53 protein-coding genes, 3 tRNA genes and 2 pseudogenes (2 of these 58 cut by a window edge) are annotated in these 57,671 nt (G+C 59.5%); 34 read left to right on the top strand and 24 right to left on the bottom strand.

What is annotated here, in order from left to right; translation table 11 throughout:
* Nucleotides 1-19: the 3' end of an FKBP-type peptidyl-prolyl cis-trans isomerase gene (locus EP30_RS02505; RefSeq protein WP_140555883.1), read on the top strand. It extends 1,001 nt beyond the left edge of the window; 19 of the gene's 1,020 nt are visible here — the last part of the coding sequence; its start codon lies beyond the left edge, outside the window; the stop codon is at nt 17-19.
* 156 nt (nt 20-175) lie between these two features.
* On the opposite strand, the gene nucS is transcribed toward EP30_RS02505, so the two are convergent.
* The 10 genes from nucS to metA form a co-directional block, all read right to left on the bottom strand.
* Nucleotides 176-901, bottom strand: coding sequence for an endonuclease NucS (nucS, locus tag EP30_RS02500; protein ID WP_140555880.1), 726 nt, complete (start codon nt 899-901; stop codon nt 176-178).
* A 324-nt stretch (nt 902-1,225) separates the two neighbouring features.
* On the bottom strand, nt 1,226-1,528 hold the full coding sequence (locus EP30_RS02495) for a F0F1 ATP synthase subunit epsilon (RefSeq protein ID WP_094661641.1): 303 nt from the start codon (nt 1,526-1,528) through the stop codon (nt 1,226-1,228).
* Nucleotides 1,528-3,018: a F0F1 ATP synthase subunit beta gene (gene atpD / locus EP30_RS02490; RefSeq protein ID WP_094661642.1), complete on the bottom strand. Its 1,491-nt coding sequence runs from the start codon at nt 3,016-3,018 to the stop codon at nt 1,528-1,530. The genes EP30_RS02495 and atpD overlap by 1 nt, the downstream gene beginning before the upstream one ends.
* Nucleotides 3,019-3,025: 7 nt before the next feature.
* Nucleotides 3,026-3,937 (bottom strand): F0F1 ATP synthase subunit gamma, encoded by a 912-nt coding sequence (locus tag EP30_RS02485; protein ID WP_140555877.1) that lies wholly within the window; start codon nt 3,935-3,937, stop codon nt 3,026-3,028.
* Nucleotides 3,938-3,940: 3 nt separating this feature from the next.
* Nucleotides 3,941-5,584, bottom strand: coding sequence for a F0F1 ATP synthase subunit alpha (gene atpA / locus EP30_RS02480; RefSeq protein ID WP_140555875.1), 1,644 nt, complete (start codon nt 5,582-5,584; stop codon nt 3,941-3,943).
* Nucleotides 5,585-5,645: 61 nt separating this feature from the next.
* Nucleotides 5,646-6,464: a F0F1 ATP synthase subunit delta gene (locus EP30_RS02475; RefSeq protein ID WP_094661645.1), complete on the bottom strand. Its 819-nt coding sequence runs from the start codon at nt 6,462-6,464 to the stop codon at nt 5,646-5,648.
* A gap of 51 nt (nt 6,465-6,515) precedes the next feature.
* The gene (locus tag EP30_RS02470; protein ID WP_181160760.1) at nt 6,516-7,052 is read right to left on the bottom strand and encodes a F0F1 ATP synthase subunit B; all 537 of its coding nucleotides are present in this window, start codon (nt 7,050-7,052) and stop codon (nt 6,516-6,518) included.
* A 59-nt stretch (nt 7,053-7,111) separates the two neighbouring features.
* Complete coding sequence (gene atpE, locus EP30_RS02465) at nt 7,112-7,345, bottom strand: ATP synthase F0 subunit C (RefSeq protein ID WP_093960642.1); 234 nt, start codon at nt 7,343-7,345, stop codon at nt 7,112-7,114.
* Between the two features lie 167 nt (nt 7,346-7,512).
* Nucleotides 7,513-8,337 carry a F0F1 ATP synthase subunit A gene (atpB, locus tag EP30_RS02460; RefSeq protein WP_181160757.1) on the bottom strand — a complete coding sequence of 275 codons (825 nt, stop codon included), beginning with the start codon at nt 8,335-8,337 and terminating at the stop codon, nt 7,513-7,515.
* Nucleotides 8,338-8,746: 409 nt separating this feature from the next.
* Nucleotides 8,747-9,781 (bottom strand): homoserine O-succinyltransferase, encoded by a 1,035-nt coding sequence (metA, locus tag EP30_RS02455; protein ID WP_140555870.1) that lies wholly within the window; start codon nt 9,779-9,781, stop codon nt 8,747-8,749.
* Between the two features lie 326 nt (nt 9,782-10,107).
* Here metA and EP30_RS02445 point away from each other — a divergent pair.
* Nucleotides 10,108-10,181 (top strand) — tRNA-Met (locus EP30_RS02445).
* 783 nt (nt 10,182-10,964) lie between these two features.
* On the opposite strand, the gene EP30_RS02440 is transcribed toward EP30_RS02445, so the two are convergent.
* Nucleotides 10,965-13,835 (bottom strand): heavy metal translocating P-type ATPase, encoded by a 2,871-nt coding sequence (locus tag EP30_RS02440; protein WP_140555864.1) that lies wholly within the window; start codon nt 13,833-13,835, stop codon nt 10,965-10,967.
* A 253-nt stretch (nt 13,836-14,088) separates the two neighbouring features.
* Between EP30_RS02440 and EP30_RS02435 the strand changes: the two genes are divergently transcribed.
* Complete coding sequence (locus EP30_RS02435; RefSeq protein WP_094661774.1) at nt 14,089-14,358, top strand: metal-sensitive transcriptional regulator; 270 nt, start codon at nt 14,089-14,091, stop codon at nt 14,356-14,358.
* Between the two features lie 207 nt (nt 14,359-14,565).
* On the opposite strand, the gene EP30_RS02430 is transcribed toward EP30_RS02435, so the two are convergent.
* Nucleotides 14,566-14,982, bottom strand: a complete 417-nt coding sequence (locus EP30_RS02430; protein ID WP_094661701.1) for a glycerophosphodiester phosphodiesterase — start codon at nt 14,980-14,982, stop codon at nt 14,566-14,568.
* Nucleotides 14,983-15,367: 385 nt separating this feature from the next.
* Here EP30_RS02430 and EP30_RS02425 point away from each other — a divergent pair, with 385 nt between their 5' ends.
* The 3 genes and pseudogenes from EP30_RS02425 (at nt 15,368) to EP30_RS02415 (ending at nt 19,313) form a co-directional block, all read left to right on the top strand.
* Nucleotides 15,368-17,647: an alpha-1,4-glucan--maltose-1-phosphate maltosyltransferase gene (locus EP30_RS02425; protein ID WP_094661702.1), complete on the top strand. Its 2,280-nt coding sequence runs from the start codon at nt 15,368-15,370 to the stop codon at nt 17,645-17,647.
* 273 nt (nt 17,648-17,920) lie between these two features.
* Nucleotides 17,921-18,418 carry an inorganic diphosphatase gene (locus EP30_RS02420; protein WP_093960837.1) on the top strand — a complete coding sequence of 166 codons (498 nt, stop codon included), beginning with the start codon at nt 17,921-17,923 and terminating at the stop codon, nt 18,416-18,418.
* A gap of 325 nt (nt 18,419-18,743) precedes the next feature.
* A pseudogene (locus EP30_RS02415) lies at nt 18,744-19,313 on the top strand (manganese efflux pump MntP family protein).
* 43 nt (nt 19,314-19,356) lie between these two features.
* Here the strand turns inward: EP30_RS02415 and EP30_RS02410 are convergent.
* A complete protein-coding gene (locus EP30_RS02410) occupies nt 19,357-20,148 on the bottom strand; it encodes a hypothetical protein (protein ID WP_140555861.1) in 792 nt (263 codons plus the stop codon).
* A gap of 336 nt (nt 20,149-20,484) precedes the next feature.
* Between EP30_RS02410 and EP30_RS02405 the strand changes: the two genes are divergently transcribed.
* The 8 genes from EP30_RS02405 (at nt 20,485) to EP30_RS02370 (ending at nt 30,187) form a co-directional block, all read left to right on the top strand.
* Nucleotides 20,485-21,243 carry a response regulator transcription factor gene (locus EP30_RS02405; RefSeq protein WP_094661704.1) on the top strand — a complete coding sequence of 253 codons (759 nt, stop codon included), beginning with the start codon at nt 20,485-20,487 and terminating at the stop codon, nt 21,241-21,243.
* Between the two features lie 167 nt (nt 21,244-21,410).
* Nucleotides 21,411-22,073: an endonuclease III gene (nth, locus tag EP30_RS02400; protein WP_169713033.1), complete on the top strand. Its 663-nt coding sequence runs from the start codon at nt 21,411-21,413 to the stop codon at nt 22,071-22,073.
* A gap of 156 nt (nt 22,074-22,229) precedes the next feature.
* Nucleotides 22,230-23,747, top strand: coding sequence for an ABC transporter substrate-binding protein (locus EP30_RS02395; RefSeq protein WP_181160756.1), 1,518 nt, complete (start codon nt 22,230-22,232; stop codon nt 23,745-23,747).
* Nucleotides 23,748-23,843: 96 nt separating this feature from the next.
* The gene (gene valS, locus EP30_RS02390) at nt 23,844-26,588 is read left to right on the top strand and encodes a valine--tRNA ligase (RefSeq protein ID WP_140555856.1); all 2,745 of its coding nucleotides are present in this window, start codon (nt 23,844-23,846) and stop codon (nt 26,586-26,588) included.
* A 274-nt stretch (nt 26,589-26,862) separates the two neighbouring features.
* Nucleotides 26,863-27,525, top strand: a complete 663-nt coding sequence (locus EP30_RS02385) for a DNA-binding response regulator (RefSeq protein ID WP_181160755.1) — start codon at nt 26,863-26,865, stop codon at nt 27,523-27,525.
* Nucleotides 27,526-27,552: 27 nt separating this feature from the next.
* Nucleotides 27,553-28,752 (top strand): hypothetical protein, encoded by a 1,200-nt coding sequence (locus EP30_RS02380; protein ID WP_140555851.1) that lies wholly within the window; start codon nt 27,553-27,555, stop codon nt 28,750-28,752.
* A gap of 379 nt (nt 28,753-29,131) precedes the next feature.
* A complete protein-coding gene (locus EP30_RS02375) occupies nt 29,132-29,764 on the top strand; it encodes a hypothetical protein (RefSeq protein WP_140555848.1) in 633 nt (210 codons plus the stop codon).
* A gap of 60 nt (nt 29,765-29,824) precedes the next feature.
* Complete coding sequence (locus tag EP30_RS02370) at nt 29,825-30,187, top strand: hypothetical protein (RefSeq protein WP_140555845.1); 363 nt, start codon at nt 29,825-29,827, stop codon at nt 30,185-30,187.
* 51 nt (nt 30,188-30,238) lie between these two features.
* Here EP30_RS02370 and EP30_RS02365 read toward each other — a convergent pair whose 3' ends face one another.
* From EP30_RS02365 to rho, 3 genes are all read right to left on the bottom strand, one after another.
* Nucleotides 30,239-32,002, bottom strand: coding sequence for a DUF4012 domain-containing protein (locus EP30_RS02365; protein ID WP_258185325.1), 1,764 nt, complete (start codon nt 32,000-32,002; stop codon nt 30,239-30,241).
* Nucleotides 32,003-32,305: 303 nt separating this feature from the next.
* Entirely contained in the window at nt 32,306-32,791 is a 486-nt protein-coding gene (locus EP30_RS02360; RefSeq protein WP_140555842.1) for a chorismate mutase, read from the bottom strand.
* 367 nt (nt 32,792-33,158) lie between these two features.
* Nucleotides 33,159-35,339, bottom strand: a complete 2,181-nt coding sequence (gene rho, locus EP30_RS02355) for a transcription termination factor Rho (RefSeq protein WP_140555840.1) — start codon at nt 35,337-35,339, stop codon at nt 33,159-33,161.
* Nucleotides 35,340-35,900: 561 nt separating this feature from the next.
* On the opposite strand from rho, the gene EP30_RS02350 reads away from it, so the two are divergent.
* The 3 genes from EP30_RS02350 to EP30_RS02340 all read left to right on the top strand — a co-directional run bounded on the left by EP30_RS02350 (nt 35,901) and on the right by EP30_RS02340 (nt 38,312).
* Nucleotides 35,901-36,854 carry an aldo/keto reductase gene (locus tag EP30_RS02350; protein ID WP_258185316.1) on the top strand — a complete coding sequence of 318 codons (954 nt, stop codon included), beginning with the start codon at nt 35,901-35,903 and terminating at the stop codon, nt 36,852-36,854.
* Nucleotides 36,855-36,919: 65 nt separating this feature from the next.
* The gene (locus EP30_RS02345) at nt 36,920-37,579 is read left to right on the top strand and encodes an HAD family phosphatase (protein ID WP_094661711.1); all 660 of its coding nucleotides are present in this window, start codon (nt 36,920-36,922) and stop codon (nt 37,577-37,579) included.
* A gap of 310 nt (nt 37,580-37,889) precedes the next feature.
* Entirely contained in the window at nt 37,890-38,312 is a 423-nt protein-coding gene (locus EP30_RS02340) for a hypothetical protein (RefSeq protein ID WP_140555835.1), read from the top strand.
* 492 nt (nt 38,313-38,804) lie between these two features.
* Here EP30_RS02340 and pgi read toward each other — a convergent pair whose 3' ends face one another.
* Complete coding sequence (gene pgi / locus EP30_RS02335) at nt 38,805-40,502, bottom strand: glucose-6-phosphate isomerase (RefSeq protein ID WP_094661713.1); 1,698 nt, start codon at nt 40,500-40,502, stop codon at nt 38,805-38,807.
* Between the two features lie 236 nt (nt 40,503-40,738).
* The gene (locus EP30_RS02330; protein WP_375137729.1) at nt 40,739-41,923 is read right to left on the bottom strand and encodes a mannose-1-phosphate guanylyltransferase; all 1,185 of its coding nucleotides are present in this window, start codon (nt 41,921-41,923) and stop codon (nt 40,739-40,741) included.
* A 144-nt stretch (nt 41,924-42,067) separates the two neighbouring features.
* Between EP30_RS02330 and EP30_RS02325 the strand changes: the two genes are divergently transcribed.
* Together EP30_RS02325 and EP30_RS02320 are read left to right on the top strand one after the other, a co-directional pair.
* Nucleotides 42,068-42,143, top strand: a tRNA-Thr gene (locus tag EP30_RS02325).
* A 111-nt stretch (nt 42,144-42,254) separates the two neighbouring features.
* A tRNA-Leu gene (locus EP30_RS02320) sits at nt 42,255-42,335 on the top strand.
* A gap of 127 nt (nt 42,336-42,462) precedes the next feature.
* On the opposite strand, the gene EP30_RS02315 is transcribed toward EP30_RS02320, so the two are convergent.
* The 3 genes and pseudogenes from EP30_RS02315 to EP30_RS10845 form a co-directional block, all read right to left on the bottom strand.
* Nucleotides 42,463-43,245: a site-specific integrase gene (locus EP30_RS02315; protein ID WP_258185315.1), complete on the bottom strand. Its 783-nt coding sequence runs from the start codon at nt 43,243-43,245 to the stop codon at nt 42,463-42,465.
* Nucleotides 43,246-43,596, bottom strand: a pseudogene (locus EP30_RS11300) (site-specific integrase); the annotation flags it as partial.
* A complete protein-coding gene (locus EP30_RS10845) occupies nt 43,593-44,000 on the bottom strand; it encodes a hypothetical protein (protein WP_181160752.1) in 408 nt (135 codons plus the stop codon). The gene EP30_RS10845 and the pseudogene EP30_RS11300, both read right to left, overlap by 4 nt.
* A gap of 322 nt (nt 44,001-44,322) precedes the next feature.
* Here EP30_RS10845 and EP30_RS02305 point away from each other — a divergent pair, with 322 nt between their 5' ends.
* The 8 genes from EP30_RS02305 (at nt 44,323) to EP30_RS02270 (ending at nt 49,947) form a co-directional block, all read left to right on the top strand.
* Complete coding sequence (locus EP30_RS02305; protein ID WP_140555830.1) at nt 44,323-44,559, top strand: helix-turn-helix domain-containing protein; 237 nt, start codon at nt 44,323-44,325, stop codon at nt 44,557-44,559.
* Complete coding sequence (locus EP30_RS02300) at nt 44,556-44,735, top strand: hypothetical protein (protein ID WP_140555828.1); 180 nt, start codon at nt 44,556-44,558, stop codon at nt 44,733-44,735. The genes EP30_RS02305 and EP30_RS02300 overlap by 4 nt, the downstream gene beginning before the upstream one ends.
* A 603-nt stretch (nt 44,736-45,338) precedes the next feature.
* A complete protein-coding gene (locus tag EP30_RS02295) occupies nt 45,339-46,532 on the top strand; it encodes a hypothetical protein (protein WP_140555826.1) in 1,194 nt (397 codons plus the stop codon).
* 519 nt (nt 46,533-47,051) lie between these two features.
* Nucleotides 47,052-47,270 (top strand): hypothetical protein, encoded by a 219-nt coding sequence (locus EP30_RS02290; RefSeq protein ID WP_140555824.1) that lies wholly within the window; start codon nt 47,052-47,054, stop codon nt 47,268-47,270.
* On the top strand, nt 47,267-47,479 hold the full coding sequence (locus EP30_RS02285; RefSeq protein WP_140555821.1) for a hypothetical protein: 213 nt from the start codon (nt 47,267-47,269) through the stop codon (nt 47,477-47,479). The genes EP30_RS02290 and EP30_RS02285 overlap by 4 nt, the downstream gene beginning before the upstream one ends.
* A gap of 683 nt (nt 47,480-48,162) precedes the next feature.
* Entirely contained in the window at nt 48,163-49,011 is an 849-nt protein-coding gene (locus EP30_RS02280; RefSeq protein WP_140555819.1) for a phage major capsid protein, read from the top strand.
* Nucleotides 49,012-49,029: 18 nt separating this feature from the next.
* A complete protein-coding gene (locus tag EP30_RS02275) occupies nt 49,030-49,242 on the top strand; it encodes a hypothetical protein (protein ID WP_140555817.1) in 213 nt (70 codons plus the stop codon).
* 306 nt (nt 49,243-49,548) lie between these two features.
* Nucleotides 49,549-49,947, top strand: a complete 399-nt coding sequence (locus EP30_RS02270) for a hypothetical protein (protein WP_140555815.1) — start codon at nt 49,549-49,551, stop codon at nt 49,945-49,947.
* A 423-nt stretch (nt 49,948-50,370) separates the two neighbouring features.
* Here EP30_RS02270 and EP30_RS02265 read toward each other — a convergent pair whose 3' ends face one another.
* Nucleotides 50,371-51,057 carry a non-canonical purine NTP pyrophosphatase gene (locus EP30_RS02265; protein ID WP_140555945.1) on the bottom strand — a complete coding sequence of 229 codons (687 nt, stop codon included), beginning with the start codon at nt 51,055-51,057 and terminating at the stop codon, nt 50,371-50,373.
* A 114-nt stretch (nt 51,058-51,171) separates the two neighbouring features.
* Nucleotides 51,172-51,936, bottom strand: coding sequence for a ribonuclease PH (gene rph / locus EP30_RS02260; protein ID WP_140555812.1), 765 nt, complete (start codon nt 51,934-51,936; stop codon nt 51,172-51,174).
* A 203-nt stretch (nt 51,937-52,139) separates the two neighbouring features.
* On the opposite strand from rph, the gene EP30_RS02255 reads away from it, so the two are divergent.
* The gene (locus EP30_RS02255) at nt 52,140-52,775 is read left to right on the top strand and encodes a Pr6Pr family membrane protein (RefSeq protein ID WP_140555810.1); all 636 of its coding nucleotides are present in this window, start codon (nt 52,140-52,142) and stop codon (nt 52,773-52,775) included.
* Between the two features lie 64 nt (nt 52,776-52,839).
* Nucleotides 52,840-54,177: a nicotinate phosphoribosyltransferase gene (locus EP30_RS02250; protein WP_094661715.1), complete on the top strand. Its 1,338-nt coding sequence runs from the start codon at nt 52,840-52,842 to the stop codon at nt 54,175-54,177.
* Nucleotides 54,178-54,317: 140 nt separating this feature from the next.
* Here EP30_RS02250 and EP30_RS02245 read toward each other — a convergent pair whose 3' ends face one another.
* Nucleotides 54,318-54,626, bottom strand: a complete 309-nt coding sequence (locus EP30_RS02245) for a DUF3039 domain-containing protein (protein ID WP_169713035.1) — start codon at nt 54,624-54,626, stop codon at nt 54,318-54,320.
* 113 nt (nt 54,627-54,739) lie between these two features.
* Between EP30_RS02245 and coaD the strand changes: the two genes are divergently transcribed.
* From coaD to rnc, 5 genes are all read left to right on the top strand, one after another.
* Nucleotides 54,740-55,231: a pantetheine-phosphate adenylyltransferase gene (coaD, locus tag EP30_RS02240; protein WP_140555808.1), complete on the top strand. Its 492-nt coding sequence runs from the start codon at nt 54,740-54,742 to the stop codon at nt 55,229-55,231.
* A 2-nt stretch (nt 55,232-55,233) separates the two neighbouring features.
* Entirely contained in the window at nt 55,234-56,340 is a 1,107-nt protein-coding gene (locus tag EP30_RS02235; protein WP_140555806.1) for a cell division protein, read from the top strand.
* A gap of 28 nt (nt 56,341-56,368) precedes the next feature.
* On the top strand, nt 56,369-56,974 hold the full coding sequence (locus EP30_RS02230) for a DUF177 domain-containing protein (RefSeq protein ID WP_094661719.1): 606 nt from the start codon (nt 56,369-56,371) through the stop codon (nt 56,972-56,974).
* A 143-nt stretch (nt 56,975-57,117) separates the two neighbouring features.
* A complete protein-coding gene (gene rpmF / locus EP30_RS02225) occupies nt 57,118-57,312 on the top strand; it encodes a 50S ribosomal protein L32 (RefSeq protein WP_094661720.1) in 195 nt (64 codons plus the stop codon).
* A 141-nt stretch (nt 57,313-57,453) separates the two neighbouring features.
* Nucleotides 57,454-57,671, top strand: the 5' portion of a protein-coding gene (gene rnc, locus EP30_RS02220) for a ribonuclease III (protein WP_140555804.1). It continues 496 nt past the right edge of the window; the window shows 218 of its 714 coding nt (coding positions 1-218); the start codon lies at nt 57,454-57,456; its stop codon lies off the right edge, out of view.

Genomic DNA, 57,671 nt, shown 5'->3' with positions numbered 1-57,671 from the left:
CATCCTCGCCGCTTATTAGCGAATTGGGTGGGGGACGGAGTGTCGTCGGCGTTACGGAAGGTTCGACGTACCGTCGTACGCCTTCACCTTCCGCGCCTTGACGACACACGCGTCCCCCACCCAATTCCACTCACAAAACTAGTGTCGTCGGCGTTACGGAAGGTTCGACGACTGGCTAGAACAGGCGGAGTTCATCGGATTCGGTGCTTTTCATATCGTCGTAATCCAGAATCAGGCAGTCGAAACCACGATCCTTGGCCAGTACCTGCGCCTGAGGCGTGATGGTCTGCGCGGCGAAGATGCCACGGACCGGCGCCAGCAACGGATCACGATTCAGCAGCTTGCAATAGCGCGTCAACTGCTCCACACCATCGATGCCGCCATGCCGTTTGATCTCAATCGCCACATGCACGCCGTCGGCATCCACCGCCATGATGTCAACCGGACCGATCGCGGTCGGATATTCACGACGAATCAACTTGGCACCCGCGCCGATCCGTTCAATCTGCTCAGCCAGATACTGCTGCAGATGATCCTCCACGCCATCCTTGACCAGCCCCGGGTCCTCCCCCAGATCAAACGACTGGTCGGAATACACACGGTACAGCGTCACGACCAGCACGTCCGACGACTTGTCCGCCGTCACCCGCAGCTGACGAATGGGCTTCGGCGCAGCGAATTCATCATCATCGTCAACGACGTCATTATCCGCATCGTCAAGATCGATCTCCTTGATCTTGCACGGTGCGGCCATCCAATTAAGCGGCTTATACGATCCCAGTTCGGAGAAGATCAGACAGCTGGAATCCGCCTTGGTCAGGATCACACGTTTGGCTTGCGGCAGTGAGGCATTGAGTCGGCCGGAGTATTCGGCCGAGCAGTCGGCGACGATAATACGCATACAGCACAGAATAACGAAGCCTCTGACCGCGCCCCCCGATCTCCCCCACCCGTTAGTGTGAGCTCACACTAACGCATCACCCCCGCAAAACGTTGAAATTCCAACAACCCAGTTTTTTAGTGTGATCACACTAAGGAAGGGGGATGTACGGTATGTGGGCAAGGGTCAGAATATGGAATTTGGATAGGTTTAGCGTGGATAAGTCCGGCGTGGGTGACTCCACATGATGACTCCACACGACGGATATGAAAAGGGTGTGCAACCGATTACTCGGCCGCACACCCTGATGCGTATCACAAGTCACGCGCGAGGCGCGACGGACACCTACTCGGCGGACGAGGCGTTGAGATCAACGCCGTCCTTGCAGGTCTCCACGGCCACGGTGAGCTTGTTGGAATCGAAGGAGATGAAGCCGTCGGTCACCTCGAAGCCGAGCGTTTTGCCGTTCGGCTGGATGACCTTGATCAGCCCGTCCTTGGTGGCGGTCATAACCGGCTCGTGGTCGGCGAGGATACCCATGGAACCCTCGGAAGCCGGAATGCTGATCTGCACCGCGGTCCCCGACCACACAGGGCGGTCGGCGGCCACGATGTTCACCTGGATGGTGGGCTTGTCGGTCGCTGCCATCAGGCCGCGAACTCCTTCTGCATGTTGTGCCACTTCTCCTCGAGGTCGTCGATGCCGCCGATGCCGGAGAACGCCTGCTCCGGAACATCGTCGTACACGCCGTCGCAGATGCGCTTGAACGCCTCGACGGTTTCGTCCTTCGACACGTAGGAGCCGGGACGACCGGTGAACTTCTCGGCCACGTAGAAGTTCTGACCGAGGAACTGCTCGATCTTACGGGCACGGTTGACGGTGGTCTTGTCCTCTTCGCCGAGCTCGTCGATACCGATCAGGGCGATGATGTCCTGCAGCTCCTTGTTACGCTGCAGAATCGCCTTGACACGGTTGGCGGTCTCGTAGTGGTCCTGACCGACGTAACGCGGATCAAGGATTCGCGAGGTGGAGGCCAGCGGGTCCACGGCCGGGTAGATACCCTTCGAGGCGATCTCACGGGAAAGCTCGGTGGTCGCGTCGAGGTGGGCGAAGGTCGTGGCAGGCGCCGGGTCGGTGTAATCATCAGCCGGCACGTAGATGGCCTGCAGCGAAGTGATGGAGTGACCACGGGTCGACGTGATTCGCTCCTGCAGCGAACCCATCTCATCCGCCAGGTTCGGCTGGTAACCCACTGCGGACGGCATACGGCCGAGCAGCGTGGACACCTCGGAACCCGCCTGGGTGAAGCGGAAGATGTTGTCGATGAAGAGCAGCACGTCCTGGTTCTGCACGTCGCGGAAGTACTCAGCCATCGTCAGAGCGGTCAGCGGCACGCGCAGACGCGTTCCCGGCGGCTCATCCATCTGGCCGAAGACCAGAGCGGTCTTCTCGAGCACGCCAGCCTCGTCCATCTCGCCGATCAGATCGTTACCCTCACGGGTACGCTCACCGACGCCGGCGAACACGGACACACCACCGTGGTTCTGTGCGACTCGCTGAATCATCTCCTGGATCAGCACGGTCTTGCCGACGCCTGCGCCGCCGAACAGACCGATCTTGCCACCCTGCACGTACGGGGTCAGAAGATCGATGACCTTGATGCCCGTCTCGAACATCTGGGTCTTGGACTCCAGCTGATCGAATGCCGGCGGGTTGCGGTGGATGCCCCAACGCTCCTTGACCTCGATCTTCTCATCCGGCTTCTGGTTCAGGATGCGGCCGGAGACGTCGAACACATGTCCCTTGGTCACATCGCCGACCGGGACCTCGATCGGACCGCCCGTGTCGGTCACGCTGGCGCCGCGGACCAGACCGTCCGTAGGCTTCAGAGCGACGGCGCGCACGGTGGAGTCGCCGAGGTGCTGTTCGACCTCGAGCATGATCGTGTGGCTGGTCTCGCCTTCGGTGGAACCCACCGCGGCGATCTCCACAGTCAAGGCGTTATAGATATCGGGCAGGTGACCCACCGGGAACTCAATATCGATAACCGAGCCTTGGACACGAACAATGCGGCCCTGCGAGGCTGCCGAGGCGTCGACCTCGGCTGCCGTTGCCGCAGCTACATTACTTTCTGCCATGGCGTTCCTATTCTTTCTCGTTATTCAATGCATCGGCGGAACCGATGATTTCTGTAAGCTCCTGCGTGATCGCTGCCTGACGCGTGGCGTTGAGCTTACGGGTCAGTTCGTCGATCAGATTGCGGGCGTTGTCGGTGGCGGTGTGCATGGCGTTCTGCCGGCTTGCCGTCTCCGATGCCGCGCTGGTGAGCAGGCACTCGTGGATGCGCGACTGCACGTACTTCGGAAGGACTCGATCGAGGACCTCGTCACGACTGGGCTCGAAACTGTAGAGCGGCTGGGCCTCGGGCACGTTGGTACCCTCGGTCTGCTCATCCTCGGCGCTGACGATCTCCACCGGCAGCATCCTGAGGATGCGCACCTTCTGTACGACCATGTTCACGAATTCGGTGAACACGACGTAGAGTTCGCTCACGCCGCCTTCGTCGGCCGGCTTCATGTAGGCATCGAGCAGGGCCTTGGAGATCTCTTCGGCGACTTCGACGCCGGGGGCGTCGGAATTGCCTTCCCAAGTGCCTCGCACGTCGCGGCCACGGTACTTGTAGTACGTGACGCCACGACGGCCGTAGACATAAAGCTCGGGCTTCTTGCCCTTGTCGTCAAGCTTGGCCAGCAGGCTCTCCGTTTCACGAATGATCGAAGAGGTGTATGCACCGGCCATACCTCGATCCGCCGTGAGGGCGAGGACTGCCACACGCGAGTTGTCCTCGTCCTTCCTCACGATCGGATGCGAGATATGGGTGTGCTGGGCCAGAGCCTGGACTGCATCGAAAATCGCATCGGAGTAAGGCTTCGCGGCCAAGGCCACGTTACGGGCCCTGGCAATGCGAGAGCTTGCGATCATCTCCTGCGCATTGAAGATCTTCTCCAACGACGACGTGGAGGCGATTCGCGCCTTATATGCGAGTTGCGATGCCATGGACTACTCCTCCTTGGTCGAGGCCTTCGGCGCGACCAGCTTCTCCTGTTCCACAGGGGTGTCGGTCTTCTCGACGGGCTTCTCAGCCACCAGCGGGGTGCCGTCGTGCTGAACGAAGGTGTTGCGGAACTCGTCAACGGCCTTCTCCAGCGCCTTCTCGGTGTCGGCGGTGAAGTCCTCGGTGTCGCGGATGGTCTTCAGGATGTCGGTGTTGTGATCGACATAGTCCAGCAGACCGTGCTCGAACGGCAGCACGTCGACCAGATCGAGGTCGTCGAGCTTGCCATGCGTGCCGGCCCACACGGACACGACTTCCTGCTCCATCGAGTACGGAGAGTACTGCGGCTGCTTCAGCAGCTCGGTCAGGTGCGCACCACGGTTCAGCTGAGCCTTGGACGCCGCATCCAGATCGGACGCGAACATGGCGAAGGATTCCAGCGAACGGTACTGTGCCAGCGAGATCTTCAGCGTACCGGAGACCTTCTTCAGCGCCTTGGTCTGCGCCGCGCCACCGACTCGGGACACGGAGATACCGACGTCCACGGCAGGACGCTGGTTGGCGTTGAACAGGTCGGACTGCAGGAAGATCTGGCCGTCCGTAATGGAAATGACGTTGGTCGGAATGTACGCGGAAACGTCGTTCGCCTTGGTCTCGATGATCGGCAGACCGGTCATGGAACCGCCGCCCAGATCATCGGACACCTTCGCGCAGCGTTCGAGCAGACGCGAATGCAGGTAGAAGACGTCACCCGGGTACGCCTCACGCCCCGGCGGGCGACGAAGCAGCAGCGAGATCGAACGGTAGGCTTCAGCCTGCTTCGATAGATCGTCGAAGACGATGAGCACGTGCTTGCCGTGGTACATCCAGTGCTGGCCGATGGCCGAGCCGGTGTACGGGGCGATGTACTTGAAGCCAGCGGAATCGGAAGCCGGGGAGGCCACGATCGTGGTGTACTCCATGGCGCCGGCCTCTTCCAGAGCCTGACGCACGGACGCGATGGTAGAGCCCTTCTGACCGATGGCCACGTAGATGCAGCGGACCTGCTTCTTCGGGTCTCCGGATTCCCAGTTGGCCTTCTGGTTGATGATGGTATCGATCGCGATGGCGGTCTTACCGGTCTGGCGGTCGCCGATGATGAGCTGGCGCTGTCCACGACCGATCGGGGTCATGGCGTCGATGGCCTTGAGGCCGGTCGACAGCGGCTCGTCGACGGGGTGACGATGCATCACGTCAGGGGCCTGCGCCTCGAGGATTCGACGACCCTCGGCCTTGATCTCGCCAAGGCCGTCGATCGGCTTGCCCAGCGGGTCGACGGTACGGCCAAGGTAACCGTCACCGACCGGCACGGAAAGCACGTCGCCGGTGCGCCGCACTTCCTGTCCCTCTTCAATGCCGGCGAAGTCACCGAGGACGACCACACCGATTTCTCGGGCGTCCAGGTTGAATGCCAGACCAAGCGTGCCGTCCTCAAAGGTCAGCAGCTCGTTGGCCATGCAGCCGGGGAGACCCTCCACGTGCGCGATGCCATCACCAGCCGTCTTGACGGTTCCGACCTCCTGGGTCGGAGTGTCAGACGGCTTGTAGGACTTGACGAAGTCGTCGAGCGCCTGGCGTATCGCCGCGGGATCGATGGTCAATTCTGCCATTGATCACTCCTTTTGTTTGTTTCTGTTCAAGAACGTCTATTCGTTCGTACGGCGTACCGGGCTAGGCCACGGCGCGCTTGAGGTTCTGCAGCTGTGCCGCCACAGTGTTGTCGGTGACCTCCGAGCCCATCTGGATGCGCATGCCTCCGAGCACCTTGGGATCGACCACGCTGTTGACGAAGACCTTGCGACCGACCTTCTTCGAGTACACGGCCTTGATCTTCTGGAACTGCTCGTCCTTCAGCGGAACGGCGCTCGTCACCGTAACCATGTAGCGGTTGCGGTGTTCGGCGGCCACATCGATCAGCCAGTTGATCGTCGACAGGTATCGACGGTTGCGCAGGTCTCGTGTCGCGTGCTCCGCCAGGGCTACGGTTACCGGATCAAGAGCCTGTCCCTTGAGCAGGGTGTCAAGGAACTTGACGCGGGTTTCCGGCGCGGCGTGCGAGTCGGACAGTCGCTGACGGACGACCGGCAGATTGAGCAGCGCGGACGACAGCTGGGACAGCTGGATGGACACCGCGGAGCACTTGTCGCGCGAGTCGGCCTCGCACAGCATGGCTTCCACGGCCACATCCTCGGTCGCATCCGCAATGTCGGCCGGACGGCTCCAGTTGCTTGCCACGAGCGACTCGACGATCTCGAGCGTGAGCGGCCTCACCTTGCCGGCAAGGATCGCATGCACGAGCTTGGCCTTGTCGTCCGCGGAACGCGAAGGATCGGTGAGCGAGCGCTCGAGCTGACGGTTGTCGTCGAGAATGGCAGCGAAGTCGAACAGCTCTTCGCCGACCGTCCTCGCAACCGCTCCGGCCTTGTCCAGCTTGGGACCATAGGTCGCGAGCACGGCCTTCACCGAACTGGATGAAGTTTCTCCGTACATCGGATTTTCACCTCCTGCCTTTGTTCACGTGATGCACCGGTGCGGACGCCATTACTTGGCGGCCTTTCCGGTATCCTGCTTGTCGAGCTCGTCGAGCATGGAATCGATCATCGTGGACTGCACGTCGGTGTCGGCCAGCTTGTTGCCGAGGATCTTGCCGGCAAGCGCGGTGGCCAGTGCGCCGACTTCGCCCTTCAGGCTCACGAGAGCCTGCTGCTGCTGGGACTCGAGGGACTTCTGCGCGGTCGCGGTGATCTGCGCGGCATCGGCCTCGGCCTTGGTACGGGCGTCGGCGATGATGTGCGTGGCTTCGCTGCGGGCGTCGTCGCGAATCTTGGCGGCGTCGATGCGGGCGTTGTTCAGCTGGTCCTCATACTTCTTCTTCGCCGCGTCAGCCTCGGCCTGGGCCTTTTCGGCCTTGGCCATGCCGCCTTCGATCTTCGCGGTCCTCTCGTCGAAGATCGCCTGGAACTTCGGCAGGAAGAACTTGTAGAAGAAGATTGCGACGATGATCAGGATGACAGTCGACCAGAAAATGTCATAGGACTTCGGCAGGAACAGATCGATTCCGCCTTCGGCCATTGTCACCATATCCGCCTCCTTTCACTCGTATTGATAATGAATATCTCGTTATCTTCGAGTGCGGATCAGGCGGTGAAGATGAAGCCGGAGATGAAGCCGAGGAGGGCAAGGAACTCGATCAGACCGAAGCCGATCCACATCAGGGTCTGGATGCGGCCGCCCAGCTCAGGCTGGCGGGCGGTGGCTTCGATGGCCTTGCCGAAGACGATGCCGACGCCGATGCCGGGGCCGATGGCGGCGAGGCCGTAACCGATGGCGCTCAGATTACCGGTCACCTGAGCCAGAGTGATGAGATCCATTGTTGTTTCCTTTCTTTCAGTTCCGTACGCGACGAAACAAAAACTGCGGATGCTGTTCAGTTATACGATCTTGAATTATTCTTCGATATTTGGAAATATCAAGTGTTGTCGAGCGGGCTCATGGCACCATCTTGTGAACGGTTCCCGATGCCCGTCGTCCCTTCGGATCAGTCTTCCTCCGGGTAGCTCATGTTGATGTACACCGTGGAAAGCGTGGCGAAGATGAACGCCTGCAGGTAGGCCACGAAGGCCTCGAACAGGGTCATGATGAAGCCGCCCACGAAGGTGACCACGCCAGCGGCCATCATCATCTTGTTCTCGGTGATGATCAGGAAGAACTGGGTGGCGGAGAAGCACAGCGCCACGATCAGGTGGCCGGCGATCATATTGGCCAGAAGTCGCAGGGTCAGCGACGCCGGACGGATGATCAGGATATCGATGAGCTGCATCGGCACCAGCAGGATCAGCACCGGGAACGGCACTCCGGGAGGGGTGCATTCCTGCTTGAGGTAGCTGATCAGGCCCTGCTCGCGGCACGCGGCGATCCAATACTGCACAAACGTCCATGCGGCGAAGATCAGCGGCATCATGATCGTGGCCGTGGCCGCAACGTTCATGCCGGGGATGATGCCACACAGATTGAAGAAGAAGATCGTGAAGAAGATCGTGGTGATCATCGGCACGTAACGCTTGCCGCGCAGTTCGCCCATGACCTCATAGACGATCTTGTCACGAACGTATTCAATGCCCCACTCCACGAATCCCTGCCAACGCCCGGGGACCAGCTTCGCTCGGCTGGCGCTGATGCCAAGGACCAGCAGCATGATGATGGTCATAACCACGCGGATGAGAATGATGCGATTCATCGCGAACGGCGTGCCAGCAAACAGGATCTCCGGGGGAAGGAACTCGTCGATCTGGGGGATTTCGAGCCCTTCGCCCGCGGCGAGAGTCATGCCCGCTGCCCCCATCAATTCAGCAACACCTGCCATTGTTGCATGCCTCCTCTTTGTTGAACCTGAACCAATATAGCGCTTATCAGGCGCAATATGTGTCACCGACGTTAATTGGCCGACTGTACACCTACGTACAGGCTGGCAGTCTTCCTTTACCCTCATCAGGATACAGGATTTCCGACTATAGGGAACCACACAAACGTTCATATTCGGCCAGTTTTCGACGGCCAATAGGAATGGCCGGTGGCTCCTTACGAAATGTTAGGGCTCACATATCGAAAGGACTCAAAACGACACGAAATCCTCGCTTGTCGAAATAACCATTCCATGAATCCGACGCGTCGGCACATCGGGTCAACACGCCTTTTCATTGCAATTGCAGACCGCGGGAGATTCCCGGCGCGAGACACTCGACACACACCGGGAATCTCACTATATGGACACTTTAGTGCTCCACCACGCCGTATCCACAGCCGTCAAATGTATGGAAATCATCCCCTCGCGGACCAGCCGGCGAACGACGATACCGACGATCGGTCCCCAGCCGCTTCTCCGCACGCAGCTGCGGCACCTCGCGCAGATCGTACGGCGTGGTCTGATACACCCAGTTCAGCCAGTTGCGCCACAGCAGATTGGCATGTGCACGCCACGCGAACAGCGGCTCCTGACTCGGATCGTCATGCGGGAAATAATTGATAGGGAACGGGACGTTCGTCAGCCCGCGCGACATATCGCGCTCATACTCCTCGGCCAACGTCCACTTGCCATACTCCCAATGCCCCAGTGCGAACACCTCGGAGAAGTCGCGGGTCGCCACCAGTCCGGGACCGCTCTCCGGCCCCCAGGTCAGCACCTGCAGATCCTCATTGGCGCGGATGTCACGCAGATCCACGTCGGCCAGACGGGAGTGCGGCTGCAGCGCGATCTCATCGAACCCATTGGTGATGAAGCAGTACTCATCCTGCAGACGCTGCGGGAACACACCGAAGATCTTCTGATTCAACACATGCTTGCGCACGCCATACCGGTGATACAGCGCACCCATCGCGCCCCAGCACAGATACATGGTGGAAAACACATGCGTGCCCGCCCAGTCGAGAATGCGGCAGAACTCATCCCAGTAGTCCACATCCTCGAACGGCATATGCTCCACGGGCGCGCCGGTGACCACCAGGCCGTCGTAGTAGTTATCCTCGAATGCGTCAAGATTCTCGTAGAACTTGAGCAGATGGTCGCGGCTCACATGCGTGGACTCATGCGTCGACGTCTTCATGAAGTCCACATCCACCTGCAACGGGGACTTGGAGATCAGACGAAGCAGCTGCGTTTCCGTCTCGATCTTCTTGGGCATCAGGTTGAGGATCACCAGACGCAGCGGTCGCACGCGCTGCTGTTCGGCGTCGGCTTTCTCCAACGCGAAGATGCGCTCTGAATCGAGTATGGCACGGGCGGGCAGCCCCTCAGGAATCTTGATAGGCATGTCATCATTATTGCAGTGCCATGTAAATCGCGCACGAGGAGTTGAATTCCGAGGCAAATTCCGGCATCGCACAACCGCACAACCGCACAACCGCACGACACCGACACCAACACCAACACCAACACCAACACCAACACCAACACCAACACCAACACCAACACCAACACCAAAGGATCGGCATATCCCATTACACACAGCAATGCGACACGCCGATGAACGCCAATCTTTCCAACATTTTTCTCACATCATACACAGCCGCCGCCCACAACGATTTGACATATTCCAGCAAAACCGTAAGCTATATTGATATTGCCAATCAAGGCCGACGCGGGGTGGAGCAGCTCGGTAGCTCGCTGGGCTCATAACCCAGAGGTCCATGGTTCAAATCCATGCCCCGCTACTAGCAAAGGCTAGGAACCACAAGGTTCCTAGCTTTTTTTGTTTCCCGGCCGACTCGCAAGCTGGGGGGTTAGGGTTATGGGGTTATTGGCCCCAGTCACCCAACGACACAGCGGAAACGAATTCCCCTGCGACGCACGCATACGTCCGACAAGCATCGGGAATGAAGCTCCGTGCTCATCGGACGCAAACATACGACTAACAAGCACCGGAGACGGTCTCCGATACCCATCGGACGTATACGCATGTCGAACAAGCACCGAGGAAGAGCCACCGTGCTCATACGGCATACATGTGCGTCCGATAGGCACCGAAACCGAGCCTCGATGCTTATCGGACACACACGTATGACAAACCGGCACCGGATCTCGAACGAAAGCCCTGAACACGCCTTCGTACCGTCAGTCGATACGGAGCGCCCCGGATGCAGCCCCAATCCTCGAGTTCTGTGCGGATTTTCGTCTCCGCGGACATCAATCTCCGAGTTCTGTGCGGTCGAGGTAAGGAATCCCGAGTATCTCCGTTGAAATTCCAACGGTCATACTCGGAATCCGTCGATGAGCACGCACAGAACTCGGAGATTGGTGTCCGCAAGGCCCCGAAATCCGCACAGAACTCGGAGATAGGGCGTCCGACGCAACGATCACGGCAACATCGCACGCGCAACACCGCGCACCATGCACACCACGCACACCGCGCAGCACCACACACAACACACACAGCACAACGCACGCATACGTCCGGCAAGCACCAGACATGGGCTCCGACCGGCCGGACGCCCAGACTACTTCGCGTACTGCGCCGGGTTCTTGTCGAAGGCAGCGGCACAACCGGCACCGCAGAAGTAGTAGGTCTTGCCGTTGTAGTCACGCTTGGCCGCGGCGGTGGCCGGATCCACGCTCATGCCGCAGATCGGGTCGGTTTCGCTACCGGCCGCGTGGGCGTGATGCATGCCGTGCATATCGCCCATATCGCCGTGCATATGCTCCGATTCGTTCTTCCTGCTGAAGAGTCCCATGATGGTTCCTTTCCTTGCATTGTTTGTTTTCCTTGCGGAAATCCTGTATGGCCGCACCCGTTCGGGATCGAACGCGCGCAACCGGTTGGCGTTGCTCACCACGGACAGCGACGAGAACGCCATGGCCGCCCCCGCGATCATCGGGTTGAGCAACATGCCGGTGAACGGATACAGCGCGCCGGCCGCGATCGGGATGCCAATACCGTTGTATCCGAACGCGAATCCCAGATTCTGCCGAATGTTGCGCATGGTGGCATGTGCCAGATCCACGGCCGTGACCACGCCGGTCAGACTGCCGTTCATCAGCGTGATGTCGGCCGATTCGATGGCCACGTCGGTACCTCCGCCAATCGCGAATCCCACATTCGCCCGCACGAGCGCCGGAGCGTCGTTGATGCCGTCACCAACCATGGCCACAACATGGCCGCCCGCCTGCAATCGGGCGATCTCATCGGCCTTGGCGTCCGGACGCACCTCGGCGATCACATGATCAACACCCACGTCGTGTGCAATGGCCCGCGCGGTGTCCTGGTTGTCGCCGGTGAGCATGACCACGTCGATGCCCCGCAGCCGCAGCGCCGCAATGGCCTGCTTCGAATCCGGCTTGACGGTGTCGGCCACGGCGATCACCGCGGCAAGCAGGCCATCCACCGCCATCAGCATCGGCGTACGCCCCTTGGCGGCATGCGCGTCAATCGCGGCGAACACATCGTCGACGGACTCCCCCGCCGCATCGGGCATGCCGACGTCATGGTCGTCCACCAGTTCCGCGTTACCGATGATCACGGTGTGCCTGCCCACGGTCGCCACAATACCGCGGCCTGGAATCGCCGTGAATTCATCGACACCATGTAATTCCTGATCGCCGCGACCATCATGATCGCCGTCAGCGCCCCCACCGACAGCGCCCCTGTCGCCGTCACGCTCGCCATCCGCCGCACGCACGATCGCAGCCGCCAACGGATGCTCCGAATTCCGTTCCGCATCCGCCGCGAGCGCCAGCAGCTCCCGTTCATGGCCATGCCATGCGCCGAACACGTCGAATCCCACGAGTTCCGGTCGGCCTTGGGTGATGGTTCCGGTTTTGTCGAGCACGACGGTATCCACGTCGGCGGCGGTTTCCAAGGCCTGTGCGGACCGGACGAGGATGCCGAGCGTGGCGGCCTTGCCGGTGGCGATGGTGATGGATAGTGGTGTGGCGAGTCCGAGTGCGCATGGACAGGCGATGACGAGCACGGAGACCGCGGAGACGAGCGCATGCACGATTTTCGGTTCTGGTCCGAATGCCCACCAGAGCGCGCATGCCCATACGGCGATGAGTACGACGGCCGGAACGAATATCGCGGAGACGCGGTCGGCGAGTCGTTGCACGGGCGCCTTGGAGCTTTGTGCGGTTTTGACGAGGTTCACGATCTGCGCAAGCACGGTGTCGGCTCCGATGCGCGTGGCGCGGTAGCGGAATGTTCCGGTGCCGTTGACCGTGGTACCGGTGACCTGGCTGCCGGCGGTTTTCTCCACGGGCATGGATTCGCCGGTGACCATGGATTCGTCCACGGTCGAGTCGCCTGAGATCACTGCGCCGTCCACTGGCAGTTTGTCGCCGGGGCGGATCACCACGATGTCGCCCACTCGCACGTCGTCGACGGGGATGTCCGTGACCGTGCCGTCGCGTTCGACGTGCGCGGTTTTGGGTTTGAGTCCGATGAGCGCGCGCACGGCTTCGCCGGTGCCGGCCCGGGCGTGCGCTTCGAGCAGCTGTCCGACAAGCATGAGCGTGATGATCGTGCCCACGGCCTCGTAGTAGGGTTCGCGCACGTCCTGCGGCAGCATGGTCGGCGCGATGGTGACGACGAGCGAGTACAGGAACGCCGCGGCGGTGCCTACGGAGACGAGCGCGTTCATTTCCGGCGCACGGTGGACGATGGCGGACCATCCGGTGGCGTAGATCGGCCGCCCAGCGTAGAGGATCACGGGCAGGATGAGCAGCAGCTGCCAGATGGGTGCCAGATGGTACAGATGGAACATGGCGGCGAGGAACACCGGCAGCGTGAAGACGGCAGCCACGATGAGTCGCATGCGCAGCGTGCGAATTTCCCGCGCCGCGTTCGCCTCCTCCTCGTTCAGGTCAGGCATCGTCGTCCCTGCCGTCGCGTCGTCTGCGGACCGCGTGGAAGAATCGTTCGGCACGTCGGCGGTATTCGCCCGTGCATCCTTATCAGGTTCGGCAGTGGGTTCGGCGTTCGGTTCCGGCGTATCCGTCGTGTGCCGCCCCGGCAGTACGCGCAGTGTGCCGTGCAGCATGTTCATGCCGCATGCGAATCCGTATTCCCCCGGTTTGTTCGGCGTGATCGTCATGGTTGTGGTACGGAACGCCGGCAACGACTGATCGACACCGAAATCGGGGAACACGACGTGCGACGAGCATTCGCCGCCTTCCTGCCGATCGAATACGAATCGCAGTGGCGTGCCGGCTTCGGCTTCGATCACGGCGGGATCGTATCCGCCTTTGACCGCGACCACGATCTCCTGCACGCCGTTGTTCATGACCGCACGCGCGGCCTTGCGCGGCGCGAGGAAGAACCAGAGCACGCCCGCGCTGACAAGTGCCGCGGCGATAAACGCCATCGCGATGATCATGTATCTTCTCCCGTCGTCTGTGTACGCCATAACCATATACCCCGTGGGGGTATAATTGCAATATCAGTTCTTCACTAAGGGGAAAATCATGACCGACCGGATCACGCCCGACGAAGCCCGCGATACGACGCCCGACTGCGGATGCCACGCTCACGCAAGCACTACGGAACCCAATCACACCGGCCATGCCCCAGAGAACGCAGGCACGGACGACGACAGTACACACGACAACGCACACAGCCGCAATGGCTACATGCAGGACCAGAAGAGGATCGTCGCCCGGCTCAGTCGCATCGAGGGACAGGTGCGAGGCATCAAGCAGATGGCGCAGAACGGCGAGTACTGTATCGACATCCTCACACAGATCTCCGCGGCGAACAGCGCGCTCAAATCCGTCGCGCTGCTATTGCTCGACGATCATCTCGACCACTGCGTCAAACAGGCCGCCGCGCAGGGCGACCAGGTGGCCGAGGACAAGCTGCAGGAGGCCAGCGCCGCCATCGCCCGTCTGGTCCGCTCCTGAATCGCGGCATCGGAATCAGACCAACACGGCCCACGTACGCCAGCACCCGCCAGCAATCACGAACCAACAGCCCCACAAACACACAGCCCCACAAACACACAAATGGCGAGCACCCATCACGGGCACCCGCCATTCATTCAGCGCATATCCGATCTCATCATCGAGACCGGCGCACGCAATCCCCCAACCCGAAGTCGAGGGCACCGATCACCAGTGGTTGGCGCCGGGGCCTTCGAACTTCACGTTGAAGCCGCGCTCGTAGTGGAGGAACATGTTGGCACCGTAACGGTCCACGTCACGGTGGGTGAACAGCATGCGGATGGCAAATGCGGTCTGGACGTCAGCCGGCAGGGCGCGGAACGCCTTGTAGGCATCCCAGCCATCCTCAGCCACGGCCTGATCGGAAACGAATGCGTAGCCGTAACCGTCCTCGTTCACATATCCGAGGAAGGGCAGATCCCAGGCGTTGTGCTCGGTGAGAGCGGCCTTGTAATCCTCCACCTTGGCCAGAGCCTCCTCGGAGATGCCGAAGGAGCGCGCCACTTCGTTCGCGGCCGCGGTCTTGCGCTCGGCATAGGCACCGTAAAGCGAGGTATCGACGACAATCTGCTTGTTGTCCGCCATAGGTCATCCTTTCTGTATGCATGCTCCCCAATGAGGCACACACATGTCACATTCACGTTAGATGTAACATGCAACATCACATCCATCGTGATTCGTTTTTCACACCCTTCGATTATCGAAGAGCTGTACAGATAACACCATACGCCCTCCATTCCTTGAATATCCAGTCGTTTCATGGAGTTGCAACGTTTTATTTTCCATCTCGTAACGACGCACGTTCTAATTGACACCGCGCACGTTCTAATTCAAAAACTAACATTAACGATGTTCATTTATGATAAGTAAAGTTATGAAACGGCTACCCGCATGCTACGAAACGACGACCAGTGCCCAAAAACAGTGAAATTTCAACGTTGAGTAACAGCAAACCCCTTACAATGGCGGTATGACTGAAACAAGTAGTACCCAAGTCACTTCAGCCGCAGCGGAGATTGCCGCTGAGGAAGCAGAGAAGAACTCCACCACCCGCAAGGGTGCGACCCGTCGGAAGGCCAAGTCCACGTCAACGACGACCAAGAAGGCCGCCGGCACCCGCAAGCATCGCAATTCCAAGTCCAAGGCCGTCGCGGCCGACACCCCTGATGCGCTGATCCCCGCACCCGTGCTCGAGATCACCGATCCGAGCCAGTTCGGACGCATCAACGTGCTCGACGTCACCCCCAATGAGGAATGCGGCGTCTACCCGGCCCGCGTCGAACTCGGCGAGCAGTTCACCGTCACCGCTCAGGTCTTCATCGAAGGCCGCGCCAAGGTGGGTGCCACCGCCGTGCTGCACACGCCGCGTGGCCGTGCCGCCGCAAGCCGCACCATGACCTGCGTGAACCCCGGTCTCGACCGCTGGACCTGCGAGATGCAGGTGGGCGAGCACTCCGACGTGCTGCCGTGGGAGGACGGCTTCGCCGCGGTCAAGCGCCAGCTGGGCAATTGGTCGCTCGTCGTGGAAGGCTGGGAGGACTCCTTCGCCACCTGGCTGCACGACGCCAAGATCAAGGTGAAGGTTCACGACTCCGACGTGGAGAACGCGCTTGACGAAGGTGCCGAACTGCTCGGACGCTGGGCCAAGACCCGCGACGCCGGCCTGAACGCCGACCAGAAGAAGGAACTGCAGGCCGCCGCCGAGACGCTGGCGAACAAGGAGCTCACCCCCGTCGAGCGCCTAGCCGCCGCCGACAATGACGAGATCGCCGCGCTGCACGAGTCCAACCCGCTGCGCGACGGCGTGAGCCCGTCCCGCCCGGTGCACCTGCTGGTGCAGCGTTCCAAGTCGACCTTCGCGGCCTGGTACCAGTTCTTCCCGCGCTCCGAAGGTGCCTACGTGGATCAGGAGACCGGCAAGATCGTGCAGGGCACGCTCAAGACCTCCGTCTCCGGACTGGAACGCGCCAAGGCCGAAGGATTCGACATCGTCTACCTGCCCCCGATCTTCCCGATCGGCGTGACTAACCGCAAGGGCCGCAACAACACGCTCGTGGCCGGCCCGGACGATCCGGGGTCGCCGTTCGGCATCGGCTCCGCTGAAGGCGGCCACGACACCGTCGATCCGCTGCTCGGCACCATGGACGACTTCAAGGCGCTCGTCGCCAAGGCCCACGAACTGGGTCTGGAGATCGCCCTTGACTTCGCCCTGCAGTGCTCCCCCGACCACCCGTGGGTCAAGGAGCACCCGAACTGGTTCCGCCACAAGCCGGACGGCACCATCGCCTTCGCCGAGAACCCGCCGAAGAAGTATCAGGACATCTACCCGATCGACTTCAACGCCGACATGGAAGGCATCGAAAAGGAAGTCGTCCGCCTGATGACCCTGTGGATCGACGCGGGCGTGACCGTCTTCCGCGTGGACAACCCGCACACCAAGCCCGTGCGCTTCTGGCAGGACGTGATCGCCACGATCACCAAGAAGCACCCCGAGGTGCTGTTCCTGGCCGAGGCATTCACCCGCCCGGGCATGATGCGCGCGCTGAGCTACGCCGGCTTCACCCAGTCCCACTGCTACTTCCCGTGGCGCAACACCAAGGAGGAGCTCGAGGAGTACCTGGGCGAGACCAACAGCGACGACGCCTTCTACCAGCACAACACGTTCTGGCCCACCACGCCGGACATCCTCACCGCCTACGTGCGCGACAACGGCATTGCCGGTCACGCCGTGCGCGCCGTGCTGGCCGCCATGGGCAGCCCGAGCTGGGGCATCTACAACGGCTTCGAACTGATCGAGAACCGTCAGCGCCCCGGATTCGAGGAGCAGATCGACAACGAGAAGTACGAGATCAAGGTACGCGACTGGTCCAAGGCCGACGAGTACGGCATCGCCGAAATGCTCACCAGCCTCAACCGCATCCGTCGCGAGCACCCGGCCACGCACAGCTACCACAACCTCACGGTCCTGCGCAGCTCCGATCCGAACATCCTCGCGTTCGCCCGCCACACGCCGGCCGAGTTCACCGGCACCGGCAAGCCGGACACGCTGATCGTGGTGGTGAACCTGGATGGTCACGACGCCCACCAGTCCCTTATCCACCTCGAGCTGGGCGACTTCGGTCTGCCCACCGACAAGGGCGTGGCACTGAAGGACGAGCTGACCGGCCGCGAGTTCACCTGGAGCTGGGACAACTTCGTGTCGCTGGCCCCGTGGGCCGACGTGGCGCACGTGCTCAGCGTCCAGTACTGATCAGCGGCCGACTGATCAACGACCGACGGTCATCGATCAACGGATTCCGATCCCTGTGATCCGACCGCGTTGATCGCCATTGACCACCAAAATGTGGGTGTCTCCCTCCGGGAAGACACCCACATTTGTCAATACGTTTGTCAATACACGTATCAATACGCAATACGCGCCGTGTACGAGTCATATACGCGTATCGCAACCCCCGCGACCCCCATTCTGCGGTATCCTTGGTTGCGGTAACACAATAATGTCAACTCATTGAAGGAGACAGACATGGCAGAGACGTTCAACGTCGTCGTCGAGATCCCGCGCGGATCCAAGAACAAGTACGAAGTGGATCACGAGACCGGTCGCGTGTTCCTGGATCGTGAGCTGTTCACGGCCATGGGCTACCCGGACGACTACGGCTACATCGACGGCACCCTGGGCGAGGACGGCGATCCGCTTGACGCCCTGGTGATGATCCCGAACTCCGTGTTCCCGGGCTGCGTGGTCGAGTGCCGCGCCGTCGGTCTGTACCACATGGTCGACGAGGCCGGTGGCGACGACAAGGTGCTGTGCGTGCCCGCCGATGTGCGTTACGACAACATCAAGGACATCGACGACGTCTCCGAGTTCCACAAGGCCGAGATCAAGCACTTCTTCGAGCAGTACAAGGCTCTGGAGCCCGGCAAGGAAGTGCTGCCCGGCGACTACTGGACCGGCGTGGACAAGGCCGAGGCCGAGATCAAGGCCGCTCGCGAGCGTCTGGCCGCTTCCGAGGAGAAGTGAGCCGTCGCATATAACGACGGCAATGTATGCGTGAACGGCAACGACATGTCATCACGCATACGCTAGCGATAGCGAACCGCAGAGGGCGCATCCCCATCGGGGTGCGCCCTCTGCTATTATCACCACTTGTAATTCGCGAGAGACAGACGAACGGCATTCATCCGAATTCAAAGCCATCCGACGGCGTTTTTCCGGTCGCGGCATCTGGCAGTTTGCTGTGTCATCGTTTCGTCAAGGCGTAGGCCCGCCAGAGGGCGGTGTCGAGGCCCATTCCGGCAGTCGGCCATAGTGTCTGGCGTCGAAATGAACCTTCAAAGGATCATCCGTGATCGTTGAGATTCTTCTTATTGCCGTTTCCGTATCCATGGACGCGTTCGCCGTCTCCATCGGCAAGGGACTGACCGTCAAACACGTCAACGGACGCCAGCGTGCATCGGTGGGATTGTGGTTCGGCGGATTCCAGGCGCTGTTCCCTCTGCTCGGCTATTTCGCGGCATCCACGTTCAGCAAGTATGTCACGGCCGTCGACCATTGGATCATCTTTGCGTTGCTCGCGCTGATCGGCGGCAACATGATTCGCGAGGCGTTTCTGGAGGACGAGGAGAACGAGCACGAGACCGCGGCATTCGATTGACGTCATATGCTGCCGCTGGCCATCGCCACGAGCATCGACGCGTTCGCCGTGGGTGTGAGTTTCGCGTTCATGCCGATCAATATTGTGTTCGCCGTGGTCGTGATCGGTGTGACGACCGGCCTGTTCTCGGCCGTCGGCCTGAGCATCGGCAATGTGTTCGGTTCCCGTTGGCAGAAGCCGGCGCAGGTGGCCGGCGGTCTGGTGCTCATTCTTATCGGTCTGAAGGTGCTGTTGGAGCATCTCGGCATGCTGCCGTGGTAATCATCATGGATCGTCGTGATTACGCGACGATCTTACGCGACTGTCACAGCGTCAGATGCGCCACGAACGCGGCCACATACACCACGTATCCCAGCAGCATGACGGGCATCACGCCCATGCCAAGCCATGAGTAGGGCGACGGCCCGTCGATCTCGTTCCACCAAGATCCGGATGCGATCACCAGCAGCACGCCCAAGGCGATAAGCGCCACGAGCACCAGCGCCGCCACCCACGCTCCGTCGTCGGGCGCGGACAGCAGATCGTGCATCAGCGAGGGAAGGAACAGCCAGCAGGACGATCCGAGAGCACATGCGGACACGATCAGTCCCGTCGACATCGACACGATGAGATGACTGCGGTCCTTACGCCACATCTGATGTCCAAACGACACGACCACGATCGTCAGAAACGCAAGGATCAGGAACCACGACCATCGTGTGAACGCCTTGTCGGAGACGGGGAAACCGTCCGAGATGTTGAACGCCACGGCGACCACGTACACGATCACGGCGAGCGCCCGGGCGAATACCGTCTGGGTGACGCCGTTCGCGAACGGCCATGCAATGACCACGGCCAGTACGGCGAGCGCGGACAGTGTTATGGATGCGATCGCGCCGGCCTGGGTGAGTGCGCCGAGGCCGCCGACGAGTCCGATCATCAGTGCGTAGGAGACGACTTGGGTAAGCACCACGGCAAGCTGTCCGCGTCGGGTCGCCTCCGACTGCATGCCGCGTACGTGCGTGCCGTCCTCTTCGTCGATCTCGCGCTTGTGGATGTCCTGGATGCCCATGAACGCTCCTCCTGCTTCGATGATTCCACTTTTACTATCGTTCATGTTCTCACCACGCCTATCCACAGAATTATTTTGAGGGGATTCGAGTGGCTCGCCGATGATTGTCGGTGGTGCCGTGTCAGGCATCATGCTCAAGTCTTAACCGATGGCTTATGCCGTTCCTAGCGGCTTTTTCCTATGCTTTCTTACTACGTTCGTCGATGGTGTCCCAAATGTTGAACCGCGTTTTCCAATTACGAACTTCTGTCTTATAAAAAGAAGAAAGTTGTTCGATAGCGAAAGTTACGGAATCGCGAGCACGCGCGATAACATCCGCTTTGTACAATGAAGGTTGTTGTTGTTCAGGCTCACATCGAAGCCAGGATCGGGGAGAGCACAGTGACGGATTTGACATTGATGACGATGGCGGAGAATCCCGCTTCCGTACTGCCGTCTCTTGCGCTGTTGTCTCATCGTGTGCGTGTGCTGCCGATGGATGCCGCTTCTCTGGTGAAGATGCCTGAGAACACGATTCTTTTTCTTGATGCGCGCGACGATCTCGCCACTGCCAAGACCCTGTGTCGTCTGATTCATGCCTCCGGCCTGTCCACGCCGATCGTGCTGGTACTTACGGAGGGCGGGTTCACCGTGGTCACTTCCCAGTGGGGTGTTTCCGATGTGGTGGTCGCCTCCGCGTCCCCTGCCGAGGTCGAGGCTCGGTTGCGACTGGTGTCCGAGCGTGGCAATTCGTTCGCGTCGGCGTCTCCCGCGCGTCAGAGCAATGAGCAGCCGCAGGAGGGGCAGATCCGTTCCGGTGATCTGGTGGTGGATACGAATGGCTACACGGCGTCGCTGCATGGTCATCCCATCGATCTGGCCTACAAGGAGTTCGAGCTGCTGAAGTATCTGGTGCAGCATCCCGGTCGTGTGTTCACCCGTGCACAGCTGTTGCAGGAGGTGTGGGGGTACGACTACTACGGCGGCACCCGTACCGTTGATGTGCATATTCGTCGTCTGCGCGCCAAGCTCGGTGGCGAGTATGAGCATCTGATCGGTACTGTGCGTAACGTGGGATATCGTTTTGACCCGCCGGAGGATGACGAGCAGGACGAGAACGCCAAGGCCGCCGCCGCGGCAGCCACCGCCCATCATGACTGATTCCGTTTCCGCTCCGATCCGTCAGCCCAAAGTCCAAAACTGAACACTCTTACTGTATTCCGTTAGTGTGATCACCCTACTTTCACTGTGGTGACGTTAGTGTGATCACACTAGTGTCACCACAGTGAAAGTAGGGAAGGTCAGGGCGTTCGGATAAACCGGATCGTATGGCACGAGAGACGAAAACCGCGCGCGTTCGGCGTATGCACGACGAATACCGTATTCTGTGCAATATGATTCCCGAGGCCGTGTGCGCGTTGCATTTCTCCAATCCTCTGGAGCTGCTTGTGGCCACCGTGCTCAGTGCGCAGACCACCGACAAGCGGGTCAATTCCGTCACCGGCGAACTGTTCGCAACCTACCCCGACGCCGAGGATTACGCCAATGCGAACATCGAGGACATCGAACGTATCATCCGACCGCTCGGCTTCTACCATGCCAAGGCCAAGCATCTGATCGGGCTCGGTCAGGCGTTGTCCGAACGTTTCGATTCGGAAGTGCCGCACACCATGGAGGAACTCGTCACGCTGCCCGGCGTGGGTCGCAAGACCGCGAACGTGGTGCTCGGCAATGCGTTCGGCATTCCCGGCTTCCCCGTGGATACGCATGTGACGCGTGTGACCGGACGGTTGCGTTGGAGGACCGACTGGAACACCAGACATCCGGATCCGGTGAAGATAGAAAAGGCGATCTGCGCCTGTTTCCCGCCGGAGGAGTGGACGAATCTCAGCCATCGGCTGATTCTGTTCGGCCGGGCCACATGTCACGCCCGCAAACCCGACTGCGCCAACTGCCCCCTGGCCGACACCTGCCCATCGGTGTCCATCTGAGCTCACGGCCCGGCACCGAGTATGCTCGTAAGCATGCGCAGAGCACAGTCGGACCAACACAATACAGCGCCAAGGGCATTCCCCCCAGTCGAAACCCCGTCGTCCCAGGAGCCGAAGCCGCTTTCCCGGCGCGCACGTCGTGAGTCGGCGCACGCATTGGCCACCGGCGGCGTCAAATCGATCATCGTCTTCCTCGTGGCGCTGTTGGTATTCGGTTGCGGCGGTTACGCGGCATATTCAATGATCGTGAACCGCTCCGCGCCCAGTCTGCCGATTCCCGGATCGGCACCCGGCGGATCGATCACGATCGGCCTGGCCTCCGCGCCCGACTCACTCGACATCCGCAAGCAGACCGGCGACGCCGTCGCGCAGGCGCTGCTCGGCAACGTCTACGAAACGGTCACCAAACGCGGCGAGGACAATACCGCCCAGCCCGGCATCGCCAAATCGTGGGACGTGTCGGACGACGGATTGTCGTACACCTTCCACATCGCCGACGGCATCACGTTCTCCAACGGCGACCAGCTCAACGCCGACGACGTGGTCTATTCACTGCAGCAGACGCTGCAGAAGCAGTATGTGGGATACGAGGATCTGGCCGGACTGGCGTCGGTGAAGGCGACCGGTAGCTCCACGGTGGTCATCAAGCTCTCCTCCCCCATGCCCGACCTGCCGTGGGTGCTGTCCGGCCGCGCGGGCATCGTGTACGACGAAACCGCGAAGGTCAACTACATGACCGGCGCGATCGGCTCCGGACCGTTCCTTGTGGAATCCTGGAAGAAGGGCGATCCGATCACACTCAAGGCCAACACCACATACTGGGGGACCAAGGCGAAGATCGGCACGGTGACACTGCGCTACTACACCGATGCCGGCAAGGCCGCCGATGATCTCAAGTCCGGCGACATCCAGGCCATCATGCCCACGGACGTGGCCAACGCGAACGCGCTCAAGACGCAGGACAACATTACCGTGGCGCAGACCGACAGCACCCGCAAGGTGGTGCTCGGATTCAACAGCTCCGCCGACTCCCTGTTCTCCGACGCCCGCGTGCGGCAGAGCGCGCGCATGGCCATCGACAAGAACGCGATTGTACAGGCCAACGGCGCCGCGGAACGACTCGGCGGACCGATCCCCAAACTCGACCCGGGATACGAGGACCTGACCGGCCTGTATCCGCTCGATCAGGCCAAGGCCAAAAGCCTGGTCAGCTACTTCCGTCTACGCACGATGAAGCTCGTCTACCCGTCATCCCTGGGCGAGCAGATCGGCCAGACAGTGAAGGACAATCTCGCGGCGGCGGGCATTCCCATCGAGGTCAGCATGGTCGACGATGCCACCTGGCAGCAGACCGTGGTGCAGGACAAGCAGTTCGATCTGACCATCTACACCATGAACGACAGTCATGACGCCGGTGACTTCGTGGCGCGCGACAACTTCCTGCAGTACACCAACGCGGAGGTGGAGAACCTGTACGCGCAGACCAGAGCCGCCACGACCGACGACGACTACGCGAACCGGCTCAAGGAATACGCGCACAAGCTCAGCGAGGACTCCCCCGCCGACTGGCTGTATGTGGAACGCCCGTGGGTGGCCTACAAGTCCACCGTCAAGGGGCTGCCCACCGCCATGGTCGACTGCTATCTGCCACTGGCCGGAGTCACGATCGAATAACGCGAATACGGAACGCACGTGGATTGATCGAGAGCCGATCATCTCCGATCAATCCACGATCAATCCTTGTCACACAGCATTTCTAAACTGGCCCGTATGACTGATAATGCTGAAGGCGCCATCAGCGCGCATCTCACCGCCCTGCCCGACCGTGTGGGCGTGGACGGTCTCGAAGACAAGTGGATGAAGGCGTGGAACGACGCCCAGACCTACAAGTTCAGAAACACCCGCGACCGCAAGGCCGTCTACTCCATCGACACCCCGCCGCCCACCGTCTCCGGCCATCTGCATGTGGGCCATGTGTTCTCCTACACCCATACCGACGTCATCGCCCGCTACAAGCGCATGCGCGGCTTCGATGTGTTCTACCCGATGGGCTGGGACGACAACGGTCTGCCCACCGAGCGTCGTGTGCAGAACTACTTCGGCGTGCGCGTGGACACGTCGCTGAAGTACGATCCCGATTTCAAGCCGCCGTTCGAAGGCACCGAGGGCAAGAAGATCCAGGCCAAGGATCAGGTGCCCTGCTCCCGTCAGAACTTCATCGAGCTGTGCGAGCGCCTCATCACCGAGGACGAGAAGCAGTTCCAGGATCTGTGGAGCACGCTCGGCCTGTCCGTGGACTGGTCGCAGACCTACCACACGATCGGCGAGCACCCGCGCCGTGTGGCCCAGAAAGCGTTCCTGCGCAATCTCGCCCGTGGCGAGGCCTACCAGAAGGACGCCCCCGGCCTGTGGGACGTGACCTTCCAGACCGCCGTGGCCCAGGCCGAGCTGGAAAGCCGTGAATACGACGGCTTCTACCACAAGATAGCCTTCCGTTTCGAGGACGGCACCCCGATCTACATCGAGACCACCCGTCCCGAGCTGCTGCCCGCCTGCGGTGCCCTGATCGCGCACCCGGACGACGAGCGCTACAAGCAGTACTTCGGCCAGTACGTGTACTCTCCGCTGTTCAAGGTCAAGGTGCCGATTCTGGCGCACAAGGCCGCCGAGATGGACAAGGGCGCCGGCATCGCCATGTGCTGCACGTTCGGTGATGTGACCGACGTCGAGTGGTGGCGCGACCTGAGCCTGCCCACCCGTTCGATCATCCAGCGCAACGGCCGTATCGTGATGAGCGTGCCGGACTGGATCGACGACGAGAACGGCAAGGCCATCTTCGAGGAGATCGAGGGCAAGACCACGTTCTCCGCCCGCAAGATCATCGTCGACCACCTGCGTGAGTCCGGCGACATGGACGGCGAGCCGAAGCCCACCAAGCGTATGACGAACTTCTACGAGAAGGGCGACAAGCCGCTCGAGATCGTCACCTCCCGCCAGTGGTACCTGAAGAACGGCGGCACCGACGAGAAGCTCAACGCCGAACTCATCGAGCGCGGCAACGAGCTCAAGTTCCACCCCGACTTCATGCACGTGCGCTACGACAACTGGGTGCACGGCCTGAACGGCGACTGGCTGATCTCCCGTCAGCGCTTCTTCGGTGTGCCGTTCCCGCTGTGGTACCCGGTGAAGGAGGATGGCTCCGCCGACTACGAGCATCCGATCACGCCGAGCGAGGACATTCTGCCGATCGATCCGACCACCGATGTGCCCGCCGGCTACACCGAGGATCAGCGTGACGTGCCCGGTGGCTTCACCGCCGAGAACGACATCATGGATACGTGGGCGACGTCGTCGCTCACCCCGCAGATCGTGACCCGCTGGGAGGAGCCCGGCGAGGAGAACAAGGCGATTCACGCCGCCACGTTCCCGATGGATCTGCGCCCGCAGGGTCAGGACATCATCCGCACCTGGCTGTTCAGCACCGTGGACCGCGCGCATCTGGAGAACCACTGCCTGCCGTGGAAGAACGCCGCGCTCTCCGGCTGGATCCTCGACCCGGATCACAAGAAGATGTCGAAGTCCAAGGGCAACGTGGTGGTTCCGAACGAGCCGCTGAAGAAGTTCGGCGCGGACGCCGTGCGCTACTGGGCCGCCGCCGCCCGCCTGGGCCTTGACGCCACGTACGACGAGGGTCAGATGAAGATCGGCCGTCGTCTGGCGATCAAGCTGCTCAACGCCACCAAGTTCGCGCTGGCAATCGGCCGCGAGGACGAGAACCATCACGTGGGCGCTCCCGCCGAGGCCACGTGGAACCCGACCGACGTGACCGAGCCGCTGGACCGTGCCGCCATGGCCAAGATGGCGTACGTGGTGCGCACCGCCACCGAGGCGATGGAATCCTACGAGCACTCCAAGGCTCTGGAGGTCATCGAAAGCTACTTCTGGCAGTTCTGCGACGACTACATCGAGCTGGTGAAGAACCGCGCCTACGGCACGCCGGATGAGCATGGCCGCACGCCGAGCGAGGCCGCCGTGCTGTCCGCGCGCACCGCGCTGGGTCTGGGTTTGGACGCGTTCGCCCGTCTGCTGGCCCCGTACCTGCCGTACGCCACGGAAGAGGTGTGGCACTGGATGCACGACGGCGAGGGCTCCGTGCACCGCGCCGCATGGCCGACGCCGGAACCGTATGTGATCGCCGCCTCTGGCGTCTCCCCCGAGACGCTGGCATGGGCCGGTCGTGCCGTGGAGCAGCTGCGCAAGATCAAGTCCGAGGCCAAGGTCTCCATGAAGACCCCGATCCTGTCCGTGGCGCTGTCCGCCGCCGCTGACGGTGTGAACGCGATCCGTTCCGCCATCGACGACATCGCGCAGGCCGGTCGTGTGGTCGGCAAGTTCGATCTGGTTGAGAAGCACGCCGAGGAGGCCGCCTCCTCCGATGACGGCTCCGACGAGACCGTGATCATCGCCGCCAGCGAGCTGGGCGAGCCCCCGGCCAAGAAGCCGAAGAACAAGTGAATCGCCGCAAGGTAATTCACGACGATGCAAACGGGCCGGCCTGACCATCTGAGCCGGCTCGCCGCAAACACGCAAACAAATAGTGGGTGTATCCATCCTTCACCGATGGATACACCCACTATTTGTTATGCAGGAATGAGTGGTTTAGTCCTGATTGCCAGACTAGCGTATTAGCTTCTCTGCAAATAATGGCAACAAATTTTATTGAGGGAACTTGCGGGTACACAGTAATGCCATGCAGAGTTGCATAGAGAGAAAGCCCACGATCGCCGTAGTGGACAACGACCCCTATACGCTGGAAATGCTATCCGCGGTCATTCGCGAGCGGTTTTCCACATTCGATCTTGTCTGGACCACCAAAAGTGGCTCTACTGCAGTTTCACGCTGTCTAGACGCAGATATCTGCCCGGATCTGCTAATGGTCGATATGTCTCTCAGTGACTGCAGCGGCATACAAGTGTGCCGCGAAATTCGACAATCTAGCCTGCGTCCGGCTTTGCTTGCCATTACTTCATTTCCATTGGAACGATACGCAACCATGACAGCAGATGCGGGAGCACAAGGTATCGTAAACAAGGAATCAATAGCAACACTGGTAAAAACAATCGAAGAAATTAGACGTATAGGTGCGATGAAGCCGATTACTCTAGCCAACGGCCGTCAGGTACGTTTCAACGACGTACATGATGCCTATGCGGGTCTTCAGAAAAGAACCAGCAGAAAAATAACATTAACAGAAATGGAAAAAGCCATTTTAACCGGTTGCATGAATGGTGATTCGTACACGGAAATAGCGAGTCAGCTACATGTGGCCCCATCTACAGTCCGCTCCTGTGTGCATCGGATGAATAAGAAACTGGGAGCTCGTAATATTGCTCATGCCATTACCATATGGATACAAAAGAATAGCAATTTCATACCTATATACAAACAATAAAATCAAATAATATGCATCGAAAGTATCATGAAGTTGTTTATTTTCCCAGTTATCACAAAACGTCAACGAGTTTATTTGTCTTTTTTGACGATATCGGCGCTTTTTATCTCTCTAATAATGGCCATAGAATTATGGGAAGGCGGAGCCGTCCCAACCAAGTACATATACATCTACACAGTTATTCCGATTTCATTATGCATACTGCCATTGTCTCCTGTTCTCTCTGCAGTCGTAATTATACTAGAATTTAATTGTCTAATGCTTCTTCCAAACGTTTATGCAATGACATTTTTCTGGGCAATGATTCTCGCATTCGGATCAATCGGATATTGGAAAACTCCACTATGGCTACCATTCCTATGCTTTACAATCACAATAGCAGCGGAAATCATTCAAAGACCAATCACCATCCCCGCAACAGCGCTGGGTATCATCAATGATTGCATCTATTACATATGCGCGTTTTCCACAGGAATCATACTAAGACAAAATAAAGAACGAATACAAGTACTCAAAGAAAGGGAATTGATATTAAAAGAATATAGAAAGAAAGATATCCTCATTCAGAATATGAGCACAGCAAATGCATTGCATGATTCTATATCCGGCAATCTTTCTTATATTATTATTGCCATAAATTATTTATTAAATAAAACCAACCAATTCACAGAATCGAACATCAACTCGTCAGTCATCTTAGAAACAATACGAGATAAATCAAGAGAATCATTAACATCTACGCGAGACATAATTCACATATTATCTGAATCTAGAAGACAAAATAAGTATTTCGACAAATTGAAAAACTTGAGCGTTGACGAGCTTAACGATTACATATGGGCGCTTATTTCCAAAAAAACTGACGACCTACTTCAGATTGGCATCACTGGTCACGTCTCCAGTTCCGGCAAACTACTGCATAAGCCGGATATCGAAGTACAACAGTTAATCATATCAACAATTACAGAGGTTTTCGCAAATATCTTGCGCCATTCAAATAACAATGAAGATTATTTTTTCTTGATTACAATAAATGAAAATCACATCAATATCCATCAGGGCAATGGATATTCATGCGATGTAGATTCGTTAAGCGTTCCATCACCTCTACCAAAATCAGAATATGGCATTTACTCTCTCTCAAAAGAAATTGAACATATAGGAGGACGAGTGAAATACCAGCGCATAGATGGATGCTGGCTAATACACCTGGATATCCCCTACTGATTACCGACATGTTCTCGGATTATTACAATTAGGAATCCATGTGCAAAATGGATATGGCGGGCATTTCACTCTCGCCTGAGGCTCTGCAACACATATATTCGAACTGGATAATCCGCAATCCGTGTCGACACTTTCAACCGTTGGGAACATAAATACAAACACACCACAAACAAGCAGAGATACTACTTTCATCAACTTCCTTCCTGCGTAAGAATACGACAAATCATCATCTATAATCATGACCAGTTTCACCAAAATGACAATATTGCAACATATGTCCACAAAGTTCCCGTTAAACAGCCTTACTCTTCCATCAAGAGATAATGTCATAGCAAGCAACACAAGTTGCCCATACCGACAATTCACAATGAGGTGATCTTTGGAAAGGCTACATCTTTCTCGAACCGGCACCACACTGACCGCGGCAATCATTGCCATCGCAATGTCAGTGATGTTCTTCCTTGTACCATCTACCGCCAACGCGGCGACGCAAGAGCCGGACGATTCCATTCCTGCTGCCGTGCAAGGAATGGACGCCTATCTCTCTCACAGCGCCAATGGCATCATCGTCCTCGACGAATCCTCGGCTCGGCAAGCCGGCTACAGTTCCGCATCCATCGACGCAATCGAGAGCAATCTGACCGGCATGAACGAGATGATCTCTGACGGAGCCACCAGTGATGACACTTTCACTGTCACACTTTCCGTACAGACGACTCGCGCGGGAGGTCAATCCAAGATCGTACGCTACTGGTGGGGATTGGTAGAGGTTTATCTGAACTCCTCTGAAGCCCGCCGTGTCGCCGACGTCTACGACAATCTTTCAACAGCAGCACAAGTGCTGAGCGGCATTCTGAAGAAATACAGTCTAGCGGCGCAGGCTGCCGCAGTGGTTTATGCTGTTTCCGCATACCAGTTCCGCAAGGCTGCCTCTGGGAACCGCGGCATAGTCATCACCATGTCCCCCAATGTGGACACGGGCTTGTATACCTACTGGGTTATTTCCCAGTAATGGAAATGGTGCCGGCGATGTGCGCATTGCCGGCACCAATACGCATGAAAAAGGAATGGAATGATGAAGTTGCTCATTCGTGGAGCCGAAATCTGCGGCGTAATTATCGTACTGTCGATGGCAGTATACGGAATCACCCATCCGGAAATCCTCCATGCCATGATTGGCCCGATCTACGTAACCAATTTGGTCGCAACTCTCGGAGGCCTGCTTATTGCCGTGCCAATCACCGGAGAGCAGATTCGCAACAAAAGCATACGCGGTGACGCACATTCAGCGGCATGGAAGACAATACCGTGGGCATGTATCGTCGTAGAAGCCGTGCTGTGGCTGTTCGTTCCCAACACAATGATCACCGCCATCGCGAATGCGGCGATCGCCATCATCTGGGGCTATCTGCTGTTCTGCGCGCCCAAGCAATAATCAAGCAGTCGGACAATCAGCAAAAATGCAGATACGGACCAGAACCGGCACTCACCGACCGGTTTGCCCTGATTCCGTCCAGCCGAGCGGAGTCTGGTCCACGGTCAGGTCGGTGACAGCCTTTGCGGAAGTGGTCACGTCGAACGTGTACGTCACGGTCTGACCGGGGGCGAGGCTGGCTACATTGGCGTAGATCCTCTTACCGTTCAACGTTTCCCGACGCGATTCCGTCACACTGCCGGTGGAGCCGGACGCGACCGTCGGTTCGGTCATGCTGCCGCCGGACGGAGCGGCAAACAGCATCTTCTCGATACCGTAGGTTTTGGGCTGGCCGGCCTGGCTGATGCCGATGATGTAGTCCGGCAGGCCGGCCGCCAGGGACTCGTCGAGCGTATTGGCCAGCGTGTAGGTCACATGATAGGTACGCGACCCGTCATCATTCCGGGACGCCAACGTCACGTTCGACGTGCGATGGATATACCAGTCCATCTTCGAGGAATTCTGCTGGTTCGTGTACACGCCCACCTGCGGATGCTCCTCATCGTCAGGCATCGACGCGGTGAATCCGGCTGCGCTGATCTCCTGCTCCACCTCGTCATCAAACGCATACAGTGAAAGATGCCGGCCATTCGCCATGTCGCCCATGATCTGCGACACCTTCACCAGCCGTCCCACGCTCATGTTGGAGAACATGCTGCCCACGGCCTGTTCGGCCACCTGGGCGAAGAACGCATCCTGCTGCTCCTGCGGATACTTGGTATACGCCGTATTGAGCAGGAATTCGGCGGTGTTATCGCCGGTCAGCACCGTGCCATCGGACAATGTGACGTTGCCGGTAATGCCGATCAGCTTCTGCAGGAACACCGGGTCCACCATGATCACGCCATCCAGATTCGTGGAACCGCCCCACGGCGTGCGCTGCCAGATCTCGCGCATACCTTCGGCGCTACGTGACGTGTCCGGATAGACGGCCAGATCACGGATGTCGAACGACATCTGCAAAGGCCCCCACTCATTGAAGATTCGTTTCTCATCGTCGGTCGGTGTGCTCGCACCATAGGCGACATAGTCCGCGTCGGCACGGAAATCACCAATGCTGATGCTGCCGTCGTCCGTCGTAACCACGCCAACCGATCCAACCAGACCGCCGGATGAACGCGCCTCCGACGTGGTCATCGCCATCAGCGCGTAGGTGCGGGGCTGATCCGAGCCAAGAAAGTCGGGCAGCATCCGGAACGCATTGGACATGCTGTCCACCGTGCCGGCCACGGCATTCAGCTGCTTGCCGCTGGTCTCATAGGCGTCCTTCACGACGCTGGTATGAGCGCCCGGCAGATTCCGGTATTCACGCACCTGCTGCTGCACCGTGGCATCAATATCGGCGATCTCATCACGATGGTCGAGCAACGGCTGCAGATTGAACCGACCGTCCGACGTGCTCAGTTGGCCGCCCTGCATCGATGTCATCACATCGATGAACTTGGGAAGGGGATCGTTGACCAACGTGTTCGTCACCGCCGTCATGCCTTGCACGGTGGTGACATCGTCGCCGATCATCGGAATACGTGCCGCGATATTCCACAGCGTGCCATGGGTGATGTCGTTCGCCGCGTTGGTCTCCTGTTTCGCCTCATTGAGTCGTTGGCGAAGATCGGCGGATGCGCCGGCGACATTCGTGGATTGCGTATCCGTGCCCAGACTCATCACAGAGGATAATGTCGAGATGGCCTTCTGCTCGTGCGACTGCACCCGCTTGGCATCGGAGTACAGCTTCATACCGCACACGCCGACGACAACGACGATCATCAGCAACATCAGTGCCACCACTGCGATCCATCGGCCGAAATGATGTCGTTTCGGCTTATACGATGGCGTATATCCCGCACTTTCTGTTCGCATGTCGTCCTTCGCCGTAAATTGACCAGCCGCGTATTGCCCCTCCCCAAGAATGGGGGGCACTAAACACGATATTGTACTGTCATCGAATCCGTTGCGACATGCGGGGAACGTCGCTCACCGAACGGTTGCGTGATCGTTCCTGTTTTCGCATTGCTCGCGTTACTCTTAGCAGTGTTTCCAGACCTCGCAACGATCACCGTCATCGCGGCCAGTCACACGTCACGCGAATACGTCGAGGACACCCGGATCGCCACCGGCGTCGGCGATGCGCTTATGACGCTTCTTCGCTTCGGTCACCACGAATTCGCGATACATTTCGGCGATGTTCGGATCGAGTCCGGCATCCTTGGCGATGCGCTGCAGACGCTCGATCTGGTAGTCCTCCCGCTTGTAATCGGCAGGCGCGAAACCGGCTTCTGCTTTGAGCACGCCCACCTGCGAGGTGGCCTTGAATCGTTCTGCGAGCAGATGGATCACCGCGCCGTCGATGTTGTCAATGGTTTTGCGCAGACTCTTGATTTTGGCTACGGTCTCGGCGACTTCGGGATGTTCACGGGCCGCGGCGGAATCGATCGTTGACGAACGCTCGTCCGTGTCATGGTTCGCGGCGGTTTCAACGTCGTCCGTGACATCGGAACCGGTCTGATCATTGCTTTCGGTGATGGTTCGTACAGGCTTGCGCCAACCACTGATATCTGCACTCATATCTACCAGAGTATCCCGAACCACTCCCCCTCGACCATAACGGCACTCACATGCTCACTATGCAAGATCGGTCCACATACCGTACGCATGATACTGACGTACCGTTTATCAGATGCCTATCCGACGCATGCATACGGCAAACAAGCATCTGGGGAATCGTCCCGTGCTTTTACGACGCATGCGTACGCCAGATAAGCACTCAAGGAATCGTCCGATGCGTATCCGACGCATATGTACGCCAGATAAGCACCCAAGAAACCGCCCCGTGCTTATTTGACACACGCATACGTCGGATAGGCCATAAACACCTGTGCCCGTGGTGCGGCTCAATCGTTGCCGATTCGCCGCGCTACACACAACACCGCGGCTACTTCGCCTGGCTCTGCGGAATCGTGGAGGTGATCGCAGCCAGGAACTCGCGGTTCGTGGCGGTCTTCTTCAGACGCGGCACCAGGGTCTGGTATGCCTGCTCGGGCTCCATGCCGCCGAAGAGGCGACGCAGACGGTAGATGACCGCAAGCTCGGCCGGCGGCGTGATGAGCTCCTCGCGGCGGGTGCCGGACGCGTTGATGTCGATGGCCGGGAACAGGCGCTTCTCCGACAGTTCGCGGGACAAACGCAGTTCCATGTTGCCAGTGCCCTTGAACTCCTCGAAGATCACCTCGTCCATCTTGGAGCCGGTCTCCACCAGCGCGGACGAGATGATGGTGAGCGAGCCGCCGTTTTCGATGTTGCGCGCCGCACCGAAGAACTTCTTCGGCGGGTACAGCGCCTGTGCGTCCACACCACCGGACAGGATTCGACCGGACGCCGGCTGCGCGATGTTGTATGCGCGGGCCAGACGGGTCATGGAGTCGAGCAGCACGACCACGTCCTTGCCGAGCTCCACCAGGCGCTTGGCGCGTTCGATCGCCAGTTCGGCGACGATCGTGTGGTCGCTCGCCGGACGGTCAAACGTGGAGGAGATGACCTCGCCCTGCACCGTGCGTTCCATGTCGGTGACTTCCTCAGGACGTTCGTCCACGAGCACGACCATAAGATGCACTTCGGGGTTGTTCGTGGTGATCGAGTTCGCGATCTGCTGCAGCGTGATGGTCTTGCCGGCCTTGGGCGGGGAGACGATCAGACCACGCTGGCCCTTGCCGATCGGTGCCACGATGTCGATCAGTCGACCGGTGAGCTTGGTCGGCTGGGTCTCCATGCGCAGACGCTCCTGCGGGTAGAGCGGCGTGAGCTTGTTGAAGTGCGGACGGGACTGCGCCTCCTCCACACTCATGCCGTTGATCGTTTCGATGGACTGCAACGGCACGAACTTCTGACGCTGGTTGCGGCCGTCGCGCGGCGGACGCGTGGTGCCCTGCACGGCATCGCCCTTGCGCAGACCGTACTTCTTCACCTGACCCATCGACACGTACACGTCGTTCGGACCGGGCAGGTAGCCGGAGGTGCGCACGAATGCGTAGGATTCCAGCACGTCGACGATGCCGGCGACGGGCACCAGATCGTCCTGCTGCTGGTAGTCGTTGCGCTCCGCACGATCGGCACGGTCGTTGCGCACGGCATCGTCACGACGATTGCGGCGCTCGATGCGATCGGTACGGTCAGTGCCGCCACGACGATCGGCACCGTCATCACGACCGTTGCGGCGATCGGCGCGATTGCGACGATACTCGCGATCGTCATCCTGATCGTAGCGGTCGGAACGGTCGGTTCCGTGGCCGCGATCATCGCGCATACCACGACGATCGGCGTGATCGTCACGACGGTTCTTGCCGTTCTTGCGCGGCTCGGGACGGTCGGAACGGTCGGGCAGCGCGGCGAGGATATCGCCGAGATCACGCACGCGTCCCTGTCGGGCCGGCTCGTCGGCGGCGGCACCGCTGTCCTTGCGACGGCGTACACGCGGCAGATCAAGATCAAGATCAAGCTTGCCCACGTTCTCATGATCACGATCGCGATCCGAACGCTCAACGCGCTCGTTGTCGATCGACGGAGCGGACGACAGCGTGGCACGACGACGCGACACGCGCTTGCCGGCGTTGGCGTCGGGCAGCTCGATGGCGGCAAGCTTGGCGGCGGACGTCTCCGCACGATCGGAGTGATCGGCGTCGCTCGTCCTCTTGATCTCCGGCAGCTCGATGATCGGCAGCTGACCGGGCTCGCGTTCGGCGACGTCGGAATCGGCGTGCTCCACGGATTCGGATTCGGAATCGGCGGCGGTCGGAGCCGGGGTCTCATCCACGGGAGCCGGAGCGGGCTCCACGACGGGAGCGGCCGCAACCGCATCGGCTTCGGCGTTGGAAGCATCATCGACGGCCTCGGGAGCGGACGTCTCCGCAGGCCTGTCGGTCTTCTTGACGGTGCGCTTGGTCGTCTTCGGCACGCGCACGGTGACTCCGGCGGGCGCTTCGCCGCCGTTTCGGGCGGCCTCGATGGTGCTGACCAGCTCGCCCTTACGCATGGTAGAGGTACCACGCAAACCCATCTGCTTGGCGAGCTCCTTGAGCTCGGGCAGCTTCATACTTGCAAGATTCTGGCTATCTGCCACGTGTATTGCCTTTCGTCTGACCTTATATGACCCAACCATGAATCCTGAACGAACCAAGGCCCGCGATCATAAGGGTGTTCTGACGCGATGAGCGCGCTTCCACGGTGAGAACCATCTCATCCCAAGCGCTATCTCGTCATCGAAAAGTTCGAATTAAGAATGGCTTCGAACTGCCCTCACTATACGACGAGTCGAAGACCGATGCAATTTGCCACGCCCGGGCGATGCGAGATCACCCGCCGATTGTTCATGATCGGTTATGGGCGGTTATGGGCGGCCCTGAGCGGTTATGGACGGTCGGTCATGGACGTCGCGCGCCATGCAACCGTCGCAATATCTATGATCGATAGTGACACTGGTGAACACATCGAAAAAATGGCGATGGATCGGTCCGGCGAGGAAGGGAATCCGCCGGAGACGATCGCGATACGACAGCCAGACCGCGGCCCAACAGGCCGAGCGGATCAACCAGGCCCAGCAGGCACCGCATATCCACGACTCACGGTGGGGCATCCCCATCCACGACTGTGGACCACGGCACATCGGAAAGGACGAGCATCCATGTCATTCCATTCGTCGCATGCAGCGCACACCGATCAGACAACGCAGACGCCACCGATGGCATCAGCAGCATCGGCAACGCAGACGCCAACATCGCAGTCGCACCATGACATTCGTCTCCGCAATGGCGATATGATGCCCAGGCTCGGCATGGGAACATGGCATCTGGGCGAGGGGCGACGACCGGCATCGCAGGAGGTCGCGGCCCTGCGCGCGGGACTCGACGCCGGCATCCGGCTGATCGACACCGCCGAAATGTACGCCGACGGGCGTGCGGAGTCCCTGGTGGGCTGCGCGATCACCGGATATGACCGCTCCCGGCTGTTTCTGGTGTCCAAGGTGTACCCGCACAATGCCGGGCGGAACCGTCTGCGCCGCAGTCTGGAGGCCTCGCTGTCGCGCCTGGGCACGACCTATCTCGACATGTACCTGCTGCACTGGAGGGGGGCCATACCGCTGGCCGAAACCGTGGAATGCATGGAACAGGCCAAGGCCGAGGGACTGATCCGCAACTGGGGCGTCTCGAATTTCGACACGGCCGACATGCGCGAGCTGTTCGCCACGCCGCATGGCGATGCGTGCGCGGTGAATCAGGATCTGTATCATCTCGGCTCACGCGGGATCGAATTCGACCTGCTGCCGTGGATGGACGAGCACCACGTCCCGCTGATGGCCTATTGCCCGCTGGCGCAGGCCGGCACGCTGCGCGACGGCCTGGTCAGCGATGCCACGGTGTGCCGGATCGCCGCCGCGCACAACGTTTCTCCCATGCTCATCCTGCTCGCATTCGTGCTGCGCCGCGACGACACGATCGCCATACCATGCAGCGGCAGTGTCGAGCACACGCTCGCCAACGCCACGGTATGGAACATCGATCTCACCGCGGATGAGATCGCATCGCTTGACGACGCGTTCCCCGCCCCCACAAGCAAGGAACCACTTGACATGCAATAATCGCCGACACGATCCGGCGGAAATGAACGGCACTACACGGCAATGAACATGAACGGAGACAACACATGTGCGGCATTGATATGCGCATCGACGGCGGCGAAGACAGCACGATTCACGACGTGATCTTCGATTTCTGCGGCGTTCTGGTCGATTGGCAGCCGAAACTCGCCCTGCAAGGACTGTTCCCGCCAGACGCGATCGACGAGTTCTTCGCCGATGATGATCGTTGCGGATTCCTGTATTTTGACGATCTGCATGACGGCGGCGTGGATTATGACGATCTGATCGTCGAATATGAGCGGGAATACGGCGCAAGGCTCGGTCTGATGATGCGCGCCTATGCGGATCATGTCGATCGCTCATTGGTCGGCATGATTCCCGGAATGATGCCGCTGCTGGACGAACTGACGGCTCGCGGCATCGGCGTATGGGGGCTGACCAACTGGGGGCGGGATACCTGGCCCGTCATGCAACGGCGATTCCCCGAGCTCATCGACAGGCTGAATGATGTCATGGTGTCCGGATTCGAAGGGGTGAAAAAGCCTGAAACGGCGATATTCGACCGCGCAATGGAACGTTTTGGCATAGATCGCCGTCACACGCTGTTCGTGGACGATTCCCCATATAACGTCGCCGGCGCGCAGGAGTCGGGGCTGAGGTCGATTCGTTTTCTCGCATCGGAGCAACTGCGGGACCGGCTGATTCCGCGTAATACCGCCTCATGATGCCGCCTCGCAATCCGGATCTTCCACGAGCCGGACACCACCAGTCCACGAGTCAGACACCGATTGCACTCATATCGGCCGTGCTCGTATCATCCCATGATGAATTTCATGTCCATATAACGGACAATCTGAGTTCACATATTGATTGATACTGCCGTCAAGATTACCGACGGCACAGCGCGTCGCATAACTGAGTGCACGCGTTCGAATGGCATCAGGGTGGCGGAGGGACATCATGGAGGCATTTTCGCTAACTGCCAATAACAACATCGGACCGGAGGCAGTCTGGACTTCCATCCCTTTGGAGCAATTGGATCTTCCCAAGGCATCCGAGGGAACGCTGGACAAGGATTTCTGGCCGAGCAGACACGAGGAATACAACCGGCTGGAATGGGATGCCATGGATTGGCACGCCATACGGGACCAACTGGGCAAAGCCGCGGACCGTTTGGAGCGGCAGCCGGATTCCAACCCGGAACTTGAATTCAGGGTCCCGACCATGCGCGAACGCACATTTCTGGAAATGTGGTTCGGATACGGCGATCCCAGTGTGGAGGCGTGCAGCACCGATCACGATCGTTATCATGTGGCGTTTGGACAACATCGCATCTGCGCCTACGCCGACTATCCGATGAGCGAGCACGATCGCGATGTCATGAGGATTCCCGACTCGGGATTCCTGCCGTCAGGGCCGTTATCCCCGGACACGCGCATCCCCATGCTGGTCCACTGACAGCGAGCACAAGACGGTTCTCCCCGTAAAGGGCCTATCTGCGGTTCACTAGGCCTTTTACGGACTGTGCAAAGGTCTAACCATGCTTCGCTAGGCACTGCCGAAAATAGCCCTATTATGCACAAGCCCGTATATGGCAATTTGGGGCATCAATGCGGCAAAGCCTATCTTTTAGAGCACATGGCAAAAAACGCATCAACCCAGCGAAGCAGCGATAGATATTGGGAACCTTCATAATCTGCCTAGCGAACGGCAGATAGCGTTGTTGCATCGGCCCAACGGTCATAGCACGCCCTGTTTGGTATCGACACAGATGCCGGGCATACGTAAAGGCGGTCCGCCATCATTACGATGACTGGCCGCCTTTACGCGTACAAGCCCGGAATCACGATTCCGCAGGAATCAGAACTCCCTGTGTCGGACAGTCCAGTGGACTGTCCGACACCACGGAGTGCCGTCGCAGACAACAACCGAGTTCTGATTCCACAGGAATCAGAACTCGCGATGCTCGCGGTAGAACTTGATCAGGCTCTGGGTGGAGGCGTCCTGGGCGGCCAGGGCGTCGTCATCCTTGGAGATGGCCGGGGTGATCTGCTTGGCAAGCTGCTTGCCGAGCTCCACGCCCCACTGATCGTAGGAGTCCAGACCCCACACGGTGCCCTCGACGAGGGTGATGTGCTCGTACAGGGCGATGAGCTCGCCGAGCGAGAACGGGGTCAGAGCCACACCGAGGATGGACGTGGTCGGGCGGTTGCCCTTGAACACGCGGGCCGGGACGATGGCTTCCGGAGTGCCCTCAGCGCGCACTTCGTCGGCGGTCTTGCCGAAGGCGAGAGCCTTGGTCTGAGCCAGATAGTTGCCGAGGAACAGCTCGTGCACGTCCTGATCGCCGTCCTTCACCGGGTTCGGGGTGTTGGCGAAGGCGATGAAGTCGGCCGGGATGAGCTGGGTGCCCTGGTGGATCAGCTGGTAGAAGGCGTGCTGGCCGTTGGTGCCGGGCTCGCCCCAGAAGATCTCGCCGGTCTCGGTGGTCACGGGGGTGCCGTCCCAGCGCACGGACTTGCCGTTGGACTCCATGGTCAGCTGCTGCAGGTAGGCCGGGAAGCGGTGCAGGTACTGGTCGTACGGCAGCACGGCATGGGAGGCCACCTTGAAGAAGTTGCGGTACCACACGTTGAGCAGGCCGAGCAGGGCCACGACGTTCTTCTCGAACGGGGTGTTGGCGAAGTACTCGTCGATCTCGTGGAAGCCGTGCAGGAACTCCTCGAACTGGGCCGGGCCGTAGACCACGGCGAGGGAGGTGCCGACGGCGGAGTCGACGGAGTAGCGGCCGCCGACCCAGTTCCAGAAGCCGAAGGCGTTCTCCGGGTCGATGCCGAATTCCTCAACCTTTTCGAGGTTGGTGGAGACGGCCACGAAGTGCTTCTTGATGGCTTCGGCGTTCTTTTCGTCGGAACCGTCGATGGCGCCGGCGGCCTTGAGCTCCTCGAGCAGCCAGGTGCGGGCCTCGCGGGCGTTGGTCAGGGTCTCCAGCGTGGTGAAGGTCTTGGAGACGATGATGAACAGCGTGGTCTCCGGGTCCAGGCCCTTGGTCTTCTCGGCCAGATCGTTGGGGTCGATGTTGGAGATATAACGGGCGGAGATGCCGGCGTCAGCGTACGGCTTGAGGGCTTCGTACGCCATGACGGGACCCAGGTCGGAACCGCCGATGCCGATGTTGACCACGGTGTCGATCTTCTTGCCGCTCACGCCGCGCCATTCGCCGGAGCGAACCTTCTCGGCGAACGCGTAGATGCGCTCGAGGGTCTCGCGCACGTCCTTGACCACGTCCTGGCCGTCGACGATGTACTTGCCTTCGTCCTCGACCGGACGACGCAGAGCGGTGTGCAGCACGGCACGGTCCTCGGTGTTGTTGATGTGCACGCCGGTGTACTGCTGCTTGATGCGCTCGTCGAGCTTCACGTCCTTGGCGAGGTCGGCGAACAGCTTGAGGGTTTCGGGCTTGATGAGGTTCTTGGAAAGGTCGAAGTGCAGGTCGCCGGCGTCGAAGCTGAGCTTCTCCACGCGGTCGGCATCCTCGGCGAACCACTTCTTGAGGTCGATGCCCTCGGCCTGAAGCTCGTCGTAGTGCTTCTGCAACGCTGCCCAAGCAGGGGTCTGAGTGGCATCAATGGGAGGATTAATGGCCATGTGAGGTCCTTTCATCACTTGAGGCGATTCGGTGGATGATCGCCTATTCCAGTTTTCACCATAGCGGGATTGACGGACAGCTAAAAACGAACAGAAATGTTGGCATTTGTGCATTAGAACGTGCAATAACCCAAGCTTATCGCTCTGTTACCCGCCGTACATCATCGAATTCGATCAATACCGAACAGACACCGAACAGACACCCGACGTTCATCATCCGTCACCGGATCGACCCATTACAGGATCTCGCCATGCCCTCGCGCCGTGAGTTCGGCCACCATGCGCTTGACCTCCTGGCTCCGCGCACGCGGCGCGACCAGCAGCGCATCCGGCGTGTCGACGACGACCAGATCATCCGCCCCCAGTAGCGTCACCATGCGGCCGCTCGCCGGCACCACCACGTTTCCGGCCGAATCGAGACACACCACGCGCTCGGCATCACCGACGATCTTGTTGTTGCGCACGTCCGCACTCGGAATCAGCGCCGCCACGGAATTGAAATCGCCGATGTCATCCCAGCCGAATCCACCGGGAACCATGGCCACTCCCCCCTCGGCGGCCAAAGGCTCGGCAAGCGCATAATCAAAAGCGATCTTCTCCACGCCAGGCCACAGTCGCTCCATCATCTCGGCACGGGCCGCGCCGTCATCGTCTGCATCCCACACGTCGGCGAGCGCGGTGACGACGCGGTGGATCTCCGGTTTGAGCCGTCGCAGCGCATCGAGCAGCACGTCGGCGCGCATCACGAACATGCCGGCGTTCCAGCGGTATTCCCCGGTTACCAGATACGCCTGGGCGGTTGCGGCATCGGGTTTCTCCACGAACGCCTTCACCCGCCGCGCGCTCGGCGCCCCGGGAATGCTTGACGCCAGCGATTCGCCCTGCCGAATGTACCCGAATGCGGTGGACGGCCGTGTGGCCGCGATGCCGATCGTCACGACGTAACCGGCGCGGGCGGCCGCCACAGCCTGCCCGACGCAGCCAGAGAAGGCCTCGTCGTCACGGATCACATGATCGGCGGCGAACGATCCGACCACGATGTCACTGCCGTGCCGATTCGCCAGTATCGCCACGGACAGTGCGATGGCCGCGGTCGAATCACGGCCAACGGGTTCGGTGAACAGATTGCACGCCCCCAGTTCGGGCAGTTGCGCCCGGATGGCGTCCTCATGGGCCACGCCCGCGATGACGGACACGCGTTCGGGGCCGGCGATCGCCGCGAGCCGGTCGAATGTGGATTGGATCATGGTCCGCCCGGACCCCAGAAAGTCATACAGGAACTTGGGCCTGTTCCCGCGACTGATCGGCCACAGACGGGAGCCCACGCCACCGGCGGGAATCAGCGGATAGAAGTCCGGCATGCCCATGCCCGGCTTGCCGTTCGCGGCGTCGTTCTTGCACCGGCGTCCATCGTTATTCATGCGCCCATTATCCCCCGTGGGACCGATACAACCGCCCCTTCATCATTCGCGACACGCGCAAATACCACCCAATCACCGTCGATTTGAGTTTTTTTGATTCCTCCGGTAACATCTTCTACTTGTGTGCGCAGCAATGTGCCATGTGCCACTTTAGCTCAGTCGGTAGAGCGGCTCACTCGTAATGAGCAGGTCGACAGTTCGATTCTGTCAAGTGGCTCCACGGGAAACCCTAGGCACTTCGCCTAGGGTTTTTGTTTACCGTGGTTCAATGTCATGCCATGACCACGCGTCATGACCGACAATTGAAAACGCACCACCATAATCAAAGAACGCGCGAGTGGCGGAATTGGTAGACGCGCAGGATTTAGGTTCCTGTGTCCATGACGTGTGGGTTCAAGTCCCATCTCGCGCACGACTGATAAGGCCCCTGAATCGTTGGAATTCCAATGGTTCAGGGGCCTTCCCCTCTGTCCGAGAACGTCAGAATATGACAGAAATATGACGGTTTCCGTGGTTTTCCCAGTCAAGCAAGGTTGACGCTAGTCATGTTCCGCTGAGGCGTTAGAGCGTTTCCGCCCTGTTCGGCACGCCATGATGAGCGAGTCCATACGCGCCGCCACGTCGTCCAGATCATCGGAGAACAGGTCCGCGTACACGTCCAAGGTCATTGCCGCCGACCTATGCCCCAGCATCCGTTGCACCGCCTTGACTGTCGCGCCGCTGCTCACGGCTATCGACGCAGCGGTATGACGAAGGTCATGCAACACCAGGTCGGATATTCCCAGTCTGTTCGCGTCATTTAGGGCGTTACGCCACCAACCTCGGCTTTTGGGACTCTGATACCGCAGCGGCTTCCCGTCGTCGTCGGTGAATACGAGACTATCGGGCTGCATGTCCCTACAGTGTTCACGCAGTTCCCCGAGGATCGAAGCCGGTACGGGAACGTCACGGTATTCATTGCTTTTCGGCGTTCCCGTCACGTCGGTGTCACCGACCTTGACGCGATTGTCGATGATACGGAGTCTCGCACGGTCGAAATCGATGTTTCGCACGGTAAGCCCCCGTGCCTCACCGAAGCGCAGACCGCAATAGCCGAGCACGAGCACAAGCAGCCGATGTGATCCGCACAGATCGGCCAACGTCTCCAATTGCGCCACGGTGAGGTACACGTGTGGCTTACGCTGTTTTGCCGGAGTCTTCACGTCACGCAACGGGTTGACCGCCATACGCCCGTCACTGATTGCCGTCTTGACGATGCCGTTGAGGATGCCGTAGCAGCGTTTCACGGTTGTCGCGCTGTAGTCGGAGGCAAGCCCGTTCACCCATTCCTGTATGTCGGAGTGGCGCAGCCGGTTTACCGGCGTGTTCTCCCATCGCGGTTTGACGTGCATCCGCCACGCGCTTTCAACCGGCCTGTATGAGCTTGGCTTCAACAATGCTTCCTGTGTTTCAATCCATTTGTCGCCCAGTACCCCGATTTTTACGCGCCCTTCCTTTGGATCCACATAGGTGCCGTCGCCTATCGGCACGGTGATGTTACGTGCCGCCCACTGTTCGGCATCGGTCTTGCGTAGGAATCCGCTTTTGCTGTGTCTTTTTCCGCCTGGCGTCCGCCAATGTATGCGCCATCGGGGTGACTTGTTCTTGAGTTGGTATTTCTTGTATGACGTCATGCGGTTTCTTCGGAGTCGTCGTGGCGTATGAGCTGGGCGCGGGAATACCTGAAGGCGTCCACGGTGGCCTGTTCCTGACGCCGTTTCGACTCGGCGGCATCATCATGGGGTAGGAAGGTGGCGACGGGTACGATAGTGTCCCTTGGGTCGATTTCAGGACGCGCATGGAGCCGGAACAATGCTATGGCCCTATCGTTGCCCGAGTGATCGGATACCGCCGTGTCCTGTGGCAGTTCCAGTGGTTCGTCTCCACGCGCCCATAGCCATGCCACGTTGGTGCCCATTTCGTCGGGGTATCCGGTTATTCGCGTGGTGATTTCCTTGCTGCCGTATTCGGGCAGCAGCAGTGTGAGTGGCGACACGTCGAACACGATGGCGAACGCCATAAGATCATCAACGTCCACTTTCCGCTCTCCAGACTCGATACGCTTCAAGCCCAATACCGCTATTGGGCGTCCCACGTCTTCTAATCGTTCGGACAGTTCCCGGTATGTCATTCCGCCGCGCAGACGCTTCACATTTGCAGCCACTTGTTTCCCCGTGGCGTCAACTGCGTTGATTTTTCTTTTCTTGGAATCGGTCATACTTACACATTCTCATATCAAATAGATAAAAAACAAATCTCCGACACGCTGAAGGATATCAGTTTGACACTATTGATAGAGACGTGGTACTTCTTGATGTAAAGAACATCAAATAGATATCAAAACAATCAAGGGAGTCGATATGGGTCAAAGTTCACAGACTGATACCGCCACGGCATCCACGTGGCTTACACGTGAGGAAGCCGCCGCATACATCCGCTCAACCGTGGGAACGCTCGCCACATGGGCGTCACGACACATGGGGCCACGCTGCTACAACAACGGACGTCTTGTCAGATACCGTCGCGCCGATCTTGACGCATGGCTCATGAACGGCACCGAAACCACCACCGAGAACGAAGAAGGGACCGAAGCATGAACCGCACCGACCTTAAGGCGCTAGCCGACTGCGCAAACAACCTCAACGAACGACTCTCCATATGGGCCGAAGACCACGCCGACACGCTCACGGACGACGTTGCACGCGCCGTGGAGCTCATGGACGAAGTGGCCCTATACCTTGTTGAGTCCGCCCGACGCTCACAGGACCTCTAAGGGGCCATCCCGTGAATCCTACGGACGATGGCGACGGACTCGCCTACACGTTCGCCGCCACCTGTTTCATCCTCGGCATACCCCCCGACGTAGGCGAAATACTCATACGCGGCGGAGATTTCCCGAAACCTGACCTTCAAGGCCGCTGCACATGGACTGCGATAGCCGCATGGATCGAACGGCATGGCGGCATGGAATACACGAAGCCGATACCTGGACAGTTCCCGGAACCGCACCCCGCCTATTCAGCCGCATATGATCCCGAAAACGCCTATACGGAGAAACGCGGCAGAGGCATTCCGCAGCAAACGAAGCCATCGCCAAACCGTCGTCTATCCATCCCACTGCCGCGAATAGACCCACTCGCCTACTACGAAGGCGACGGCATCCCACGCAATCAGGGCGGAACGCCCATAGAGCCTCTAACCGGAGGGAAACCACTACACCATGTCCAACACACCACCAAGACCGCTTGACACGGACTTCTGGACAGCAAGACCACTGTTCGAGTACATACGCGACTACGCAAGGTCACACCGAGTCGCACCATTCGCTCTCCTATGCGCCACACTCGCACGACTAGCCGCGATAACCCCACCGACGATGGTGATACCACCATTCGTTGGCAGCAGACCGACCACGCTCAACCTCTACGTCGCCCTAGTCGGAGCATCCGGCACGGGAAAAGGGGCCACCACGGGAGCCGCAGCAACACTCATACCCAATCTCCATGGCGCGATAGAGACGCAACCGGCATCGGGCGAGGGCATAGCCGCCATGTTCGCGGGACGCCGATACGTGGACGATCCACAGGACGAAAAGAAGAAGGTCAGCGAACTGTACTGCATAAGCTCCCGAGCGCTGCTGAACATACCGGAAATCAGAACACTCGGAGGAACCATGAACCGTACAGGCAACATCATAGCGCCCACACTCACCAGCGCCTACAGTGGAGAACCCCTAGGCGCATGGAACAAACAGGAGGAAAACCGACTACTAGCCCCCGCCTACGGGTATTCGCTCAGTCTCATCACCGGAGTGCAACCGGCCAACTCGGATATCCTCACCAAGGAAACCGGAACCGGACTGCCGCAACGGTTCCTATGGGCGTACGTGACGGATCAGGAAGCGCCCGACAGTCGTCCCTTACCGCCGAATGGTCCCATTCCGTTGGACCTTGACGCATGGCCGCGTGATCCCGAACGCGACTCGCTTGATTTCCTCTATCTCGTCAGGGACCGCAGCAACATGCTTGACCCCGACAAGCGGTATCCGCTCACCATGCTGCACTACCCGGACGCCGTGTGGAACATCATAGACGCCGACAGGCTGGACATACTGCACGGCAAACCGTTGGACCCATTGGACGCGCATAAATCCATCGTGACCACGAAGATAGCCGGACTGCTAGCCCTTACGGAAGGTTCCACGAACGTGGACATGGACGATTGGCTTAGCGCCGAGCAGATCGTGGCAGAGTCGATACGCAACCGTCGGAAATGCCTTGAAGAAGGCGCAGCGTCGCAGAGGAACGACATGGCCGAGTCCATGCGACTCAAGGACGACGCACGCGAACAGGCCGACACGCTGCTACGGCAGAGGACGCGGAAAAGGATACTTGACTATCTCACCAAGCATGACCCCAATAAGGGGGGTATACCCGACTACAAGCTACGACATGTCCTATCGAATCCGCAGCGCCACGTGTACCGGGATGTCATAGATGAGATGAACGAAAAAAACGAGATAACGAAGATTTCCGACGATGGCGTTATCTATTACTCGCTGTGTTGGTAGTGCCAACATGCCAACACCTACTACCACAAGGGCTAAGGGGTGCCAACAGGTGGTGCCAACAACTGCCACCAACTGCCAACACGCCCAAGATGTTGGCAGTTGGTGGCACCCAGTGTTGGCACCCCTAAGCCCTTTATTTCCAACGTGTTGGCACGTTGGCACTGCCAACATGCGAAATGAGAGAAAAACCAATCTTGGAAAGGAGGAAAACCGATGGTCGAATCCATGCTAATGGTCTTCGGAATACCGTCGCTGTTCACGCTGCTAGCCGCCATCGTGGACATCATCGACGACGCCATAAGCGAAGACGAATAACCCCCCCCCCGCCTATACCCCTTCAAAACCGTGTTCGGAAACCACCATCACGGGTAAACCCACCATCAGGAAGGAACCGTCATGAAAACACCACGGAAACCACGACTCATATTCAGGCATACACCTGGATCCGTCAACAGCACCACAGACAACAGCGAGGATGTTATCACGTGCCTGTTCGACAGCGACTCAAGCCCGTTGGACATGGCATTCAGCGTGCTTGTGGTCCAGCGTCGTGACGGCAGTCACCAGGTGATCCAGTACGTCATGCAGCCCCAATGGGACCGCTGGACGTTCACGGGACCACGTGACGTGCTGCACTGCATGAAAAGCTGCATCCTACAGGCCATATGGTGCTTGGACGTACTCCGCGTCATGCACGCAAGCAGACGCGCCTACCCGGACGCCGAGGTGACGCAATGACCACAGCAAGCGGAGAGACACGCGGTAACGCCGTGCAACAGCGGAACGCGGAGACGATAGGCCACTGGAAAAGCGTGGCCCGCATGAACGCGATACGCGCGGAAACCTACCGGAAAATGTACGCGCGGCAACTCGAAATCAACGGGACGCTACGCGAACGGATCACCAAGCTACAAGCGGAAAGCGAGGAACACCATGAATCCCGATGAACACGCACATTCCACGCCAGGACCCAATGGCGTACAGGAGAAAAGCGCCGCATATTGGAAGGCACGGTTTGAGGAACGCAAGTATTCCCGCCAATGGGAGCAACGCGCGAAAAGCAACCTCCGCAGACTGGACCACGCATGGCATCGGATCGAACAACTCAAGACAATCGTAAGGACACTACTATGAGCGACACCACCGCCAACAGCAGCAGCACGACACCGAAGAATGCAGAGGCAAAGAACGTAGCGTCGAAGGACGGCGACTATATCGCCCCCGTACGGAGGCATCAGCCTACCGGCATCGGTCAGGGAACACGGAAACCGCCAAACGCGACATGATCCGCAGCCAATACGACGAACTCACACGGCGTGACGGTCAACAGGAAGGAGCCGGGAATAGTGGGCAAACAACAGGATTCCGAGCCGGAGCCGTACCGGAGTTTGAGCCGTGCGCAGCTCATACGCTGCATCCAGTCCGCGAACGCCGACGCCGCAAAGCAACGACGTTCTAAGGCGTTCTGGAAGAACTATGCAAAGGACTTGGAAGGGAAAATCAATCATGGTGTAGAATAAACACCAGTACTCTGATACTGAAGCAGCCAGAAGGCGCAAAACACCAAGCGTCCTCTAGGCTGCTTTTTTCGCGCGGCACGCAAGGACGCGGCTAAACGAAAGAAACGATTATGGTATTCACCACTAATTTCGATACCGAGAATGGGCGCAACGTCGCCTATTACTCCCCTACGGATGTTCTTAGTGGCGCTCTTGTGATCACCCAATCAACGGTGGCGGCATCCATCGAGGGAGACAAACCCACGGTGGTCGTCCCCTACGTTGCCGTACCCAGCACCGCCGAAATCGTGGCGGAAGGCGCGACATTCAACGAGGGAGAAACCAACGTCAATGAGCTTGCTTTCCACACCAAGAAGATCGGCGTACTCAACGTGCTTAGCCGTGAAACCAGCAGTGACAGCAATCTGTCTGCAATGATTTCAAACAGTCTTATCCAAGCTGTCGTAGACAAGGCGGATACGGTGCTTTTGCAGAATCCCGCGCCCGAAGACGGGCAGACGGCACCAACGGGACTGTTCAACACGCCCGGAGTCGTTACCGGCACCATGACAGGCCACGACGGTTTCAACGGTCTTATTGCCGCAATCGCCGCAGTCACTACCAATGGCGGCACTCCAACCGCTTTCATCATGAACTATGTCACGTGGGGGAAACTGCTGCAATTCCAGTACAACGATGGTCGTCCCCTCATCGACGCCGACGCCGCCAACAATGGCCAACCGATGATCTACGGTATCCCCGTGATCCTTAACCGGCACGCGCCCGACAATAAGATTCTTGTCAACGACAAGGCAAACGTGGTCAGCGCAGCCGGCGCGGTATCTGCGCAAATCAGCTTGGAACGCTACTTTGAGAAGGATTCGGTAGGCGCAAGAGTCACGTTCCGCTTTGGATTCGGAGTTATCCGCCCGGATCGTATTGCAGTGGTCACCATCACCGAAGAGAAGACCACCAAGTAGGAGAACGGAGAATACACAATGGCATCACATCAGACCGAAGACGGGATGATTATTCTCGATATGCCCGACCGCTGTAAAGGCGAAAGCATGACGGCGTGGATCAATCGAGCGAGAGAATTCAACACACTAGCACATGAAGCCGATATTATCGACCTCGAAGCGAAATGCCGTATCGCTGACGCGCTCGAACTCATCGCAATGGAGATTGCACACCAGCGTGGAACCCGCTGACAGGCGGCACTATACGGGGGTTAGCTCACGTGACGGAATCCTGTTAGCGTCGTCCTGACTGGGATTCGGAGCCGGTAAACCGCGCTCGGACTATCGCGGGACATCGTGCGCAGAGGGTACGAACGCTAGCCGCTGGACAATAGCAAGGGCCGTTGGGTGATCCTCTAATGGCCCTTACCCATCTCGATCCACTGTCACAGGGGTAGGGGGGTTGGGGTTCAAAAGGTTTGCTGCCCACCCCACCGGCATAGGGCCAAAATCTCCCCGTGGTGCGACATGGATACGAAACACAGGAGGGAGGAAGGCATGAACTGCCCCATATGTGGCGCTGCCCTACCGTCGCAGACCACGGGAAGGCCACGTAAATACTGCTCGAATCGCTGCAAGCTCAAAGCGGCACGGATGCGCGGCAGTCGTCGTTCTGCGACGGATACGAAACCTCGCCATCGGATAAGCAATGGCGAACTGGATGATATCGTCAATGGTCCGCCGCCCGATTACGAGGATTCGTTGCGTCTTGTGGTCCGTAGGCTTACCGCTGTGATGGAATCGCCCGACACCAGTCCCCGTGACCTTGCTGTTGTAAGCCGTCAGTTGATCGACGCGGCACGACGGTTGGATGCTGTCAAGGATGATGGTGATACGCTTACGGACATTTTCAGTGGGACGGACACGCCAACAGGTATCGGCATGGACATGGTGTGAGCCGCGTTTCTTTCACTGTTTGCCGCTGTGGACGGTTCATATTCTCTGAGCTGTTGCAGTGGATACGTTGGTGACGTAGTGTCCGCATGGAATGGGATAACCGTTCTGTTCGGTTATCCCATTCCGAAGCGCCTTCTCTGTGGTGGTGTTGAATGGTTCAGGCATTGTCGTGGAAGGGGTTACAGGCGCTTTAAAATATGACAGAAATATGACACTTTTCATTAAAAGTAGCTGATTTCAATTGACTTCCATTGAGGTAGGAATGTTGGAATTTCAACAAAATCACCTTGAACCCCAGTGTCCATGTGGGTTCAAGTCCCATCTCGCGCACGATCAACAAGGCCCTTGAAGCGTTGGAATTCCAAGAATCGCAACGCTTCAAGGGCCTTCACATATCTCTCGCCATCTCACCGCATGTCGATCTCACCGCATGTCGGCGTGCAGCACGAGTCGACGGATGCTGGGCACCAGTCGGCAGATGGCCTTGGAACGGTGCGAGATCGCGTTCTTCTCCTCCGGTTCCAGTTCAGCGGACGTGAGGGGATGCCCCGCCTCGGCGGCACGGGCCGGCTGATCGTCGGGCACGAAGATCGGATCATAGCCGAATCCGTGCTCGCCACGCGGCTCGCGGATGATCACGCCCTGCATGTCCCCGAGTTCCACGTTCTCGTTATGGATCTCGTACGGCGGTTCGGTACGGCCGTCGTCGGTCTCCGGCACCACCAGCGCGGCGGCGCAACGGAATCGTGCGGTGCGGTTGGCGTCGGGGATGTCCTCGATCTGCGCCAGCAGCAGTCGGTTGTTGGCCGCGTCGTCGCCATGCACTCCGGACCAGCGCGCGGACAGGATTCCGGGAGCGGCCCCCAGCACGTCCACGATCAGCCCGGAATCATCGGCCACGGCGGGCAGTCCGGTGCGGCGGACCACGTCACGTGCCTTGAGCAGTGCGTTCTGCTCAAAGGAAACGCCGTTCTCCACCGGATCGGGAAGGTTCAGCGACCCCGCCGTCACCAGTTCGATCCGTTCGGCGTCGGCACCCAGATCCTCCACAAGAATGCGCTTGATCTCGGCCAGCTTGCCTTCGTTGTGGGTGGCCACCACCATGGTGATCCTGTCGCTCATAGCGATTCCTCCTCAACCGTTCGATTCCGTCAATTCCATTGGGCTTCATCAAGTCCCAGGTCCGTCGGCTCCGACGCGGCATCACGCCGTTCCGACGCCCCGTCAGTTCTCCTGCAAGGCCTTGCGCTGCATGGCCTGCAGCTCCTTGTTGCCCTTCTCGGCAAGGTCGAGCAGTTCGCCCAGCTCCTTGCGCGTGAAGGGACGGTGTTCGGCGGTGCCCTGGATCTCGATGAACGCGCCGGCGCCGGTCATGGCCACGTTCATGTCGGTCATGGCGTTGCTGTCCTCCACGTAGGGCAGGTCGAGCATCGGCTTGCCGTCGATCACGCCCACCGACACGGCGGACACCTGATCGCGCAGCACGGTACGGTTCGATCGAAGCACCTTGTGCTCCTTGGCCCAGGCCACGGCGTCGGCGAGCGCCACGTATGCGCCGGTGATGGATGCCGTGCGCGTGCCGCCGTCGGCCTGCAGCACGTCGCAGTCGATCTGGATCTGGTTTTCGCCGAGGGCCTTCATGTCGACCACGCCACGCAGGCAGCGGCCGATGAGTCGGCTGATCTCGTGGGTGCGTCCGCCGATCTTGCCGCGTACGGATTCGCGATCGGTGCGTTCGGTGGTGGCACGGGGAAGCATGGAGTATTCGGCGGTGACCCAGCCGAGGCCGGAGTCCTTGCGCCAGCGGGGTACGCCCTGCGTGAACGTGGCGGTGCACATCACGCGCGTATTGCCGCATTCGATGAGCACGGAGCCTTCCGGAACGTCGGTCCAGTGCCGGGTGATCTTCACCGGGCGCAGTTCGTCCACCGCGCGTCCGTCGGGACGGATCGTCTGGGTGGCGTCAAGCATGTCTTTGATCTGAACCATTTGGTAGCCTCCGTAGCCTCCGTGCACGAACATTCGTGCAAGCAAACCGTATCGGGCTTCGCAGACATTGCCGGAGACCGAACGGACCGCTCCGGAACGAACCCGACGGAACCGTTCACAATCATTCGTGATCGTTCGGAACTGTTCGGAATCGTTCGGGACGGTTCGGAATCGTTCACGGCCGCCCCTCTACACTGGGACGTATGAGATTTCTGGCTGCGTTGTATCGCTTCGCCGTGGCTGCATGCTGCTTCGCCGGCACCTATGAGGTGTGGCATCTTCATCAGTATTCCTCGTTGGTGTATTTCACGTTCCAGACCACGCTGCTGCTCGGCGTGGTGATGCTGTGGACCGGCGCGGCCACGCTGCTCAAAGGCATCCAGCCGCCGGCATGGCTTAAGGGCTGTCTGACGCTGTACAGCGTGATCGCCGGATTGGTGGCATTGTTCGTGCTGCCGGCGGCCGATCCTGCGATCACGCCGCGCGTATTCGGCCTGCTCACGGTCACATGGGCGCATCGCGTGGTCCCCGTGGCCGCGCTGGTCGATTGGCTGCTGTTTGATCCGCATCGTCGTTTCAAGTGGCCGTATGCGTTGGGATGGATGGCGTATCTGCCTGTGTATGTGGCGTTTGTGCTGGCTCGCGCGGCCATCTGGCCGCATTCCGGACCATTGGCCGACGGCACGCCGTACCCGTATGATTTCCTCAATCTGCCGATGCTGGGTTGGAGTCGTCTGGGCCTCAATATATTGGAATACGGTGGCGTGTTTTTGGCATTGGGACTAATACTGATAGTCATTGACAGGGCGCTGCCACAGAAGGTGCTGGCCGCCTCCTGATCCACGCATCCGACGACGTCAATACGGCGTGACGTCGATACGACCATATAACGAAGAGGTAGTCATGACGAACACTGATTATTCGGCCGCGATGATGACCGACATGTACGAGTACACGATGCTCGATGCCGCCATGCTCGACGGCACCGCGGACCGGCGTTGCGTGTTCGAGGTGTTCACCCGTCATCTGCCGACGGGCCGACGCTACGGCATCGCCGCCGGTCTGGGACGCATCGTGGACATGCTGCGGGATTTCCGTCCGAGCGAATCGGATCTGAAGTTCCTGCGCGATCGTCATGTGGTCAGCGAGAAGACGGCCAAGTGGCTGGAGAACTTCCGCTTCTCGGGCACGATCCGCGCCTACCGTGAGGGCGAGGCGTTCTTCGCGAATTCGCCGATCCTGCAGATCGAGGGCACGTTCGCCGAATGCACGCTGCTGGAGACGCTGGTGCTGTCGGTGCTCAATTACGATTCCGCGATCGCGTCGGCCGCGTCGCGCATGACGTCGGCGGCCGGCAATCGTCCGTGCATGGATATGGGCGGCCGTCGTACGAACGAGAGCGCGGCGGTGGCGGCCGCACGTGCCGCGATCGTGGGCGGCTTCGCGGGAACCGCGAATCTGGCGGCGGCCAAGAAGTACGATCTGGTGTGCATCGGCACGGCCGCGCACGCGTTCACGCTGCTGCACGACGACGAGCGCAGCGCCTTCGTCTCCCAGGTCAATGCGCTGGGACCGGGCACCACGCTGCTGACCGACACGTACAACATCGAACAGGCGATCACCACGGCCGTGGAAGTGGCCGGCCCAGAGCTGGGCGGCATCCGCATCGATTCGGGCGATCTGGCATCGCTGGCCCAGCAGGCGCGCAAACAGTTGGATTCGCTGGGTGCCACGAACACGAAGATCACGGTGACAAACGACCTTGACGAGTATGCGCTGGCCGCGCTGGCCACCGCTCCGGTGGATTCGTACGGCGTGGGCACGATGCTGGTGACCGGTTCCGGCCATCCCACGTGCGCGATGGTGTACAAGCTGGTGGAGCGCGAGGGCGCCGACGGGCAGATGCACCCGGTGGCGAAGAAGTCGTTCGGCAAGAAGACCGACGGCTGGCGCAAGCGTGCGATGCGCTCGTACCGATACGGTCTGGCGCAGGGCGAGCTGGTGGTGTGCGGGCCGGCGGATCGTCTGGCCGAATGGCAGGCTCCCGACGAATACGGCGATACCCGCGATCTACTGATCACGGCGGTGGACCACGGCGACATCGACGAATCCCTCGCCAGCAAGGAGGCGCTGCTCGCGGCCCGCGACTACCATCGCAAGGCGCTTGACGAACTGCCGGTCACCGCACTGTCGCTGATGAACGGCGAGCAGGCCATCCCCACCGAGATCATTACGATCTGATCGCGCTGATCATCGACCATCACCATCAGACGATCCGCATCGCTGATATACGTTCGAATACACGCCGAGGGGCCTTTCGCATCGTCGACATCCTTGTCATGACGATCCGAAAGGCCCCTCGGCGGAATTGAATGCGCCGATCAGCGCATTTCGTCGTAGATGCGCTTGCAGTCCGGGCACACCGGATAGTCGGAGGGATTGTGCTTGGGCACCCACACCTTGCCGCACAGCGCCACCACGGGCCGGCCGGTCAGACGGGACTCGGCCATGCGCTCCTTTGATACATAGTGCGCGAAACGGTCGGCATCGCCGTCATCGGTACGCTGGCTCTCCGTCCTGGTCTCGGGGCGTTCCAGTACGGCGGTGCCGCTTCCCGTGTCGGGGGTGGACAGCGGGGAAACCGCATCGTCAAGCAGAACGGACTCGGTCATCGCATTCGGTTCGGTCATCGCATGCATCATTTCAGTCCCTTTCTCACATCGTCGTTGTCGCCATTCATCTTATTACGGCGTATGTTCCATGATTCCGTCGCGTTTCCACCGTGCGCGGTAGTCTGGAATTCATGACGATAGCTGTATGCCCCGGATCCTTTGATCCGGTCACTTCCGGCCACATCGATGTGATCGAGCGATGTGCGCTTCTGTTCGATCAGGTCCATGTCGTCGTGGCCGTGAACGCCGCGAAGAAGCCGATGTTCACCGAGGAGGAACGGGTGAGCATGATCCGCGCCGCGCTGAGCGAGGACGGCTACCCGAACATTGTGGTGGACAGCACCGCCGGACTGATCACCGACTACTGCGCCCGGGTGGGGGCCAAGGTGATCGTGAAGGGGCTGCGTCAGAACGGCGACTATGAGGCCGAGTTGGGCATGGCGCTGGTGAACAAGCAACTGGGCGGCGTGGAAACGATGTTCCTGCCGGCGAACCCGTTGAAGGAGCATATCTCCAGTTCCATCGTGAAGGACGTCGCCCGTCATGGCGGAGACGTGTCGGAGCTGGTGCCGCGTAGTGTGGCACCGCGACTGATCGAGGCGCTGGACAACGGAAAGAGATGACCATGAGCGACAATGACGATTTCGACGACACCGGCGAATCCGAAGTGGCCAATCGTGCGGGATCAGCCGGCAGGCATCCCACCAGTCAGCCCTCCATCTGGTCGCGGGCGTCCGTGGCCCATCGACCGGTGAGACAGACCGAAGCCGCCACCCAGCCGGTCGAGCAGGATCCGGTCCAGGATCAGCCGGCCCAGCAGCCCCAGTCGACGCAACCGCAATCGCAGCCCGTCGTCAACACGGATGCCGATGCCACCGTGATCGACGACTCCACGCAGATGACGGCGAGTCCACTGCCCAGCTATACGGAGAGCTATGCCAGCGCCGGGTACACGCCATACGGTCAGGATTCGTATGGCCAGCAGTACGGTTCTTACGATCAGCAGACCTCGTATGCGCAGCCGTCGTATCAGCCGGATTCGTATCAGCAGGACGCCTATCAGGACGACTCGTACCAGAGCGATCCCCAGCAGCCGTCCGCCGACTACGACGATTCCGTTCCGCTGCCCAAGGACTACCAGTCCATGCTGCCGGACGATGACGAGAACGAGGAATTCAACAGCACCAAGGACCAGTTCACCACGGTGTACGATCTGCTCGATCAGATCGAGTCGCTGGTGGAGGAGTCCAAGACCGGATTCTTCAGCTCCCAGGTGCGCGTGGACCGTGAGGAGCTCACCTCACTGCTGCGCGAGCTCAAGGCCAAGCTGCCGGTGCAGCTGGAACGGGCGTCGGCCCTGATGCGCGAATCCGAACGTCGTCTGGAGAACGCCCAGTCCCAAGCCAGCGCCATCGTGGCGGCCGCACAGAGCAGGTCGAGCGCGATCATCCGTGACGCCAACGAACGGGCGCAGTTCCTGACGAGTCAGGAGAACGTGACGGCGTTGGCCACCGAACGCGCCCGTACGATCCTCGACACCGCGCAGGCCAAGGCCGACAAGCTGGTGCACGGCGCCGACCACTACTCCACCGCCGTGCTCACCGAGCTGAGCGAGCAGCTGGCCAAGGCATCACACGGTGTGCAGAGCGGACTCGACGTGCTGGCCGAACGTCAGCGCGAGGCGGCGCAGGATCTTGACCATCTCACCGATGACGACTATCCGCACGCCTGATCGCGCGGACGAACGAAACGAGGCAATTATGACGAATGACAAGCATCCCGAGACTTCCCCGTGGGCGATTCCGGTGGCGCAGATCGCCAGCCGCCCAGGTCAGAGCAAGGAGGTCGATCAGGACTTCCCCGCCCCCAGCGGCATCGGCGACGAGGTAATCAGCATCGCCGAAGGCGCTCCCGTGCATGTGGACGGCTCGATCGATTCGATCGTCGACGGACTGATTCTCAACGCATCCGTAACGGCTCCCGTCACCGGGGAATGCTCCCGCTGTCTCAAGCCGCTTGACGGCGATCGCACGTTGCATGTCACCGCGTTCTTCCCGTACGCGCCGGACCACGATTCCCGCCGTAACGACGAGGAAGTGGACATCATCGCCGGCGAGGAGGAGTCGGAGGACACCTATCCGCTGGCCGGCAACAACACGGTGATGGATCTGGAATCGCTGCTGCGCGACAATCTGGTGGAATCGCTGCCCGTGCAGCCGCTATGCCGTCCCGACTGTCTTGGCCTGTGCTCGCAGTGCGGAGCCGATCTGAACGAGGATCCCGACCATCACCACGAGACGCATGACATCCGCTGGTCGGCCCTTGAGGATCTCAAGGCCCAGCTCGAACAGCGTGAGCACGAGTAGTCGCGGACGTTCGCGGACGCCCATATCCTGCCGCATTCCACTGGGACTCAACCATCGTCAAGATGACAAAATCCACGAAGTGCGCTAGAATACCGAAGGCTTAAGCTCAATAACTAGTTATACATCGAAATAGAGGATCCGAAATGGCACTGCCTAAGTACAAGACGTCGCGCGCCAACACGCATTCGCGCCGCGCCAACTGGAAGACTTCCGCCGCTCAGACCGTGGTCTGCCCGAACTGTGGCGAGCCCGCTCTGCCGCACATGGCCTGCCCGAACTGCGGCCAGTTCCGCGGCCGCGTCTACCGCGACGCCATCAAGCCCGCTTTCAGCAAGTGAGCTGAACCGGCTTCGTAGCGTTAGCGAATAAGCGACAAGGACCCTGCCATCGACGGGTGGCAGGGTCCTTTTGTATACGCTTTGCGTGCACTGCCATAATGTCGCCGCATGACTCGCCCCATGACTAAGCTGGGACTCATTATGTCTGAGAATCGCAATCCCGAAAACGACGCCCCCGCTCTGCTGCTCAAGGCACTGGGCGCCACGATCAGCCCCGAACTGCTGATCCATGCACTCACCCACCGCTCCTTCGCCCACGAGCACGAAGGCATGCCCAACAACGAACGACTGGAGTTCCTGGGCGATGCCGTGCTGGAACTGGTCACCACCGAAACCCTGTTCGCCAAGCACCCCGATTT

The sequence above is a fragment of the Bifidobacterium sp. UTCIF-39 genome (assembly GCF_006408715.1).
Taxonomy (GTDB): Bacteria; Actinomycetota; Actinomycetes; order Actinomycetales; family Bifidobacteriaceae; genus Galliscardovia; species Galliscardovia tissieri.
The sequence above is the reverse complement of the archived record's forward strand: the minus strand, read 5'-3'. Positions and strand labels throughout refer to the sequence as shown.

What these genes read in the sequence shown, in the direction of transcription:
- atpA (WP_140555875.1), bottom strand. Translation starts at nt 5,584, where the DNA reads ATGGCAGAATTGACCATCGATCCCGCGGCGATACGCCAGGCGCTCGAC.
- EP30_RS02475 (WP_094661645.1), bottom strand. Translation starts at nt 6,464, where the DNA reads ATGTACGGAGAAACTTCATCCAGTTCGGTGAAGGCCGTGCTCGCGACC.
- atpD (WP_094661642.1), bottom strand. Translation starts at nt 3,018, where the DNA reads ATGGCAGAAAGTAATGTAGCTGCGGCAACGGCAGCCGAGGTCGACGCC.
- EP30_RS02300 (WP_140555828.1), top strand. Translation starts at nt 44,556, where the DNA reads ATGAACCGCACCGACCTTAAGGCGCTAGCCGACTGCGCAAACAACCTC.
- EP30_RS02485 (WP_140555877.1), bottom strand. Translation starts at nt 3,937, where the DNA reads ATGGCATCGCAACTCGCATATAAGGCGCGAATCGCCTCCACGTCGTCG.
- EP30_RS02380 (WP_140555851.1), top strand. Translation starts at nt 27,553, where the DNA reads ATGAAGTTGTTTATTTTCCCAGTTATCACAAAACGTCAACGAGTTTAT.
- EP30_RS02230 (WP_094661719.1), top strand. Translation starts at nt 56,369, where the DNA reads ATGACGAATGACAAGCATCCCGAGACTTCCCCGTGGGCGATTCCGGTG.
- EP30_RS02370 (WP_140555845.1), top strand. Translation starts at nt 29,825, where the DNA reads ATGATGAAGTTGCTCATTCGTGGAGCCGAAATCTGCGGCGTAATTATC.
- EP30_RS02430 (WP_094661701.1), bottom strand. Translation starts at nt 14,982, where the DNA reads ATGGCGGACAACAAGCAGATTGTCGTCGATACCTCGCTTTACGGTGCC.
- rph (WP_140555812.1), bottom strand. Translation starts at nt 51,936, where the DNA reads ATGGTTCAGATCAAAGACATGCTTGACGCCACCCAGACGATCCGTCCC.
- rpmF (WP_094661720.1), top strand. Translation starts at nt 57,118, where the DNA reads ATGGCACTGCCTAAGTACAAGACGTCGCGCGCCAACACGCATTCGCGC.
- nucS (WP_140555880.1), bottom strand. Translation starts at nt 901, where the DNA reads ATGCGTATTATCGTCGCCGACTGCTCGGCCGAATACTCCGGCCGACTC.
- EP30_RS02435 (WP_094661774.1), top strand. Translation starts at nt 14,089, where the DNA reads ATGCAGGACCAGAAGAGGATCGTCGCCCGGCTCAGTCGCATCGAGGGA.
- atpB (WP_181160757.1), bottom strand. Translation starts at nt 8,337, where the DNA reads ATGGCAGGTGTTGCTGAATTGATGGGGGCAGCGGGCATGACTCTCGCC.
- pgi (WP_094661713.1), bottom strand. Translation starts at nt 40,502, where the DNA reads ATGGCCATTAATCCTCCCATTGATGCCACTCAGACCCCTGCTTGGGCA.
- EP30_RS02420 (WP_093960837.1), top strand. Translation starts at nt 17,921, where the DNA reads ATGGCAGAGACGTTCAACGTCGTCGTCGAGATCCCGCGCGGATCCAAG.
- EP30_RS02365 (WP_258185325.1), bottom strand. Translation starts at nt 32,002, where the DNA reads ATGTTGCTGATGATCGTCGTTGTCGTCGGCGTGTGCGGTATGAAGCTG.
- EP30_RS02305 (WP_140555830.1), top strand. Translation starts at nt 44,323, where the DNA reads ATGGGTCAAAGTTCACAGACTGATACCGCCACGGCATCCACGTGGCTT.
- EP30_RS02360 (WP_140555842.1), bottom strand. Translation starts at nt 32,791, where the DNA reads ATGAGTGCAGATATCAGTGGTTGGCGCAAGCCTGTACGAACCATCACC.
- EP30_RS02250 (WP_094661715.1), top strand. Translation starts at nt 52,840, where the DNA reads ATGACGAACACTGATTATTCGGCCGCGATGATGACCGACATGTACGAG.
- valS (WP_140555856.1), top strand. Translation starts at nt 23,844, where the DNA reads ATGACTGATAATGCTGAAGGCGCCATCAGCGCGCATCTCACCGCCCTG.
- nth (WP_169713033.1), top strand. Translation starts at nt 21,411, where the DNA reads ATGGCACGAGAGACGAAAACCGCGCGCGTTCGGCGTATGCACGACGAA.
- EP30_RS02440 (WP_140555864.1), bottom strand. Translation starts at nt 13,835, where the DNA reads ATGATCATCGCGATGGCGTTTATCGCCGCGGCACTTGTCAGCGCGGGC.
- atpE (WP_093960642.1), bottom strand. Translation starts at nt 7,345, where the DNA reads ATGGATCTCATCACTCTGGCTCAGGTGACCGGTAATCTGAGCGCCATC.
- EP30_RS02270 (WP_140555815.1), top strand. Translation starts at nt 49,549, where the DNA reads ATGAACTGCCCCATATGTGGCGCTGCCCTACCGTCGCAGACCACGGGA.
- EP30_RS02255 (WP_140555810.1), top strand. Translation starts at nt 52,140, where the DNA reads ATGAGATTTCTGGCTGCGTTGTATCGCTTCGCCGTGGCTGCATGCTGC.
- EP30_RS02410 (WP_140555861.1), bottom strand. Translation starts at nt 20,148, where the DNA reads ATGAACGATAGTAAAAGTGGAATCATCGAAGCAGGAGGAGCGTTCATG.
- EP30_RS02275 (WP_140555817.1), top strand. Translation starts at nt 49,030, where the DNA reads ATGGCATCACATCAGACCGAAGACGGGATGATTATTCTCGATATGCCC.
- EP30_RS02425 (WP_094661702.1), top strand. Translation starts at nt 15,368, where the DNA reads ATGACTGAAACAAGTAGTACCCAAGTCACTTCAGCCGCAGCGGAGATT.
- EP30_RS02245 (WP_169713035.1), bottom strand. Translation starts at nt 54,626, where the DNA reads ATGACCGAACCGAATGCGATGACCGAGTCCGTTCTGCTTGACGATGCG.
- EP30_RS02345 (WP_094661711.1), top strand. Translation starts at nt 36,920, where the DNA reads ATGTGCGGCATTGATATGCGCATCGACGGCGGCGAAGACAGCACGATT.
- coaD (WP_140555808.1), top strand. Translation starts at nt 54,740, where the DNA reads ATGACGATAGCTGTATGCCCCGGATCCTTTGATCCGGTCACTTCCGGC.
- EP30_RS02285 (WP_140555821.1), top strand. Translation starts at nt 47,267, where the DNA reads ATGACCACAGCAAGCGGAGAGACACGCGGTAACGCCGTGCAACAGCGG.
- EP30_RS02295 (WP_140555826.1), top strand. Translation starts at nt 45,339, where the DNA reads ATGGTGATACCACCATTCGTTGGCAGCAGACCGACCACGCTCAACCTC.
- EP30_RS02235 (WP_140555806.1), top strand. Translation starts at nt 55,234, where the DNA reads ATGAGCGACAATGACGATTTCGACGACACCGGCGAATCCGAAGTGGCC.
- EP30_RS02495 (WP_094661641.1), bottom strand. Translation starts at nt 1,528, where the DNA reads ATGGCAGCGACCGACAAGCCCACCATCCAGGTGAACATCGTGGCCGCC.
- EP30_RS02290 (WP_140555824.1), top strand. Translation starts at nt 47,052, where the DNA reads ATGGCATTCAGCGTGCTTGTGGTCCAGCGTCGTGACGGCAGTCACCAG.
- EP30_RS02330 (WP_375137729.1), bottom strand. Translation starts at nt 41,923, where the DNA reads ATGAATAACGATGGACGCCGGTGCAAGAACGACGCCGCGAACGGCAAG.
- EP30_RS02280 (WP_140555819.1), top strand. Translation starts at nt 48,163, where the DNA reads ATGGTATTCACCACTAATTTCGATACCGAGAATGGGCGCAACGTCGCC.
- metA (WP_140555870.1), bottom strand. Translation starts at nt 9,781, where the DNA reads ATGCCTATCAAGATTCCTGAGGGGCTGCCCGCCCGTGCCATACTCGAT.
- EP30_RS02350 (WP_258185316.1), top strand. Translation starts at nt 35,901, where the DNA reads ATGTCATTCCATTCGTCGCATGCAGCGCACACCGATCAGACAACGCAG.